This window comes from Methylobacterium sp. J-068 (genome assembly GCF_022829445.1).
Lineage (GTDB): Bacteria > Pseudomonadota > Alphaproteobacteria > Rhizobiales > Beijerinckiaceae > Methylobacterium.
In genome coordinates this window covers 57,216-100,815 of the sequence record NZ_JAKSXY010000046.1, presented here as the reverse complement: position 1 = coordinate 100,815, position 43,600 = coordinate 57,216, and the positions used below count along the sequence as shown (strand labels likewise).

Here is a 43,600-nt window from a genome sequence, read left to right as displayed (position 1 = left end):
CAGGTCGAGCGCCTCTGGGCCAGGCTCAAGGAATGGCGCGCCATCGCCACCCGCTACGAGAAGACCGCCATCAGCTTCATGGGCGTCCTCTACCTCGCCGCCGCCCTCCACTGGCTCAAGCGATGACACACCCTAGAAGCCGTGCCGGTTTCATTTTTTTGGGGGCCTGTTACAGGGAGCCTGTCAGATTGGAACCGGCGGGTGCTACAAGCACCTCGATAAGTCGGCAGATTTAGGTTCTGGAGCGTTGGTTATGACAGATGTCATCACGCACACGTCGCGGAGAATCAACGCGATAGGAAAAAAAATCAAACTCAGCCGCTATCTTGAGATAGGCGTTGAGACTGGTCGAACATTTTTCGGTATAAATATAGATCACAAGGTCGCGGTTGATCCGCGTTTCCTGTTCGATCCATCGGAGTATCAATCTGACTGCGTGGAATTATTGTCCACGACGAGCGACGATTTCTTTAATGGATATAAGGGGCCGAAATTTGATTTGATATATATCGATGGACTTCATTTGTTCGAGCAGGTCTTTCGAGATTTTACGAACGCGCTGGCGTTAACATCTCAGGTCGGTGTCGTGATCGTTGACGATGTCTTTCCGTCTGATGTTTTCAGTAGTTTCCGGGACTGGAACGATGCAATGGAGTTGCGACGGCGACTAGGGGGATCTTCGGGAGATTGGCATGGTGATGTCTACAAAATGTTGTTCATGGTGCATGATTTTTTCCCCTCGCTGAGTTATGCAATCGTGGACGATGGTTCGAGCAACAAGCAGCTTGTGGTATGGAAGAAGCAGAGGGTCGGATTCGAAAATATATTTAATGATATGACCCAAGTGTCTGAGGCGACATATTTTGATTTAATCAAATACGAAGATCGTTTTAGAATTATGGGAGAGGATGAGCTCGTAGCCCTTCTTTCGGAAGATCTCATGGGTCTCGGTGCTTTCAGTGCTGAGCACGACTGCGCATGATCGGCTTCGGTGACCCTATACGATCCGCGCTGGCGGAAGGAAACGAGCTTGTCTTTACGGCTCCTTTCGTAAACCGTTGGATGCCTAGTCGAGGAGCGGACCTTCGTCGACCTCGGCCGGTCTCTGTGGCGATCCAGAAACATCCAGATGCCACTGCGGACGATGCGGCCGTCAATGCTGTTCGTGAAACACTCGAGGCAGGCGAGGGCGCACTCGCCATGCAAAATTTTTGTATTCGCCTGAAAAACCCAACGCTTATTGGCGAGCGTGCCCTTATTCCATGCTGCTCCGGTGTCGTCATTACAGATAGTGCGCATCGCTACCATACCGCTGAGATTTATCGGTCGGCCGACAGGCGCGACTTTGAGTTCTTGCACTTGGGCTTCGACGGTCAGTCGTTCTTTCCAACCTTGGGGGCCGATCGTCTCGTTCATCACGAAGGCTCAACAGCGCTCTTGGCCTCCATGGAACAGGGCAATTACGGTGCTTTTCTCCTCAGGACCGTCGCCAAACTCGCGGCGCTACGCCGCCTTGGCATCGATCCAGATCGCTATTTCGTTTCGACGGACGCATCTTGGCAGGTTAGGATCTTGGAGGTTTTTGGCGTCGATTCGGCCAAGCTTTTAAGCTATGATCGATTCAAGGCACATGTTTTCGAGGATCTTTACGTTCCAAATCTTCCAACATCGGAATTTGTGCCCGATGACATGACGATTGATTTCTTTGTAGAGGTTTCGGAACGCCTGAAAGTCAGCGATCTCGTTACGACCAGGCCGAGCAAAATCTACGTTTCACGGCTTCGTGCCGCTCGTGAGCGTCCGCATTACAGAGTGTGCCAGAACGAGGCGGAACTGGTCTCACGTCTGCGAGACTTCGGGTTCCACATCTATGAGCCTGAAAGCGATACGATCGAGAATCAGATCCGAACTTTCGCTGCCGCTGAGATCGTAGTCGGCGCGAGCGGTGCCGGCATGTTCAACACGATTTTCTGTCCACCGCAGACCAAGATTGTCTCGATTGAACCAATGATGAACTGGACCATTCTTCACGCCAATATGTATGCGGGCTTTGGTCATCCCTACGTCATGGTACTTGGCGGAGCTGATCCCGCTGATAGTTCGTCGCAAAGGCGTTGGGTTGCCGATGTTGAACTGATTATCGATCAAATAAAGTCTTTCATGTAGAGTCGTTATTTATGTTTATTTTAGTCAATTTATAATTGCCCTGCGATAATACGGCGGCGGCCAGGTGCTACGTCATCCGTGCGACGACGGTGAGGGTGGCGCGGGCGGGCGAGCCCGGCGGATGCCCGGATGGATCCCAAGAAGTCGGTCAAGCGGTACGATGATGACGGCCATGACCGGCTTCGGAGACCAGCTTCGGACCTGTCCGCCCTGATCACCGATGCCGACAGCCCTGCTCGCAGGCGCAAGACCCTGTGCGGCCTGATAACCCTGGCGTTCCTCCTCGACGCCCGGACGAGAGAGCCGGATCGCTTCAGGGTCGGACCCAACACGACTCATCCGGGACCATACGTCTAGCTCCAGGCGTGGAAGGGCGGGTTCACCCCGTTCAGGGCGTGGTTGCCGATGATCGCGTATTTCCAGCGCACGGGGTCGTGGAGCGTGTGGGTGCGGGCGTTGCGCCAGTGCCGGTCGAGGTTGTGCTCGGCGAGCGTGGCGCGGGTGCCGGCCAGCTCGAACAGGGTGTTGGTGGCGCTCAGGGCCACCTCGGTGGTGAGTACCTTGGCTTCCGCCACCGCCAGCTGCGCGGCCGCCACGCTCGCCGCATCGGGTGCCGCCACGGCGGCGTCGATGGCGAGGCCCGCCCGGTCGAGGAGCGCCTCGGCCGCGTGCAGGCGGATCGTCAGGTCGCCGACGATGCGGATGGTGTGGGGATCGTCCGAGGCGCGGTCCAGCCCGCTGTCGATCCAGGGGCGGGACCGGGTGCGCACGAAGTCTATGGTCTCGGCCAAAGCCGCCCGGGCGATGCCCGCATCCACCGCCGCCTGGATGATCTGGAAGATCGCTCCGTCCGCGCTCGGGCGCTCGTAGCCCTTCCAGGCGGGCACGAGGTGGGTCCTCGGCACCCGGACGTCGTCGATCTCGACGGTGCCGCTCGCGGTGGTGCGCTGGCCGAAGCTCGACCAATCGTCGATCACCGTCAGGCCCAGCGCGTTGCGCTCCGCGATGGCGTACCAGGGCCGGCCCTCGCCATCGAGGGCCACGATGGGCACGAGGTGGGCGAGCAGCGCCCCCGTGGCGTAGAACTTGGTGCCCCGGACCACCACGTGGTCGCCGTCCTCCACGAAGCGCGTCCTGAACTCGGCAGCGCGCGGGGTGCCGATCTCCGAGAAGGCGTTGCCGAAGCGGGTGCCGGCGAGAACCAGCCCGAACAGCAGGGCCTTCTGGGCCTCGTCCGAGACCGTGTCGATGGCGGCCACGATGCCGAGGTGGTTCTGGGCGATCTGTCCGATGGACGGGTCGGCCGCCGAGACGATGGCGATGACCTGTGCCAGGGTCCTGTAGGAGACCCCCGGCCCGCCATGGGCCTTGGGCACGTTGATCGACCACAGGCCGCTCTGCGAGAACGCGTCGAGCTCGGCGAAGGGCCGGCGCCCCGTGCGGTCGCGCTCGGAGGCCCCGACTCGGAACGCCGCCGCGAGGGCATGGGCGATCCGGATGGCCTCGGCGTCGTCGCGGACGACGTGGGCCGGCTCCGCCGGTCGCGCGGGGCCGGGCGCGCCCTTGGGCAGGCGATGGGATTCGGGCAGGCGATGGGATTCGAGCGCGCTGGCGCTGACGGTGATGTTCATGATCGTCTCCGTGAGATTCGGGCTCAAGCCGCTTCCGCCCGCGCCGCGCGCGCCGCCTCCAGGGCGCGCACCCGCGGGATCACGTGCGCGCCGAAATACGCGACCTCCTCCTGGAAGTGCAGGAAGGCGAGGAGCGCGAGGTCGACGCCGGCCTCCTTGAGCGCCACGATGCGCTCGGCGATCTGGTCCGGCGTGCCGATCAGGTTGGTCTTGAAGCCGTCATTGTACTGGACGAGATCCTCGAAGCTGGATTTGGCCCAGTTGCCCTCCCCCTCCGGCGAGGCCTTGCCGGCGTTCTTCACCTCGTGGCCGAAGGCCTTCACCGCCTCCGGGTCGGCGTTGTCGATGATCTCCCGCAGGACGGCCCGGGCCTCACCTTCCGTATCCCGGGCGATGACGAAGGCGTTGACGCCGACCTTGACGCTGTGCCCGTTGGCGCGCGCCTTGGCCTGGAGATCGTCGACCTGGGTCCGGATGCCCTCGGGCGTGTTGCCGTTGGTGAAGTACCAGTCGGAGACGCGGGCGGCCATGTCGCGGGCCGCGCGCGAGGAGCCGCCCTGGAAGATCTCCGGCTGCGGGTCCGCCGGCTTCGGCTTCAGGGTGTAGTCGCTGTAGCGATAGAAATCGCCCCGGAAGGTGAAGTTGTCCTGGGTCCAGATCCCCCGCAGGGCGCGGATGAACTCCTCCGAGCGCCGGTAGCGCTCGTCATGGTCGAGCCAGGGCTCGCCGATGGCGCGGAACTCGCCCGAGAACCAACCCGAGACCACGTTGATGGCGATGCGCCCCTCCGTGAGCTGGCTGATCGTGGCGATCTGCTTGGCGGCGAGGGTCGGGTTCCAGGGGCCGGGCAGCAGCGCGGCGATGACTTTGAGCTTCGAGGTCGCGGCCAGCAGCGCGTGGCTGAAGGCGACGGATTCGTGCTGGTACTCGGCGCCGTAGCCGGCGGTGAAGCGGATCTGCGTCAGGGCGTAGTCGAACCCGGCCTCCTCCGCGATCTGCGCGAGGCGGCGGTTGTAGGGTCCGTCCCAGCCGGTACGCTGCTCGACCTTGCTGATGACGAGGCCGCCCGAGACATTGGGCACCCAGTAGGCGAACCGGATCGGATCGCCGTCGTCGCGGCTTGGCGGTTGAAAGCCCATGATGACACCCATGCGTTCGGAGTCGGATGCCGAGGACAGGCATCCGGACATCCAGTTCGAAGACATTGAATACAAAACTCGAATCGATCACAGTCTTGTCATGACGAAGACAAGACTGTGTCTTTGCTCTGACTCGTCGTTCCGGCATCAGGATTGCTCGGACGAAGGTTGGCGTCAAAGGAACCAATCGGCTTTTTTGCGATGAGATCGGAAAGCCCGTCCTCCCACGGACAGAGGAAACCGAAGGTTTGTCTCATCGAGCCCGAACGGGGCCGGGCGCGGCGCCGGATCGGACGGGCCGCATCCCGAGGCCCCGCGCCCGGACGGAAGCGACGCTCCGAACGCCCGCCGCGGGGATGGCTTGAAAAGATGCGGATTGCGACCCGGAATGATCGAGGCCCGCACTTCGTGTGCGTTCCGTGCGCGAAGTTCAATGCCCGATATGGCATCTGCTTCGCCCGCATGCTTCCTGGGCATCCGGATGCTGATAAAGCGGGCATCTGCCTGAAATCATCGATCTCGGAAGATTGTGACGTGAATCGATATTGCCTGACGAAACCGGTTGTTTAAGCACGCGTTAACCGGCCGATTCCTACGCTCGAATCATCCTTCACGCCAAAACCGAAGCATTCGACATCGGTTCACCCAGGGACATCGTCATGCTGGCCGCGCCCCATCAGCCGCTCGTGGTTCTCCTCGCCGGAGACGAGTTGACCCGCAGCCTCACGACGAGCTGCCTGGAGATGTCGGGCTACGACGTGCTCGGCGCCCGGACCGCCGGTGAGGTCGAGAGCCTGCTCCTCGCCCAGCCCGGCGAACGCCGCGTCGACGTGCTGGTGACCGACGCCGACATCCGCGACACGGTGGACGGACTCTCGCTCGCGACCGTGGCGCGCTGCCTCGATCCGGCGGTGGGCGTGGTCTACACCGCCCGCTCGCCGCGCCGGCTCGAGGGCGAGGCGCTGGTGCCCGGTGCGCTCTGCCTGCGCACGCCCTATCATGGACACCAGCTCGTCGCCCTGATCGCCACCCTGCTGGCGCCCTCCACCCCGCTGGCGCCCGCCACCCGGCGCGACCTCGACCGCGCGGCGGCCTGACCGGCGCTCTCATCGGAAAACCGGTGCGCGCCGCCGGCCCGGCGGTGTATGACGATGCGGCCGATACCGGGAGGATCGGCGCCACGATGGTCCTGGCGCGGATCGTGCGCGGGCGTCGGCTCCCAGCGGAGACGCGAAACCCGATGATCAGCGCCTTCGACCTCTTCAAGATCGGGATCGGTCCGTCGAGTTCCCACACCGTCGGCCCCATGGTCGCGGCCCGGCGCTTCCGGGAGCGCACCCGCGGCCTCGCGCGCCTCGCCCGCATCCGGGCCGAGATCTTCGGCTCTCTCGCCTGGACGGGACGCGGGCACGGCACCGATGCGGCGATCTTCCTCGGGCTCCTCGGCCACGAGCCGCACAGCGTCGAGCCCGACGCGGTCGCGGGCCTGGTCGCGGACCTCACGGAGGGGAAGATTCTGGGCGCCGGCGGCCCGGCCTTCGACCCGGCGACGGACCTCGTCTTCAACTTCACCGAGGTGCTGCCGCTCCACACGAACGGCCTGCGCTTCCGCGCCCTCGACGCCGAGGGAACGCTCCTCGACACCGGGACCTACTACTCCGTGGGCGGCGGCTTCGTGGTGACGGAGGCGGAGATCGAGACCGCGCCGGGCGCCGAATCCGCCTGCCCCCTGCCCTACGCCAGCGCGGCCGGCTTGCTGGCGCTCTGCGCCCGCGAAGGCCTCACCATTGCCGAGGTGCAGTTCGCCAACGAGTGCGGCACCCGCGCGCCCGAGGCCGTGGAGGCCGGGCTCGACGCCCTGCGCGACGCGATGTTCGCCTGCATCGACCGGGGCCTGGTGCAGACCGGCGAGTTGCCCGGCGGCCTCAAGGTGCGCCGCCGCGCCAAGCGCCTGCACGACGACCTGACGGCGGGGCGCCTGAGCAACACCCGCGCGGCCCACGAGATCGTGGACTGGATCAGCCTCTATGCCCTGGCCGTCAACGAGGAGAACGCTTCCGGCGGGCGGGTGGTGACGGCCCCCACCAACGGGGCGGCCGGCATCGTTCCGGCGGTGCTGCGCTACGCCCGCGACTTCTGTCCCGACTGGTCGGATGCGCGGGCCCGTGAATTCCTCCTCACCGCCACGGCGGTCGGCGGCCTGATCAAGACCCGCGCGTCGATCTCGGGTGCCGAGGTCGGCTGCCAGGGGGAGGTCGGCTCGGCGGCCGCCATGGCGGCGGCGGGCCTCGCCGCCTTCCTGGGCGGCAACGCCGCGCAGGTGGAGAACGCCGCCGAGATCGCCATGGAGCACCATCTCGGCATGACCTGCGACCCGATCGGCGGCCTCGTGCAGGTTCCCTGCATCGAGCGCAACGCTTTCGGGGCCAACAAGGCCGTGGTGGCCGCCTCCCTGGCTCTGCGCGGCGACGGCATCCACCGCGTCAGCCTCGACGAGGTGATCGAGACCATGCGCCAGACCGGCCACGACATGCAGGCCAAGTACAAGGAAACCTCGCTGGGCGGCCTCGCGGTGAACGTCGCCGCCTGCTGAAGGCTGGGACGGTGCCCGGCCCCGTGCCCGCGCGGGCACGGGGCCCAAAAGATAAGGGCACCGACGGATCGGTGCCCTCTGTCGTTCCGGTCGGGAAGCCGCCGCTCAGGCTCGGTCGCGACGCGATTCGATGGATGCCCGCCGCCGCGCGGGCGGACCTCGATCAGTCCCGCTCGGCGGGATCGGGTCTTATGGCCCGTCGATGCGCCGGCCGAGCAGGGCGATGGCCTGCTGGTAGACGGAGGCCGCGTTCCAGCCCTGGATCGCGGCGAAGTTGGGCTCGCCGGGCTGGTAGCCGGCGCCCGCCCGCCAGCCGTGGCCCTTGAGGAAGTTCGCGGTGGAGTTCAGGGCGTTGCTCGAATTGTCGAGGCTGCCGCCCACACCGTAGTTCAGCACGTTCTTGGGCAGGAACTGGGTGTGGCCGACCTCGCCGTGGGCCGCGCCCCGGGTGCTCGCGTTGAGCACGCCGCGATCGACCAGGGTGAGGGCCGCGTAGAGCTGGTCGGTGAAATAGGCCGAGCGCCGGCAATCGTAGGCCAGCGTCGCCACGGCCGAGAGGGTGTTCACGTTGCCCTTCACCGCGCCGAAGCCCGTCTCCATGCCCCAGATCGCCAGGAGAGGACCGGGGGGCACGCCGTAGCGCTGCTCGATCGCATCGAAGAGCGCCGCGTTCTGCGCCTTCAGCGCCCGGCCGCGCGACACGATGGTGTTGCCGCCGCGCTTGGCCAGGAACTGGTCGAGGGAGAGCTTGAAGCTCTTCTGCCCGCGATCGGCCGAGATCGTCGCCGTCGAGTAGCTGGTGCCCATCAGGGCGGCGAGGCTGGCCGCGCTCGCCCGGCCGCGGGCTTCCTCGGAGAAGTCCCGCTTCCAGGCCTCGAACCCGCCCGCGCTGTTGCCGCACTGCGCCGCATCCGCCCGGCCCGCCAGGCCGGCGAGCGCCACGAAGGCCGCCGCGAGCCACGGCGTCCGTTTCCCACTACCGATCATTCCAGAACTCCTTCGCGGGCCGTGCCTCCGCGCGAGCGGGCACGGCCCGATCTCTACCCCTTGGCCGGAGCAAGGCTACAAACCTGCGCGTGAGTCGAGCCACATTGCGGCAATTTTGGCCTCGCTCCGGGAGATTGCCCTCCCATCGGCGCATGTGGTGAACGGCCGTGTCTTCGCTGCAAGTCTCTGAGACCAAGCTCCGGGACAAGGGGCCGAGCCCCGAATGCTGCCGTGAGCCTCGGACGCTGCCGGGTCCGACGGGGCGCGACTGAGTTCCGGCCGCCGTGACCGTCCGGGCGGCCCGTGCCGTGCAGTCGAGTCCGGAACGTTTCCGCAAGCGTTCCGGATCGCAGCAAGCATGTCCCGTTTCAAGACACTCCGTGCTCGCCTGAGCCACCGTCCGTCATTGTCGCTGGTCCTGATCCTGTGCGGGACGGCGCTGCTCCTCTGGCTGCCGATCCTCGCGCTCAGCCACGAGCCGATCTGGTTCTGGTGACGGCACGTTCCTGTGATGACGGGCGCGCCTCAGCGCCGTCCGCCGCGCGTCCGCAGGTAGGCGCCCAGCAGGTAGCCCGCCTGCAGGGCGGCGAGATGGGCGAACAGCACCAGGACGCGCAGCGCGGAGACCTCGGCCCGGATCATCCAGGACAGGATCGAGAGCGCCAGCACGATCCCGGAGAGCCCGAAGGCGAGCATGACGCGGCTGGACAGGCCGACGACCACGCCGCCCAGCAACAGGATCAGAGCGACGATCATCGGGAAAGCGTCTCGTCGTCGGGCATCGCCGGATCGTGTGCGATGTTCATGCCGATGCGTTCATGCCGGTGAGTTCATGCCCATGAGTTCACGCCGCTCGGGGTCTCGTCCGACCGGGTCCTGCCATCGGGGCGCAGCCCTGGCAACCCGCCGGCTTCGGGGCGCGGACGCGTCGCGGCCGGTTGACGGACCGCTCGGTCTTCGCGAGGCATTGTCTCCGGCCTCGAGGCCGGTGACGGCCCGAAGGATGAGGACCAAGCTGCATGCGGTGTCGCCGTCGATCCCTGCGCCCGATCGCCCGAATTCTGGTCCTCGCCCTCGCGATGCCGGCCCTGAGCGCGGCGCGGGCCGAGACCGCCGGCTCGAATCCCCCATCCGTTCCGACTGCGCCCGCGGCTTCGAATCCGCCTGACCCGGGGCGCGCCGAATGCCTCGGCGCCATCGCCCGCGAGGCGCGCGAGCGCGGGGTCCCCGAGGCCGTCGCGGCGCGCCTGGCGGACGTCGCCCCCGATCCCGACGTCGTCGCGGCGACCCGGAACCAGGCGGAGTTCGTCAAGCCGATCTGGTCCTATCTCGACGCCAACCTCACCGAGGCGCGCATTGAGGCGGGCCGCGCCAAGTTGCGGGACTGGGCGCCCACCCTCGCGGCGATCGAGGCGCGCTATGGGGTCGACCGGCATGTCCTGGTGGCGTTCTGGGGCGTCGAATCCACCTATGGCAGCGTCCTCGACGATCCCGGCATCGTGCGCCCGGTCCTGCGCTCGCTCGCGACGCTGGCCTGCTCGGAGGGCCCGCGCGCGCCCTACTGGCGCGGCGAACTCGTCGCGGCCCTGCAGATCATGGCCCAGGACCCGCCCCCGCCCGAGCCCCTCACCGGCTCCTGGGCCGGCGCCATGGGCCACACCCAGTTCATGCCCACCGTCTACCGGGCCTACGCGGTGGATTTCGACGGCGACGGGCGCCGCGACATCTGGAACTCGGTGCCGGACGCCCTCGCCTCCACGGCGAACTACCTGCGGGACATGGGCTGGCGGCCGGGCGAGCGCTGGGGCAGCGAGGCGCGCCTGCCCGAGGGCTTCGACTATGCGCTGGCCGACGAGACCACGGAGCGCAGCCTCGCCGCGTGGCGCGCCCTCGGGGTCGAGAGCCGCGATGCGTCCACGGACGAGACCGTGCGGGCGACCCTGATCGTGCCCGCCGGGGCGCGCGGCCCCGCCTTCCTGCTCCAGCCGAACTTCCGGATGATCCTGCGCTACAACACGGCGCTGTCCTACGCCCTCACGGTGGCCCATCTCTCGGACCGCCTGCGCGGCGCGCCGGCCTTCGCGCGGGACTGGCCGCGCGGCGACGCCATGCTGAGCGCGGAGGCGCTCAAGGGGTTGCAGGGCCGGCTCGCCGAGCTCGGGTTCTCGCCCGGCGCCGCCGACGGCAAGCCGGGCCCCCGGACGCGGGCGGCGATCCGGGCCTACCAGGCCGCGCGCGGCCTGACGCCGGACGGCTATGTCGATGCGGCGCTGGCCGAGCGGATCGGGGCCGTGCCGTGAGGGCCGGCGCCTCGATCGTCCGAACGGTGTGCGGACCATGATCCCCGGCCCGCCCCCGGCCGCCTCCCTCGCCCGCGATCCCGCCTTCTTCGCCCTCGTGGTGGGCAGCCACATGCGCGTCGTCGGCGCCCCGCTCGTCAACGCGACGCGCGATGCGGCCTGGCTCTACGAGGCGGCGCCCTTCGCCCTCCTCGCCCACGATGGCGGGGCCGATCCGCGCTTCACCTACGCCAACCGCACCGCGCAGGCCTGTTTCGAATATGCCTGGGACGAGATCGTCGGCCTGCCGTCGCGCCTCTCCGCCGAGGCGCCCGAGCGGGCCGCGCGCCAGCGCCTGCTCGACGCGGTCGGCCGCGACGGCTTCGCCACGGGGTATCGCGGCGTCCGGGTCGCGAAGTCCGGCCGGCGCTTCTGGATCGAGGACGGGGTGGTCTGGCAGTTGCGCCGCCCGGACGGGTCCGTGGCCGGACAGGCCGCGACCTTCGCCGCCTGGCGCGACGCCTGAGCGAAGCCGGAAGCCTCATGACGAAGTGACCGGTCGGCCGAAAGGTCGATCGGCGAATTCAGCGATCGATTTTCGTCTGACAAAACCGCTCCGATCGACATCCTCCGTCGGCGCGGCCGCTGGACGCGCGATTTTTACGCACGGATACTCGCCGCAACAACGAACGTGATCGGGAGGACACCATGGGGCTTCGGCTGGGACTGGCCGTGCTGGCGGTCGCGTGCGCGCATCTTTGGACGGGGCCGGTGCGCGCCGATCCCCTCACCTTCCAGGTCGACCCCGCCTGGCCCAAGCCCCTGCCCAACGACTGGATCATGGGGCAGGCCTCGGGCGTGGCCGTCGATGCGCAGGACAACGTCTGGGTGGTGCAGCGCCCGCGCACGCTCACGGACGACGAGAAGGCCGCGAGCCTCGTCCCCCCGCGCACCAAGTGCTGCCACCCCGCGCCCCCCGTGCTGGTGTTCGACCAGGCGGGGACCCTGATCCGCAGCTGGGGCGGCCCTGGCCCCGGCTACGACTGGCCCCAGAACGAGCACGGCATCCACATCGACCACAAGGGCTTCGTCTGGCTCGCGGGCAACGGCGAGACCGACGGCCAGATCCTGAAGTTCACGGCCGACGGTCGGTTCGTGCTGCAGATCGGCAAGCAGGGCCCCCAGACCAACAGCCTGGACACCAGCCGGCTGGGCAAACCCGCCGCCATGCAGGTCGACCCCGAGACCAACGAACTCTTCGTGGCCGACGGCTACTTCAACCACCGGGTCATCGTGTTCGACGCCGAGACCGGCGCCTTCAAGCGGATGTGGGGGGCCTACGGCAAGCCTCCGACCGACGAGACCCTGCCGGCCTACGACCCGGCGGCCGCCCCCGCGCAGCAGTTCCGCAACCCGGTCCACTGCGTGCAGATCGCCCGCGACGGCCTCGTCTACGTCTGCGACCGCACCAACGACCGGGTGCAGGTGTTCCGCCGCGACGGCAGCTTCGTGAAGGAGTTCTTCGTCGAGAAGAACACCCGCGCCAACGGCTCGGTCTGGGAGCTCGCGCTGTGGCCGGACCCGGAGCAGACCTACCTGCTCAACGCGGACGGCGCCAACAACGAGGTCCGCACCCTGCGGCGCGACACCGGCGAGGTGGTGGGCGCCTTCGGCCGCAACGGGCGCATGGCGGGCGATTTCCACTGGGTCCACAACCTCGCGGTGGACAGCCACGGCAACGTCTTCACCACCGAGGTCGACACCGGCAAGCGCGCCCAGAAGTTTCTGTTCCGGGGCGACCTGATCCTGCGCAAGCGCGCCGCTTTGCCCTGATCCAGCGGCCCCGTGCGGGATCAGACCCAATCCGCCATCCCGAAGGGATCGACCGGATTTGATATGAGGGGTGGCTTTCGACCCTTCTCGGACCTTGATCACGTCACACAGGCGTGACTGAGTTGATGGGATGGAACCGCTTGCCGACCCTGCCGAACGCGCCCGCTCCTCCGGCACCGGTAATCCTCCGCAAGGTGGCTTCTCGGCCCTGACGCCGGAGTTGAGCGTCTACAATCTCGATGTGAGCCTGCAGTTTTGGTGCGATCTACTGGGCTTCAAGATCGCCTATGATCGACCCGCTGCGCGCTTCGCCTACCTTGTCCTCGGTGAAGCACAGATCATGCTCTGCCAACTGAATGAGAGATGGAACACAGGCGACTTGGAACGTCCATTAGGGCGCGGCGTGAATTTCCAAATCACGGTTGATCGACTGCCTACTATTTTGGCTGCACTGGATGCAGCAGGATGGCCGCTGTTCGAGGAGCCGAGCGAGGTTTGGTATCGGACTGGCCCTGTTGAAAGCGGACAACGTGAATTTTTGGTCCAAGACCCTGACGGGTATCTCGTGCGCCTTGCTGAGAATTTGGGGCAGCGGCAACTGAAATAACGTCTGGAACCCACCGAGGTGCGTGAAAACACAGAAGCTGTAGAAGAATTTCCCTTGCCCACCCTGGGTCAAGGCTGACGTAGGGACGCTGAGGGCCTCACCACTGCCACCTGGAATGCTTAGATGGCCGCAGCGTAGGAGATTGTTTCACAATTTTGGCACGGGCTTGAGTTTCCACGCAGCTTGGACCCAACTCGGTCGTCCGGAGTGCCCTGGCCACGTCCCAGAAGCGGTCATTCGTTGGACGCTACTGTGACTCGCTCGGCGTATGGCCCGCCCATCAGCATTCATCACGTGTACGTTCATGTCAGAGATGTCATGAAGCCAAATAGGGCGGACTTCCGAGCTTGTGCACTACGGCCGCCGGTATCCGATTTACCGCAGGGCCGTGCCAGCTGGTTATGGCCCGGACTGCCGCGTCTCTCGAAGCGTGGGCATCAACCCCTGGGGTTGGCGCAAAATCGTGACGACCAAGACCTGCCTTGTCCCATGACGGGCCTATACGTGACCCATCGGCGAGCGGGTTGGATCGACCGCCGGTGACACGGCCATCGTCCGACAACGCGTGGCACGCGGCAACTCTTCGTGGAGAGAAAGCGAACTCTGTGCACCAATCCGGCTGAGGGGTGGAGAGGTGTATCCCTCGGTTTGTTAGCGAACGCGTCGAAATTACGTGAAATAAGCCGATCAGAAACTGAGATTCCTGCCGGCTCAGTCTGGAGATTTCGTGTGAAAGAATCTTCTGTTTTGCTCGAGGAACTAGATTTATGCTGACCCAAATGGTGATCCGACCCACTTCCAGATGGGTTTCATCCATCGCACTGCTCGGTATGATCACGCTATCGGGCTCAGGGACCGCGTATGCGCAGGCGATGCGCCACCCCGGCGCGTTCGACTCGGCCTCACAGTTCGCTGAGATCGCTCAGGCGGTTCGGCAGAACCGGCAGCCATGGGCGGCTTCGTTTGCGCGGATGCGGACCAACGCCCATGACAATCCAGGGTACCAGCCACGGCCCGTGGAGGTGCTGGTGCGGGGGACCGCTCCCGGTCACCCAGCTGAGAATTACGCGACCCTGTTCAACGATGCCGCCGCCGCTTACGCGCTTGCGCTGGACTGGAGACTGACGGGCGACACGCAGCGCGCCGCGAGAGCGACCGCGATCCTCAACGCCTGGGCCGGTACGCTCAAGACCATCACCGGGACTTCGGATAAGTATCTCGCCTCTGGTCTTTACGGCTACCAACTCGCCGTCGCAGCCGAGACGCTGCGCGACTTTCCTGGCTGGCAGCCCCGCGACCGGCAAGAATTCGCGCGCCTGCTGCTCACGGTCTTCGCGTCAATGAACGTCGATTTCCTCGCGCACCATAACGGCGCGGCGATCGACCACTACTGGGCCAACTGGGATCTGGCCAACGTGGCGTCCTTGGTGGCGATCGGTGTCTTCGCGGACCGCCGCGATCTCTACGAGCGTGGACGCGACTACTACCTGCATGGTTCAGGCAACGGCGCGATCCTGCACGCGGCCTGGAAGACCTATCCGGGCGGCCTTGCGCAGTGGCAGGAGAGCGGGCGTGATCAAGGTCACGCGCTTCTCGGGATCGGCTTGGCGGGAACCATCTGCCAGATCGCGTGGCAGCAGCGCGACGATTTGTTCGGGGCCTACGACAACAGGTTGCTTGCTGCCGTCCGGTATGTGGCTCGATACAACCTGGGCGGGGATGTCCCCTACACGCCCTACACCAACAGCGATGTCACGCAGCCGGTCATCTCGGACAAGGGCAGAGGTGAGGCCCGCCCGATCTGGTCACTACTCGTCGCACACTATGTGCAACTCAAGCATCTCGCTGCTCCGGAGCTTGTTCAAGCTGCGGCTCAGGCCGGCCCGGATGGTGGGGGTGGCGACTATGGCCCCAACAGCGGCGGGTTCGATGAGCTCGGTTACGGCACCTTGACCTTCACGATGCCATAGACCTTCCGTGCGGAACCACGGCGCTTCTAGGTGACGAGCGTTATACGATTTAGAGTGCCTCACAATACTCCCGCCCGTCCTCGGTTCTCGCTCTGAGCACCATGGTGCAGCGGGAGTTTTGTCAGAGACACTGAGCCTGCTCTGAATGTTTTTGAATTTTCAGAGCGGGCTTCTATGGCGATCAGTCAGCGCGGTTGCGCATGGTAAGCCAGCGCCACTCATGGCGGCCGGAGCGTCCGTTTCGGCGGTTTTCTGCTCAGATGCGGACTGTCGCAAAACCACCCAGCCCTGTCGTAGAGCGGACGTGCGGATACCGATCCATTACGGTCCTTCGGCTCGTTGTCAAAATGACTTCTCCACCTGCGAGCATCCATATGCCGATCCTACAGATACACGACATCCTGCCGACTGAACGCTGCGTGGTTGATCCCCGCGCCGTGCTCACGATGCTCGGCGAACGGGCGATCCGCGCTTCCTGGCAAATAGCTGGGGTCGCTCGCTACGATGAACCCCTCTTTGTAACCGGTGAGGCGGAGGCCCACCTCGAAGTTCTCTCGCAGGCGCAGGAGCGCATCGCGGGCTCTCTGCTGAGCGAGTTTGCCGATCAGGTCACGCAAGTCATCTGGGGTGAGTTCATAGCCTATGAGAATGGCCAGGATGCGCCGTGGGTGATCGTCCGGGCCATCGATAGTTCGTGGTGCGAAGTCGAAACGGACGACGGGGATGTCTTGGCGCGGGTGCGTGAGACCTTTGTGGACGTCCGAATGGTTCCTTAGGAGTCCGCGCCTAACCTTTTGCGGCTACTCGTCCTCACCGTTTCGGAGTAGTGCATCGAACTGCTCAGGCTTCATTCGCCTAACCGCATCCTCAACGCGACGATCGTAGTTCCGGTCGTTCCGGTCGAGTCCACCGGTCCGCGCCTTGCGCCTGTAGCGTTGGACGAAAAGCTGTACGTCAGCCGCCTTCCGATCGTTGGACTTGGACTCGCGTGCCATGTCGAGCACCTCCCATTCGGACGACCGTAGCTCTAGACCCTCAACGGTAGCTTTCCACCCGACGCAGCCATTCACATCGTCAAGCGGATTCGGTTTGGCTCCTCGGTCGCCGCCGGGGGGGCTGCCGATGGGCGTCGGCAGCATCCGATGCCACATCGGCATCGGCGTCGCGTTCTCAGTCCGAGTCTCCTGTGCCCCGAGACAGCCCGAGGTGATCCCTTGCCGGCCCGCACCCTCCACGACAAGCTGGTGGACGCTCACCCGGTGCGCCGCCTCGACGACGCGACCGGCGGTCCCGGCGCCAGCATCTTCCTCTACGTCGACCGCACGGGCTCAACGAATACACCAGCCCGCAGGCCTTCAGCGGCCTGCGGGGCGCCGGGTCTGGCGGCCGCCCTGGCGGTGGTGGACCACGTCAACCCCACGGCGGCGAACCGCGTCGCCGCCATGCCCGATCCCGGCGGGGCCAGCCAGGTCCGGGACTTCGACGCGAAGTGCCGGGATTTTGGCATCGAACGCCTCGACGTGCTGCATCCGCTCCAGGGCATCGAGCACGTGGTCGTGCCCGAAACTCGGCTTCTCACGGTCTCGGGCGCCCTGTCGCCGGGCGTCACCGCCAAGGACATCGTCATGACGCTGATCCGCCGGATCGGCGCCGACGGGGCCACGGACTACGCGGCAGAGTTCGCCGGCTGCGCCGTGACGGCGCGCTTCGTGGAGGGCCGCATGACGATCGGCAACATGGCCCGGCACCGCGCGGCCCGGCCCTGGCTCGCCTGAGCCGCGTCGTCCGGGCGGCTCAGTAGACCCGCGTGACCCAGCCGTGGGGGTCGGGGGCGTCGCCGCGCTGGATGTCGACGAGGGCCGCGCGCAGGCGCTTCGTCACCGGGCCGGCGACGTTGTCCGAGACCGAGAACTCGCCCTCGGGGCTGCGCACCGTGCCGACCGGGGTGATCACCGCGGCGGTGCCGCAGGCGAAGACCTCGCGTAGGCGTCCGCTGGCGGCGTCCGCCCGCCAGTCGTCGATGGAATAGGGCCGCTCGGCCACCGCGATGCCGTCCGCCCGCGCCAGGGTCAGGATCGAGTCGCGGGTGATGCCCGACAGGATGGTGTCGCTGAGCGGCGGGGTCACCATCGAGCCGTCGTCGAAGACGAAGAAGATGTTCATGCCCCCGAGTTCCTCGACCCAGCGGCGCTCGACCGCGTCGAGGAACACCACCTGGGCGCAGCCGTGCTCCACGGCGGCCGCCTGGGCGCGCAGGCTGGCGGCGTAGTTGCCGCCGCACTTGGCCGCGCCCGTGCCGCCGGGCGCCGCCCGGGTCTGGTCCTGAGAGATCCAGACCGTCACGGTCTCGGAGCCGCCCTTGAAGTAGGCGCCCACCGCCGAGGCGATGACGAGGTAGAGGTATTCCGAGGACGGCTTGACCCCGAGGAAGACCTCGCTGGCGATCATGAAGGGGCGCAGGTACAGGCTGCCGCCCTCGCTCGACGGGATCCAGTCGCGGTCGGCGCTGACGAGCTGCCTGACCGACTCGACGAAGACCGCGTCGGGCAGCGGCGGCATCGCCAGCCGCTCGGCCGAGCGCCGGAAGCGCAGGGCGTTGGCCTCCGGCCGGAACAGGGCCGCGCCGCCGTCGCGCGTGCGATAGGCCTTCAGACCCTCGAAGATCTCCTGGGCGTAGTGCAGCACGGCGGCCGCCGGATCGAGCGGGATCGGCGCGCGCGCCTCCACGCGGGCGTCGTGCCAGCCGCGTCCCTCGACGTAGCGGATCGTCACCATGTGGTCGGTGAACACCCGCCCGAAGCCGGGATCGACCAGCAGTTCGGCCCGGCGCTCGGGCGAGACCGGGGCGGGGTGGGACCGGAGGGAGAAGGGGAGATCGTCGGCAGCGCTCATCGTCAGTCCTTACCTGCGTCCCGCCGGATCAATCAAGGGACGCTCGGGGCGCCCGCCGCGGCGCCGGGGACGGGCGGACCGCGCGGCGGACCGGACGACGGGACGCGTGCTGGCGTCCTGATACGCCGTTGTCCGCGCGCGATCAAACGTTTCGCACCCTAACCTCATGCAAACGTTCGAGGACTGGCGAACCGTCGACGGCCGGCAGACCGTCGACGGCTGGGGCCTCGCCGCCGCTCAGGCCGCGTCGCGCCGGCCCGGCGGGCTCGGCTCCGCCGCCGCCCGCTCGCGTTCGACCAGGGCGGCGATCTCGGCGGCCGGCATCGGCCGCCCGAGCAGGTAGCCCTGCACCTGGGGGCAGCCGTCCTCCACCAGCATCGTGAGCTGCTCGATGGTCTCGACGCCCTCGGCCGTCACGGACATGTCGAGGGCCTTGCCGAGGCTCAGGATGGTCCGGACCACGTCGCGGCCCCCGGGCCGGTCCTCCATGTCGGCGATGAACTGGCGATCGATCTTGATGACGTCGAAGGGGAAGCTGCGCAGGGCGCTGAGGGAGGAGTAGCCGGTCCCGAAATCGTCCATCGCCAGTTGCACGCCGAGGCTCTTCAGGCGCTGGAGGGCATCGCGCGCGCGCGCCGAATCCTGCTGCAGGGCGCCCTCGGTGATCTCCAGTTCGAGCCGCCTCGGGTCCATCCCCGTCTCGGCCAGGATCGCCGCCACGGTCTCCACGAGGTCGTCGCGGGTGAACTGCACGGGCGAGACGTTGACCGAGAGGCCGAGCCCCGGCCACGCCTTCGCGGCCAAGCAGGCGGAACGCAGGACCCAGGCGCCCAGGGGGATGATGAGGCCGCTGCGCTCGGCCACGGGGATGAAGTCCGCCGGGCTGATCCGTCCGCGCTCGGGATGGGTCCAGCGGGCCAGGGCCTCGACGCTCTGGATCGTGCGGGTGCGGGTGTCGAACCGGGGCTGGAAGTCCAGGAACAGCTCGCCCTGGGCGAGCCCGCGCCGCAACGCGTCCACCAGGGTGCGGTAGACGCTGAGCCGGTCGTGCCGGGTGGCGGCGTGGAAGCTGATCTGGCCGCCGCCCGCCTGCTTCGAGCGGTAGAGAGCCGCGTCCGCGCAGCGCAGCAGCGTCTCGGGCGTCGTCCCGTCGGCCGGCGCCTGCGCGACGCCGATCGACAGGCTGACCCAGACCTCGCCGGCCTCGTGCCGGAACGGCTCCGCCGCGAGGCCGAGGAGGCGCCGGCAGAACGGCTCGATCGCGTCCTCGGGAAGCTCGGGGGCGACGACGACGAACTCGTCGCCGCCTACCCGCGCGGCGAGCTGGCCGGGCGCCAGCGCCCGGCGCATCCGCTCGGCGAGCTCGCCCAGCACGCGGTCGCCGACATGGTGGCCGTGGGTGTCGTTGATCGGCTTGAAGCCGTCGAGGTCGAGGTAGAGCACGGTGAGGGACGCGCCGGGCGCGCTCAGGGCCTCGGCCATGAAGGCGGCCAGCCGCACCCGGTTCGGCAAAGCGGTCGCCGCGTCGTGCTGGGCCATCTGCCTGGCCTCCTCGTAGGCCGCCTCCAGGGCGACGTCGGAGGTCACGTCCGTCACGAGCTTGACGATCTTGGCCGGCCGGCCCTCGAGATCGAGGATCGGGCTGTAGGTGGCCTGGATCCAGAGTTCGCGCCCGTCCTTGCCCCGGCGCCGGTAGCGCCCGGCCAGGAAGTTGCCCACCCGCAGGGTCTCCCAGAACTGGGCGTAGTCGCGGGACTCGGCGTGGCCGGGCTCGACGAGCAGGCTGTGATGGCGGCCGACGATCTCCGCGCGGGCGTAGCCGATCGCGGCCAGGAAGTGCGGGTTGACGTCGATGATCGTGCCGTCGAGCCCGAGCGTCATCACGCCCTGCGACAGGCCGATGGCGGTGATCTGCCCGTCGATCTCGGCCTGGCGCGCCTTCTCCAGGGTGACGTCGGTGGCGTATTTCACCACCCGGAAGGGCCGGCCCTCCATGTCGAAGATCGGGTTGTAATTGGCCTGGAGCCAGACGTCGCGCCCGTCGCGGCCGTAGCGGCGATACTCGCCCGCCTGGTGCCGGCCCGCCGCGAGTTCGGCCCAGAAGGCCGCGTAGTCCGGGCTCGCGGCGTAGTCCGGATCGACGAACAGGCTGTGGTGGCGGCCGACCACCTCGGAGAGCCGATAGCCCAGGCTGGCGAGGAAATTGTCGTTGGCATCCAGGACGATGCCGTTCAGGTCGAACGAAATCACCGCCTGCGCCTTGTGGATGGCCGCGATCTGGCCCTGGTGATCGGCCTGGCGCAGCTTCTCGTCGGTCACCACGGTGGCGTATTTCACCACCTTGATCGGCTTCCCGTCCATGTCGAAGATCGGGTTGTAGGTGGCCTGGAGCCAGATCGCGCGGCCCGCCTTGTCGCGCCGGCGGAACTGGCCCGACTGGTGGCGCCCGCGCGACAAATCCCGCCAGAACGCGGCGTAATCCGCGCTGTGCGCCTGGGCCGGCTCGACGAACTTGCGGTGGTGATGCCCGACGATCTCGTCGAGGGCGTAGCCCACGGCCTCGAGGAAATTGTCGTTGGCGTCGAGGACGATGCCGTTCATGTCGAAGGTGATCACGGCGTGCGACTTGTGGATGGCCGCGATCTGCCACGCGTAATCCGCCTGCCGCAGCTTCGCTTGGGTCACGACGGTGGCGTATTTCACGATCTTGAAGGGGCGTCCGCCCATGTCCAGGATCGGGTTGTACGTCGCCTGCAGCCAGACCGGGGTGCCGTTCCTGCCGAGGCGCCGGTACTCGCCCGACCTGTGGCGGCCGGCCGCGAGATCGGCCCAGAACGCGGCGTACTCGGCACTCGCGGCGGTGGCGGGCTCGACGAACAGGCGGTGGTGGTGCCCGACGAGGTCCGCGTGCGCGTACCCCATCGCCGCGAGGAACAGCGGGTTGGCGTCCAGGATGGTGCCGTCGAGGCCGAAATGGCAGATCGCCTGGGCCTTGTTGATCGCCAGGATCTGCCCGCGATCGTCGGATTGGCGGAGCTGTTGCTGGGTGAAGTCGGTGGCGATCTCGACGACGTCGCGCAGGACCCCGCCTGCGTCGCGGCGGGGGCGATAGGTGCTGCGCAGCCAGATCTCGGTCCCGTCCTTGCGGATGCCGCGCCGGTCGGCCCGGACCGTCTCGCCGCGCCGCAGCTTGGCCCACAGGCCGTCGAGCCGGCCGAGATCCGCCGGGTCGACGAGGCTGTCGTAGGCGCGGCCGGGCAATTCGCCGGCGTCGTAGCCGAATACGCGCCGGACGTTGCCGTTCTCGCGCAGGATGGTGCCGTCCGCCGTGAATGCGATCATCAGGAAGATGTCGTCCACGGCGTCCCATTCGAGAGCGTTGCCCGGCAGTGCGACGGCCGGTGGCGCGACGGCACTCTCGGTCCCTGCGACGGCCATCTCCGTGTCTGCGACGGCGCTCTCCGTGTCTGCGACGGCACTCTCCGTGTCTGCGACGGCCTGGAAGGTCTGGAGGAGGACTTCCGCGCCGATGGTCGCGAAACGGGCGGCCTTGCGCGTCAGGACGATGTCGAGGAGGTCGCGCCCTTGCGACGTCTGTCCGAGGAACGCCATCGGCGAGGCGGGAAACCGGCGCTCGGCGACGGGACCGCGCGCGAGCACCACGATCTGGTTATGCCGGCTATCTCGTGCGATGCGGGCGAACGTCTCCTCCACCGCCGCTTCCGGACCTTCGAGGACCTGCGCGAAGTCCGTGCCGTGCAGGGCGAGCACGCCCGTGATGCCGGCCGGCCCGTTGTGCCGACGGCAACTGTCTATCACCGCCGCGACATCGGCGGCGCTGGTGCCGCCGATGTTCGCGGGCGCGTGGCGGCTGCAGAAGAGCAGGCGATGAAGGGAGCTCATGACGGGATCGTGACTTTCGGCGATCTCGGATGCTGTTCGATGCGAGATACCCCTGGCGCAGGGGGAGGAGACGCGGCGTGCAAGTTTCGGCGTGCAAGTCGTGGGGTGGAAGTCGTCGCGTGGAAGTCGTGGCGTCTCCGAGGATCGGACGATATCCGGCCTCGTTCGGGCTCTGCGTGGCACGTCTGGCGTCTGAGGATCGGTCAGTGTCGGGGGGGTGAACTGTCGAACGCTCGTGCCCGAGGATCGAGAGCTTGGGTTAAAGAACTTTAAAACCAAGCGGCTCGACTGGGTTCGGACTTGCCTCTCACGTGATTGTGTTACAGTGAGAGGGTCACTTGCGGACAAAGCGAGGGCTTGTATTGCTCTAGATTCAAAAAGTATTTTTGGTTTTGCTTCGTGATTTATGCGGAAGCGTCACGAGTATATCCGAAGGGATGAATGGATTTCGGATCGGCTCGTCACCAGCCGAAATCGGTGATCGACCACGAAACGGTGTGCGGATCGTCATCGAAATCGGCCGCTCAGTGGCTGATTTCGTTCTGCGGATGTTCTTGATTACGGAGTTGGCGCCGAAATTCTCGCGTGTCGCGGCGCGCGCGCTCTTTCCGGGCCGCTGTCCGATCGACCGGCCCGCCCGGATCCGAGGCGATCCCTCTCCGGGATGGACGCCGCCGGCAGGACCCGCTCGGCCCCACGCTTTCGCCGTCCGGCGTTCACCCATGCGCCGGATCGTTCCGGATGCCGGGCTGCTGCCGAACGCCGCGTCGCGGCCGGCTTGAAGCGTTCGTGCCGCGCGCGACTTCCCAGCAATGATTGACGACACGCCCGACCGGCCGGTTCTCTTCGGCCTGCACTATCTCGGCGGGAGCGCGCGGGCCTTCGAGGGCGTCGCCGAACGCCTCGCCGGCCGCGTGACCTGCGTCGGCCTGGACCTGCCGGGCTTCGGCGGCGCGGCGGCTGCAGCCGGCCAGGACGTCGCCGCGATGGCGGCGGACGTGGCGGCGCGCATCCGCGCGGCCGCGCCCCGGCGCTGGCTGCTGGCAGGCAACAGCATGGGCGCCAAGGTCGCCCTCGCGCTGGCCCGCGAGGCCGAGGACGGCGCGCCGGGCCTCGAAGGGCTCGCCGGCCTCGTGATCCTGGCGGGCTCCCCACCCTCCCCCGAGCCGATGGCCGACGACAGGCGCGCGGCGATGATCGCCTGGATCGGCGCGGATGCGGCGACCCGTGCGCGGGAGGCTGAGGCCTTCGTCGACGCGAATGTCGGGGCGCCCCTGGAGCCTGCCCTGAAGGCCGGGGCGGTGGCGGACGTGCTGCGCTGTCGCCCGGAGGCTTGGACCGCCTGGCTCGCGCGGGGCAGCCGCGAGGATTGGAGCGCGCGCGTCGGAATCCTGCGCACGCCCGCGATCGTCCTCGCGGGCTCGGAGGATGCCGATCTCGGCGCGCCGGCCCAGGCCGCCCTCACCCTGCCGCACCTCGCGCATGGCCGGCTGGCGACCCTGGAGGGCGTCGGCCACCTCATTCCCATCGAGCATCCGGCGGCGGTGGCCGAGGCCGTGCTGACGCTGCTCGCCGAACCCGCGCACGATATTGCGCCCGCGCCCGTCATTCCGGTGGCCTACGCGGCGCTGATCCGGTCGGAGCGGGTGAATGCGCGCCTGCGCGCGGCCCTGCTGGCGCGGGCGGAACCGGACGATCCGGCCTACCGGCCCCGGGCCCTCGATCCGGTCGGCCTCGCGATCCTGCGCGCCGCCTGCGCCCGCGTGCTGCCGCAGGAGGGCGCCGGTCACATCGACCTCGCCGCCCGCATCGATGCCCGCCTGGCGAGCGGGGCCGGCGACGGCTGGCGCTTCGTCCGGCTGCCGCCGGACGCGGAGGCCTATCGCCTCGCCCTCCGGACCCTGGATGCCGCCGCGCGCGCGTCCCACGCGAAGCCCTTCGTGACCCTCGACGGCGCGGCGCAGGACGCCCTGCTCCGGAGCCTGGAGGCCGGCGAGGTCGCGGGCGCCCTCGATGCCGAGCAGATGGTCCTCTGGTTCGAGGACCTGCGCGCCGACGTCGCCCGCACCTACCTCGCCCATCCTGTGGCGCTGGCGCGCATGAACTTCGGCGGCATCGGGGCCGGGGGCGACACCTTCCCCCTGCCCGGCTTCCACGCCGTCGGCATCGGCGAGCGCGAGGATTGGGAGCCGAGCGCCGCCCCGGAGACTGGCCTGGAGACTGCCCGATGAACCTCGATGCGATGCGGCGCCACGCGACCTCCGAGACCGTCGACGCGGTGGTGATCGGCACGGGGGCCGGCGGCGCGCCCCTGCTGGCGCGGCTGGCCGAGGCCGGCCTCTCCTGCGTCGCCCTGGAGGCCGGGCCGAACTTCGACCCGAAGCACTTCGCCTTCGACGAGACCCTCGCGGACGAGATCTACTGGACGGAGGAGCGCCTCAGCGGCGGCTCCACCCCGGAGGCCTTCGGGGGCAACAACAGCGGCACGGGCGTCGGCGGCTCGACCCTGCACTGGGGTGCCTTCACGCCGCGCGCCGATGCCCGCGACCTGCGCCTCCACACCGAGACCGGCCAGGGTGTCGACTGGCCTCTCGACCACGCCGAGCTTCTGCCGTTCTACGAGCGGGTCGAAGCCTTCATCGGCGTCTCCGGGCCGGCGGCCTACCCCTGGGATCCGGGCCGCGCCTACCCTCTCGGGCCGGTGGCCCGCAACGCCCCGGCCGAGGCCATGGCGCGGGCCTGCGCGGCGCTCGGCGTGCGCTGCGCCGACGCGCCGGCGGCGGTGGTCTCGCGCGACTTCGCGCAAGCGCATGGCCCGGCCCGCGCGGCCTGCATCGCCTGCGGCTACTGCCACCAGGGCTGCCGCAACGGCGCCAAGACCAGCATGGACGTGACCTACCTGCCGCTCGGCCTGCACCACGGCGCCGAGATCCGGCCGGATTCCCGCGTCCACGGCATCGAGCGGGCGCGGGACGGCCGCGTCACGGCGGTGATCTACCGCCGGGGCGGCGTCGACCATCGCCAGCCCTGCCGCAACGTCTTCCTCTGCGCCGGCGCGGTGGAATCCGCCCGCCTGCTGCTGCACCTCGACCTCTGCAACGGCAGCGGGCAGGTCGGGCGCAACTACATGGGCCACGTCGCCACCCAGGTCTGGGGCACCTTCGCGCCCGAGATGCGGATGAACAAGGGCTACCCCTCCTCGCTGATCACCGAGGACATGATCCGGCCGGCGGACGCGGATTTCGCGGGCGGCTACCTCGTGCAGAGCCTCGGGGTGGTGCCGCTGACCTTCGCCAACGCCCTGGCGCGGGGCCGCAAGCTCTGGGGCCAGGCGCTCGCCGACCAGCTCGCGCGCTACAACCACATGGCGGGCATTGGCATCAACGGCGAGACCCTGCCCTGCGACGCCAACGTGCTGACGCTGTCCGACGAGGTCGACGCGCTCGGTATGCGCAAGGCCGCGATCAGCTTCGGCTACGGCCGCAACGAGGAGCGCCTCAACGCCCACGCCACCCGCTTCCTCAACCGCCTCTGGGAGGCCGCCGGGGCCACGGACCTCTGGACCCTGGAGCGCGTGGCCCACACCATCGGCACCTGCCGCATGGGCCGGACTGGCGACACGGCGGTGGTCGACCCCTACGGCCGCAGCTTCGAGGTCCCCAACCTCTGGATCTGCGACGGCTCGACCTTCCCGAGTTCGCTCGCCGCCAACCCGGCGCTGACCATCATGGCGCTGAGCCTGCGCAGCGCGGAGGCGTTCCTGAAGGTGGGGCGGTAGGCGCTTCGCCGTCCCCGAAGGCTCAGGCCACCGCCTTCGCCACCATGTCCGGATAGCGGCCGATCACCCGCACATAGGCGATGGCGAAATCCGGTGCGGTGACCCGCGCCTGCTCCCAGTCGCGCAGGGTGCCGACCGGGACCCGGAATCGGCTGGCGAACTCGGCCTGCGACAGGCCAAGCCCGGTTCGTGTCATGCGGATCAGGCGGGCGCGATGGCCTCGGTCCAGAGCTTCGGCCGATGCGTCGAAATCCTGCGCGTCGTCCGGGTCAGCAGGCAGCGCGATAGGCTCGTTCTTCACCCGTGTTGCTCCTTCTCACCGACATGAAGCGAGGCTGATCGCCCCGCCACACGAAGACCCCCGTGAACAGCTTCCCGCCGACCGCTCCGATCACCTTGAAGCGTTCCTCTCCGTCGATCTCGCGGATGGACGGAACGATCACGTGGCCGTCGTCCTCGAAGAGCCGGTCGCCGAGGGTGAGCGAGACCCGATGCTTCTCGCGGTTGGCCGCGTCCTTCAGGGGATCGTACCGCGGCGCGTTCATCGCCCTGGAAGATACGGAATTTCCGTACGGGCTGTAAAGCGCTTTCCCTGTGCGGCAGGGTTCTGATCCAAATCGGCCCTCGCCAGCGTCATCGACGGCTGAGGCCATCGCGGCGGTCGGATACCGCGCGTCCTCAATACATCGGCGTCCCGCCCGTGACCGGCACCAGCGCGCCGGTCATGTAACTGCCCTCTGCCGAGGCCAGCAGCACGTAGGCGGGGGCGAGTTCCGCCGGTTGGCCGGCGCGGCCGAGCGGGGTGTCGGCGCCGAGCGCCGCGATCTGCTCCGGGCTCTTCACGATGGGCTGGATCGGGGTCCAGACCGGGCCGGGCGCGACGCAGTTCACCCGGATGCCCTTGGGCGCCAGCAGATTCGACAACCCGATGGTCAGGCTCGCGATGGCGCCCTTGGTGGAGGCGTAGACCAGCATGGTCTTGTCCGCGACCTTGGCCTGCTGGCTCGTGGAGTTCACGATGGCCGAGCCCGGCTTCATGTGCGGCACGGCGGCCTGCGCGAGATAGAGCATCGCGAAGACGTTGGCGCGGAACGAGCCTTCGAGATCCTCGGGCGTGACGTCGTCGAGGTCCTCGTTCACCACCTGCGCGGCGGCGTTGTTGACCAGGATGTCGAGGCCGCCGAGTTCGGCGACCGTGCGCGCGACCAGGTCCCGGCAATGCGCGGCGTCGCGCAGATCGCCCGGCAGCAGCAGGGCGCGCCGGCCGGCCCTGCGCACCCATTCGGCGGTGTCCTCGGCATCCGGCTGCTCGACGGGGAGGTAGGAGATCGCCACGTCCGCGCCCTCGCGGGCATAGGCGATCGCCACCGCGCGGCCGATGCCGGAATCGCCGCCGGTCACCAGGGCAACGCGGCCGGTCAGCAACCCCTTGCCGACATAGCTGGTCTCGCCGTGGTCGGGCGCGGGGCGCATCCGCGCGGTCAGCCCCGGTGGCTCCTGCTGCTGGTCGCCGGGAAAGGGCGGCCGGGGACCGGCGGTACGGGGATCGGTCGTCATCGGCGGCGCTTTCGTTCTGGCTTGGGGCCGGGGGATGGACCCGAGAGGTCGGGGGTCCGGGCGGGCCGGACCCCCGGGGTGCCGCTCAGGCGTCGTCGGCCTCGAGGATGCCTTCGAGGTCGCCCGTCAGGGCGTCGAGTTGGTCGGCGGTCGCCCGGATCTTGAAGGTCGTGCCGTCCTCGGCCTCGATCGCGATCTCCACGTGATCCGCGACCTTGGCGGCGAGCGCCTGCTTGAGGGTGTAGGTCTTCACGTCCGTGCCCTTGGCCATGCTGGCGCCTCCTGCTGTGGTGGCTGGCAACGCGGCAGGAGGGGAGTCGGGTCTGCGACCAAAGCTCCCGGTCGGTGCCTTCGAGGACCGGACGAAGACAACGTGGCCACGTCGAAGGTGGATGAATGCCGGCCTGTCCGCTCACGGTCGAGCGGAGAATCAGTCTCTTCGACGACGTCCTCGGCAAAGCCCGCTGGCGATCGGATCGCTTGCGTCCCTGGTGAAGACCTGATTATATCAACCAAATGGTTGAATATCAGGATCAAGCCCTCGATCAGGTGTTCCACGCCCTGGCGGATCCGACCCGTCGGGCCATGGTTCGTCGGCTCGCCTCCGGCGAGAGGACCGTGACGGAACTCGCACAGCCCTTTGCGATGTCCCTGGCGGCCGCCTCCAAGCACCTGAAAGTGCTCGAAGGCGCCGGATTGGTTCAGCGCGCGGTGCGGGGTCGCGTGCATCGCTGCTCGCTGGATCCGCGCCCGCTTGCGCAGGCGCAGACTTGGCTCCGCACCTACACGGATTTCTGGAACGACCGCCTGGATGTCCTCGACGACCTTCTGAGCGCGCTACCTGAGAACAGGGCTGCCGATGAGCGAGACTGAACCCGTCGTCAGCGTCGTTCGCGTGTTCCGCGCACCCTGCGCCGCGGTCTATCGTGCCTGGACCGATCCGGTGGTGCTGCAGCGGTGGCTCGCTCCGGGGGCGAACATCGTCGAGCATGCCGAGACGGATCTCCGGATCGGCGGGCGCTTCTCGTTGCGGACGCGCGGCCCGGACGGGACGCAGCATCGCATCACGGGCCGCTATCGGGCTTTGGAGCCGGGACGGCACATTCTCCAGACATGGGTCTATGACGGCCCCCTCGACCTGCTCCGCGGCGAGGAAACGCTCCTCCAGATCGATCTCACGCCGCTCCCCGGAGGCTCGACCGAGATGCGCCTGACCCACAGGCGGATCACGCGGGCCGACATTCGCGCGGCCTACGCGCAGGATTGGCCGAGCTGCTTCGACAAGCTCGACCCCGTGCTTCACTGACACGCAGACAACCGAGGAAACGCCATGCCGAACCGTCGATCGCCTGCGCCGTTCCGGCGTGGGTTCGTCAAGCTGTGGTTTCTGCTCGACGCGGTCGTCGCGCTGGCACCACCCCTCTACTGGGTCGCCGACGGCCGCATGAATCCGATCGCCGGCATTCCGGCGGCGCTCTTCTACTTCGTGGCCGTCAGCCTCTGCATCACCGCAAGCCTGATCGTGGCCTTCCTGCTGGACGATGCGGTGACGGGAGATGCGGCGTGATCGTCACCTTCGGCCTGCTGGCCCTCTTCTTCGCTGCCGTCGTGTGGATGCTCCAGCGCAATCGTACCGTGGACCGATCATTCAGCGACTACGCGGTGGGCGGGCGCTCGTTCGGGGCCCGCTATCAGGCGATGTCGTTCCTCAACACCTGGTATCCGGGCTCGATGTTCACCGCCTTCGGCGCGCTCTCGGTCACGGCCGGGGTGATGTCGTTCTACGTCCTGTCCTACTCGCTCCTGACCGTCGTGCTGCTCTTCGTGCTCGCCCGTCCGGTCTGGATCTGGGGCAAGGCCTACGACCTGCGCACGCAGGGCGACCTGTTCGCGCTGCGCTACGGCTCACGCCACATCCGGACGGTCGCGGCGCTCATCGGCATCGTGTCGGGCCTGCCCTGGCTCGTGCTCGGCATGCAGGCCCTGGGCAACCTCTTCCAGGCGATGTCGCTGGGCGCCCTGTCCTTCTCCACGTCCGTCATCGTGGGCGTCCTCGTCATCGCGATCCGTCAGCTCTGGACCGTGCGCATGGGCATGCGCGGCGTGGTGATCTCCGACTACCTGCAAGGCATCGTGGCCTATATCGGCGGTGGCCTGATGCTCGTCGGGCTGATCGTCTGGCTCGTGGTCGTCAAAGGCAGCACGCTCGCCACGCTCGATCCCGGGATGTTCGCGATCCCGAGTTTCGGTTCGAAGGAAGGGCCGCTCTACCTGTTCGCGCTGATGTTCACCGGCGCCCTCGGGGGCTGGTGCTGGCCCTACATCTTCGTTCGGCTGTTCACGGCCGACGGGGTCCACAGCCTCAAGAAGTCGGCAGCCCTCGCCGTGCCGCTGACGTTCCTGTTCGGCGTGGCGCTGCTGATCTTCGGCATGCTCGCCTCGAAGGTTCCCGAGGCGGCGGCCAAGCCCGACGACGTCTGGTTCATCGTCTCCGAGCAGGCGGGCGGCCTCCTCCTCCTCGGCCTCGCGGGCGTCGTTCTCCTGGCCGCCTCGATGGGGCACACCGACGGCAACATTCAGGCTTACGGCGCGCAGTTGGCCAACGATCTCGTCGGCAACTACGTCGCGCTCGACCAGAAACGCATGATCGTCGTCGCCAAGGTCGGCATGCTGCTGCTGACGCTCCTGGCCTCGTGGTTGGCGACCCTGACCCTCCCGGCGCTGTTCTCGCTCGCGGTCCTCGCCTACCAGGGCATCATCCAACTCGCGATCCCCCAGTTCCTCGGCATCTTCTGGAAGCGCGGAAACCGACATGGCGCGATGGCCGGCATGGTCGTGGGCTTCGTGACGGCCGTCGGCCTCGAACTCGCTTTCGGAGGCCAGCTGCCGTTCGGCTATGGGCTGACCTCCGGATGCTTCGGCCTGGCGATCAATCTCATCGTCTATGTCGCCTGCGCCTATCTGTTGCCGCACGCGGCCGAGGAGCGGCGGCGCATCGAGGATCTGTTCGCGATCGTCGAATCCAGGACCGCAGGGTTGGCGAACGCGAACCCGCGGAGCCACCCCATCGCTGCCTGAGACCGTCTGCCGTCCCGATCGCTGCGGGTCGGCGCCGCCCTCTCCCGGTCCCGTCCCGCCATTTCCCCCCTACAGATCCAACCCCGACAACGTCGCGGCGGCCTGGATCAGGGCGAGGTGGGTCAGGCCCTGGGGCAGGTTGCCGAGATAGGCGCCGGTCTCGGGGTCGGCCATCTCCGCGTAGGTGCCGGAATTGCGGTCGAGGGCCGCCACCACGGCCTCGAAGGTGCGGGCCGCCTCGGCTTCCTGGCCGAGCAGGGCCTGGGCCTCCGCGAGCCAGAAGGTGCAGGCGAGGAAGCAGCCCTCTTCGGCCTCGGCGCCCGTGTACCGGTAATGGTAGGGGCCGCGCCCCAGCGACCGGTCGATGGCCCGGCAGGTGGCGGCGAGGCGCTCGGGGTTGCCGAAGCGGAAGCGCGCGGCCAGCGTCAGCGCGGCGTCGAGCTTCTCCGTGCCCGGATGCATGACGTAGGATTGCTGGGCTTCCGACCAGCAATGCTCCTCGATCCACGCCGCGACCCGGTCGCGGACGCGGGCCCAGCGGTCCCGGCAGGCCCCCGGCAGGTGGCCGCCATCGGCGAGTTCCACGGCGCGCGCGAGCGCCTGCCAGCAACTGATCTTGGAGCCGGTATAGTGCTCCGCGTCGGGCAGTTCCCAGATGCCCGAATCCTTGAGCTTCCAGGATTCGGCGCATCGGTCGGCGAGTTCGGCGAGGAGCGCCCCCGTGCGCAGGTCGAGCATGTTGCCCTCCGCCACGAAGCGCTCGGCGGTCTCGAAGATGTCGCCGTAGATGCCGTGCTGGTGCTGGCCCGTGGCGGCGTTGCCCGTGCGCACGGGCCGCGAGTCGCGGTAGCCCGGCAGGTCGATCTCGTGCTCGCCCGGCACGCGCCCGCCGTTCAGCGTGTAGAGCACCTGCGCCCCGTGCGCGTCGATCCGGCGCATCAGCCAGGACAGGGCCGCGTTCGCCTCCGCCTGCGCGCCCAGGCGCAGGAAGGCCTTGATGACGTAGCCGGCATCCCGGATCCAGGCGTAGCGGTAATCATAGTTCTTGGAGCCGCCGATGCCCTCGGGCAGGGAGCTCGTCGCCGCCGCCGCGATGGCGCCCGTGGGCGAGTAGAGCAGCAGCTTCAGCGCGAGCGCGCTACGCGTCACCTGTTCCGGGTAGCGGCCGCGATAGGCGAGCCGCTCGGTCCAGTCGCGCCATTCCCCGCACGAGACGTCGATGCGCGCGTCGATCTCGGCGATCGGCGCCACCACCAGGGGCGCGTTCTCGGCCGCCACGATGGCCACCACCTCGCGCTGGCCGGCCGCCACCTCGACGAAGCCCGTGATGGCGTGGTCGTCCTCCGCCACGATCCGGACGCCGTCGCTGGTCCGGAACAGGCCCATCATGTCGGCGACGTGGAAGGCGGTGCCGTTGCCGTTGGACGAGAGGTAGGGCGCCGCCGTATCGCCCCGGGTGCCGAAGACCATCGCGACCCGGAAGCGCACGCGGCCCTCGAGCCCGTCGATGCGGCGGGCCAGCTCCGCCCAGGGCAGGCGTCCGGCCGGGCCGCTGTTCAGGCTCTCGGTGAGGCGGGCGCGGCCCGTCGCCGTGGTGAAGACGGTCTCGTGGACGTTGCTGCCGGCGCGATACCCGATCTCGGCCGTGAAGGGCGCGTCCGGCGTGATCGCGAAATAGCCGCCCTCCTCCGCGCTGAGCAGCCGGTCGAACAGGGGCGGTGAATCGAGGTTGGGGCAGCACCACCAGTCGATGGAGCCGTCCGCGCCCGAGAGCGCCACCGAGCGCCCCTCGCCGAGGGCGGCGTAGGCCTCGATCGGCAGGTAGCCGTCCTGTCGGACGACGGGGCCGCCCTGGCGGGGGAAGGGTTTCAGCACGGGGGAGGCGACCTTCTCGGAGAAGCGTGTCGACGACGCGAACGGGATGGTGCTCGAACCCTCGCGAGGGGGGTCCGTTCCGGGCGTGGCTTGCTTCCCTTTGACACGGCGGCCACGGCCGGCGCCGCTCGGGCGGTGAAGACCCGAGAGCCCGCTCCCCCGCGCCCGTGCTCCATCGCACCCTGGGAACGGAAGGAGAATGAACGCTCATTGACAAGTGAATGAACATTCAATAACGAATGGGGCGTCGGTTGGAGGATGCCATGCAGCGGACGCATCAGGATTTTCAGGTCGGGGTGGTGCCGAGCCCGCGTGCCCGCGCGGCCCTGCGCCTGACGGTCCGCAGGGCGCGCGCGCTCTGGGCGCCGGAGCCCCTCCTCCTCGGCGCCGTGCTGGTGCTCGGCTGGGCCGCCCTGATCGCCTGGACCGGCAACGGTGCGGTCGGCTGGCAGGCCCGCCTCTGCGCGGATGCGGAGGCGTCGCTGCCCGCCTGCCGGGTCGCCGCGCCGATCACGGACGGAAAGGTGCTCTGACATGGCCGCACCGGTCGGGACCGTGATCGACGCCCGTGGCACGCAGGCCGCGCGGCGGGAACAGATCCTCGATGCCGCCTGCGCCTGCTTCGTGCGCAACGGCTTCCACCGCACCACGATGCAGGACCTCGCCCGCGAGGCCGGCATGACGGCGGGCAATTTCTACCACTACTTCCGCTCGAAGGAGGCCCTGGTCCTCGGCCTCGTGGCGCGCGAGCGCGAAAGCGGCGCCCTCCTGGTGACGCGGCTGCAGCAAGAGGGGGACCGGCGCGGCGCCCTGCTCGGGGTGCTGGCGCAGTATTTCGGCGCGCTCACCCGCGAGGCCGCGACCCTGCGCCTGGAAATCTGGTCCGAGGGCACCCGCAACCCCGCCATCGCGGCCCTGACCGACGAGACCGAGGCGGAGGCGCGCGCCTGGTTCGAGGAGACCTTCGCGGCCCTGGCCACCTCGCCCGCCTGCGACCCCGCCGCCCTGTATTCCCTGCTGGGACCCCAGTTGAAGGGCATTGTCCTCAGCCGGGCCATCCTGCCCGATTACGACACGGCCGCGGCCGTCGCGCAGGTCCAGGCCCTGATCGCGGCGGGCCTCGACGGCCGCCTGCCCGCCCTCGCCGAGACCGCGCGAGACTTCGCCCGATGATGGTTTCGCGCGCTCCCCTCGCCGCCCTGCTGGCCCTGATCCTCGGGCAGCCGGTGCTGGCGAACGCCCCCCCGGCGGCACCCAAGACCGACCTCGTGCCGACGATCAGCGTCGTCGCGGCGAAGCGACGCGATATCGTCGAGACGGTGGTCGTCACCGGCACGCTGGTGCCGCGCGACGAGGTCCTGGTGACGCCCGAGATCGAGGGCTACCGCGTCACCGAGGTGCTGGTGGAGGAAGGCGCGCGGGTGGCGCGCGGCCAGGTGCTGGCCCGCCTCTCGCACGACCTCGTCGACCGGCAGCTCGCCCAGCAGGCCGCGCTCGTCGAGAAGGCCGAGGCCGCCGTGCCCCAGGCCGAGAGCAGCATCGCGCAGGCGGAGGCCGCCGAGACCGAGGCCCGCCTCGCCTACGAGCGGGCGCGCCAGCTCCTGCAGACCGGCAACGCCACCGCCGCCATCATGGAGGGCCGCACCGCGACCCTGCGCCAGGCCGAGGGCAAGCTCGCCTTCGCCCGCAACGGCCTGCGCATCGCGCGGGCCGACCTCGCCCAGGCCCGCGCGGTGCTCGACGAGCTGAACCTGCGCCTCGCCCGCACCGAGATCCGCGCCCCCGAGGCCGGCATCGTCAGCCGCCGCAGCGCCCGCGTGGGGCTCGCCGCCTCGGCCTCGGCCGAGCCGCTGTTCCGCCTGATCGCGCGCGGCGAGATCGAACTGGAAGGCGAGGTCATCGAGACCAAGCTGCCCCGGCTGCGCGACGACGCGCCGGCCTGGATCGAACTCGGCGACGGCGTCCGCGTGTCGGGCAGCGTCCGCACCGTGTATCCGGAGGTCGACCGGGCGACGCGCCTCGGCAAGGTCCGGATCCGCCTGGAGCCGGATCCGCGCCTGCGCATCGGCACCTTCGCGCGCGGCGCCGTCGAGCTCGCCCGCACCCGTGGCGTGACCGTGCCGCAGGCCTCCGTGCTCTATGGCGGGGCCAAGCGCAGCACCGTCCTCGTGGTCGCGGACGACGTGGTGGAGGCCCGCGAGGTCCGCACCGGGCTCTCCGACGACGACGACATCGAGATCCGCGCCGGGCTCGCCGACGGCGAGCGCGTGGTCGCCCGCGCCGGCAGCTTCCTGCGCGACGGCGACCGGGTCCGCCCGGTCCCCCTCATGGAGCCGGAGCCGGCGCTCGCCGCCGGCCCCTCCCCGCGCGAGACCGCCGAGGCGGGCGCGCCCTGACACCAGAACCGGAACGGGTCGCCCCATGCGCCTGAACATCTCCGCTTGGGCGATCCGCAATCCGATCGCCCCCCTCGTGCTGTTCCTGGTGCTGATCGTGCTCGGCCTCGTCAGCTTCCGCGGCCTCGCGGTGACGCGGATGCCGAACGTCGACGTGCCGATCGTCTCGGTGACGATCACGCAGAGCGGCGCGGCGCCCTCCGAACTCCAGACCCAGGTGACGAAGTGGGTCGAGGATTCGATCGCCGGCGTGCGCGGGGTCAAGCACGTCACCTCGGCGATCACGGAAGGCTCGTCCGTCACCACGGTGGAGTTCCGCCTGGAGGTGAACACCGACCGGGCCGTCAACGACGTCAAGGACGCGGTCTCGCGGATCCGCATCAACCTGCCCCGCACCATCGACGAGCCGGTGATCCAGCGCGTCGAGATCACCGGGCTGCCGATCCTGATCTACGGCGTGACATCGCCCGGCATGACCCCCGCCGAGCTGTCCTGGTTCGTGGAGGACCGGGTCGCGCGCAGCCTCCAGGGCGTGAAGGGCGTCGGCGGCGTCGAGCGCGTCGGCGGCGTCGCCCGCGAGATGCGCGTCACCCTCCTGCCCGACCGGCTGCTGGCGCTCGGCATCACGGCGGCGGACGTGAACCGGCAGTTGCGCCTCACCTCCGCCGACCTGGCGGGCGGGCGCGGCGAGGTCGGCGGCCGCGAGCAGTCGATCCGCACGCTCGCCGCCTCGCGGTCCCTGCGCGACCTCGGGGCCACCTCGATCATCCTGCCCGGCGGCCGCAAGGTCCGCCTCGATGAACTGGCGAACCTGGAGGACGGCGTCGAGGAGCCCCGCACCTTCGCGAGCTTCAACGGCGAGCCCGTGGTGGCCTTCGCGGTCTCGCGCGGCTCGGGCGCCAGCGACGCCGAGGTGGCGGCGGGGGTCGAGACGCGCATCGCGGCGTTCAAGACCGCCTATCCGGACATCCGGTTCGAGACCATCGACTCCTCGGTCTCGGCCACCATCGGCTCTTACGATTCGGCCATGCACACCCTGATCGAGGGGGCGGCGCTGGCCGTGCTGGTGGTGTTCCTGTTCCTGCGCGACTGGCGCGCCACCCTCATCGCCGCCATCGCCCTGCCGCTCTCCGTCTTTCCGACCTTCTGGGCGATGGATGCGATGGGCTTCACCCTCAACGGCATCAGCCTGCTCGCCATCACGCTGGTCACCGGCATCCTCGTCGATGACGCCATCGTGGAGATCGAGAACATCGTCCGCCACATGCGCATGGGCAAATCGCCCTATCGCGCGGCACTTGAGGGCGCGGACGAGATCGGGCTCGCGGTCATCGCCATCACGGCGACGCTCATCGCGGTGTTCGCGCCGGTCTCGTTCATGGGCGGCATCGCGGGGCGCTACTTCATGCAGTTCGGCCTCACCATCGCGGTCTCGGTGTTCATGTCGCTCCTCGTGGCGCGGCTGATCACCCCGATGCTGGCGGCCTACTTCCTGCGCGATCACGGCCACGCGGAGGCCCGCGAGGGTTGGGTGATGCGTGCTTACGGGCGCCTCGTCGGCTGGTCGGTGCGCCACCGCGTCGTCACGCTGATCGTCGGATTGGCGCTGTTCGCCGGCTCGCTCGCCTCCACGGGGCTGCTGCCGTCCGGGTTCGTGCCCAAGCAGGACAATGCCCGCACCCTGTTCATGGTGGAACTGGCGCCGGGCGCGCGGCTGCCCGACACGGTGGCGGTCTCGAACCGCGTGGCGGCCCGCATCCGCGCCCTGCCCGAGGTGGTCTCGGTCTTCGTCGATGGCGGGCGCCAGGCCGGCGGCAAGCGGGAGACGCGGCTCGCCACCCTCATCGTCAACCTGACGCCGAAGAGCCAGCGCGCGCGGAAACAGGCCGCGATCGAGACCGAGATCGCCGGACTTCTCGCGCGGGAGCCCGACATCCGCTCCTGGACCCTGCGCGACGGCGGCCAGCGCGACCTCGCCCTCGTGGTCGGCGGTCCCGACGTCGACGTGGTCACGGAGGTCGCCGCCCGGCTCCAGCGCGACATGGCGGCGATTCCCCACCTCGTCTCGGTGATGTCGACGGCGCCCCTCAACCGCACGGAGGTCCGCATCCGGCCCAAGGAGGCCGCCGCCGCCGATCTCGGCGTCTCCACCGACGCCATCGCGGAGACGGTGCGCGTCGGCACCATCGGCGACATCGGCCTGAATCTGGCCAAGTTCAACGCGCCCGACCGCCAGGTTCCGATCCGGGTGCAACTGCCCGAGAGCGCGCGCGGCGCGGTCTCGCGCCTGGAGAACCTCAAGGTGCCGGGCAGGAACGGCGCCGCCGTGCCGCTCGCGGCCGTGGCCGACATCGAGCTCGACCAGGGCCCCGGCGCCATCGAGCGCTACGACCGCGTGGTGCGGGTCGCCGTCGAGGCCAACATGGAGGGCTCGGACGCCCTCGGCTCGCTGATCGCCCAGGCGCTCCAGACGCCGACCGCGCGGAACCTGCCGCCGGGCGTGACCATCCGCCAGACCGGCGACGCGGAGATCATGGCCGAGGTCTTCTCGGGCTTCCTGATGGCGATGGGCGCCGGCATCATGATGGTCTACGCGGTGCTGGTGCTGCTGTTCGGCTCGTTCCTGCAGCCGCTGACCATCCTGTTCTCGCTGCCGCTCTCCATCGGCGGCGCGATCCTCGGCCTTCTGATCCTCAACATGCCGATCTCGATGCCCGTCGTCATCGGCATCCTGATGCTGATGGGGCTGGTGACGAAGAACGCCATCATGCTGGTCGACTTCGCCGTCGAGGAGATGGGGCGCGGCGTCGACCGGGTCACGGCCATCGTGGATGCGGGGCTCAAGCGGGCCCGGCCCATCGTGATGACCACCATCGCCATGGCGGCCGGCATGGTGCCCTCCGCCATGGCGCTGGGGGTCGGCGGCGAGTTCCGCGCCCCGATGGCGGTGGCGGTGATCTCCGGCCTGATCGTCTCGACCCTGCTCTCGCTCGTGTTCGTGCCCGCCGTGTTCCTGCTGATGGACAGCCTCGGCGCCGTCCTCGGGCGCCTCTTCGGCCGCTTCGTCGGCGCCCGCGACGAGGCGTCCGCGCCGTCCGTCCATCACGCCTGATGGGGGCTGGCTCGGGCGGATCGCCGGTCCGCGATGAGCGTCAGGGACGGCCCTGACTTATCCACCCCTCGCCCGGTCGCGGATCGTCGGGCGAGGTGGCCGCCATCGGCGCGGCGACGGCGGCGTTCGCACGAGCGATAGGCCCTGGACCCGACGAAAAGCGCACGCATCGGCGCTCTTGTTTGATGCGGGGCGTTCCGGAATGCCCTAAGGTCGCGTCATCGCGGCCCTGCCCTCGGCCTTCCGCGCCTGAGAGACAGATTGTGCTCCCGCCTTCGATGCGTGGAGAGCCGCGTGCCTCGCTACTTCTTCGACATCCACGACGGCCGGTTTCAGCTCGACGATCATGGCGTCGAATGCACCGACTTCGACGCGGTTCGCCGAGAGGCGAAGCGAGCGCTCCCGGAGATCGCCAAGGAGATCCTGCCGGAGGATGGGGACCACCACACGATCACCTGCCGTGTTCGGGACGAGCGAAACGAAACGGTTTATACGGCGACCCTCCTGTTCAGCGGATTCAGCGCGCGCCCGGAGGAGCGCTGATCCGGCTCGACGGGATGTCCTGATTCCATCGGTCCGAGGTGTCCGAACGGGTCCGTTCGTGGGGCGGTGCGCCCGTCCGCCACGGACCCGCATGGTCGATCGTCGGCGGATCGCGCCGGCGCCGCTTGGGCCACGGCCCCCCTTTCACGGCGTCGCGGCGGGCCGGTCCGGCTCGGCGGCGGGCGGCGAATCCGGTCGCGTCCCGAGGGGGCCGGCGCGCAGCCGGGTCGTCAGCGCCGCGAGGTCGTCCGGCAGGTCCCAGGGGTCGGGCAAGCCGAAGGCGCGGTCGAGGGCCGGCGTGACGCTTCTCAGGAAGCTCGGCGGGGCCGGCACCGATGGCGGAGGCGGCGGCGCCGCGTCGGGGAGCGGCCACAGGAGCGTTCCGAAGGTGTTGGGCGCGAGGGCGAGCATGGATCCGGGGCGGGGTGCGAGGCGCGCCGTCGCGAAGCGGCGGACGACCGGCCGGGATCGTCCGCCTCGCGAGGCCGCTCAAGCTGGGCCATGGCAGTTGAACCCAAGCTGAAGCGCGCCCGGCGGCCCGCTCCGGGCGCCCGCGCGGGGTCGGCCGATGCGGATGCCGGCTCAGGCCTCGAGGGTCATCAGGGCGGCGTTTCCGCCGGCGGCCGCGAGGTTCTCCGAGACCGAGCGCTCCGCGAGGAGGCCGAGGGCGTCGTAGTCCCGGCCTGCCGCCAGGGCGGCGGGGTCCAGGGATTGCAGCGCCACGATCTCCCCCTCCCGCGCCGCGAGGTCGCGACCGAGGGCGCGCCGCGCCGCGCGGTCACCCTCGTGCAGCACCGCCTGGAGATCCTCCACCGCCCCGATGTCGGGCGCGTACGCGATCCGGGCGGCGACCTCCGGCGGCAGGCCGGGCAGGCTCGCCTCGGGACCGATCACCACCGCCTGGTTGCCGGTGGCGAGGATCACTCCGACCTGGAGCCGCAGTCCGGTCGCGGTGCGGGCGAGGGCCGCGACGCGCCCCCGCGGGTGCAGCGCCCAGGTGTTGCGCTCGCCCACCGGACCCGGCAACGCCCGCTCGACCCCGAACCCCGACCCGGACATGAGCGTGGCGACGCGCGCGGCGAGGTCCGCCCGGCCCACGCCCCTCAGCCAGTCCGCATAGGCCCGGACGGCCGGCGCCTCCCGCCCGTCCTCGAAGCGTGCCGGCGGCGGATCGGCCAGGAGCCGGCGCAGGATCAGCGGTCCGCCCGCCTTCGGCCCCGTCCCCGACAGGCCCGTGCCGCCGAAGGGCTGCACGCCCACCACCGCCCCGACGATGTTCCGGTTGACGTAGACGTTGCCGGCCCGGATCCGGCCGAGCACCCGCGTCACCGTCTCGTCGATCCGGGTGTGCAGGCCGAAGGTCAGCCCGTAGCCGGTGGCGTTGATCGCCGCGATCAGCGCGTCGAGGTCGGTCCGGCGGTAGCGCAGGACGTGCAGCACCGGGCCGAACACCTCCCGCTCCAGGTCCGCGATCCGGTCGATCGCGATCAGCGCCGGGGGCACGAAGCTGTCCTGGCCGGACGGCGCGGTCCGTTGCGTGATCGCGTGGCCGCGCGCCCGCATCCGCGTGAGATGGCGCGTGACCTCGGCCGCCGCGGCGGCGCCGATCAGCGGGCCGACATCCACCGAGAGCCGCCGCGGGTCGCCCATTTCGAGTTCGCGCATCGCGCCGCGCAGCAGGGTAAGGATGCGGTCGGCCACCTCCTCCTGCAGGCAGAGGATGCGCAGGGACGAGCAGCGCTGGCCCGCTGAATCGAAGGCGGAGGCGATGACATCCGCCACCACCTGTTCGGGGAGCGCCGAGGAATCGACCACCAGGGCGTTCCGGCCCTCCGTCTCGGCGATGAGCGGCACCGGGCGCCCGTCCGGATTCAGCCGCTCCGACAGGCGCCTGTGGATCGTGCGCGCCACCGCCGTGGAGCCCGTGAACATCACGCCCCGCACCCGTGCATCCGCCACCAGGGCGGCGCCGACCGCGCCCGCGCCGGGCAGGATCTGCAGGGCGTCGGCCGGAATGCCCGCCCCGTGCAGCAGCCGGACCGCCTCGGCGGCGATCAGCGGCGTCTCCTCGGCGGGCTTGGCCAACACCGGGTTCCCGGCCGCCAGGGCGGCGGCGACCTGACCCGTGAAGATCGCCAGCGGGAAGTTCCAGGGCGCGATGCAGGCCACCGGCCCGAGCGGCGCCGGGTTGTCCGCGTCGGCGATCCGGACGATCTCGGCCGCGTAGAAGCGCAGGAAATCCACCGCCTCCCGCACCTCCGCGACGGCGTTGGGAAGGGTCCGGCCGGCCTCGCGCGCGATGAGCCCGATGAGGAGCGGCCTCCGCGCCTCGAAGGCATCGGCCGCCCGCCGCAGCGCCTCGGCGCGGACGATCGCCGGCGTGGCGGCCCAGGACGCGGCGCCGGAAGCCGCGGCCGCGAGCGCGCGGGCGATGTCGGCTGGCTCGGAAGCGCGAGCGTAGCCAACGACATCGTCCCGGTCGGCCGGATTGCGGATGGGCTCTCGGGCTATGACCGGCGTGGCGCCGGACGGGCTCGCGGTCCAGGTCCGGCGCGCGCCCGCCGCGAGGCTCTCGGACAGTCCGGCCAGCACGGATTCGTCGCTCAGATCGACCCCGGCGGCATTGCGGCGCCCGGGTCCGAACAGGTCCGGCGGCTGGGCGATCCGGGGATGCGGCGCGCCCGGCACCGCCTCGGCGCGGACGGTCTCGACGGGATCGGCGATCAGCGCCTCCACCGGCACGGTCTCGTCGGCGATGCGGTTGACGAAGGAGGCGTTGGCGCCGTTCTCCAGCAGCCGGCGGACCAGGTAGGCGAGCAGGGTCTCGTGCGTGCCCACCGGCGCGTAGATACGGCAGGGCCGGTCGAGCCGATCCGGGCCCACGACCGTCTCGTAGAGGGGTTCGCCCATGCCGTGCAGGCACTGGAACTCGTAGTCGCCGGGACGAAAATCGGGGCCGGCCATCTCCACGATGGCGGCCAGGGTCTGCGCATTGTGCGTTGCGAATTGCGGGAAGATCGCGTCGGGCGCCGCCAGCATCTGCCGGGCACAGGCGAGGTAGGACACGTCGGTATGCGCCTTGCGGGTGAAGACGGGGAAGTCTTCGAGCCCCTCCCCTTGCGCGCGCTTGATCTCCGCGTCCCAGTAGGCCCCCTTCACGAGCCGGACCATGAGGCGCCGGTGCGTGCGCCGCGCCAGGTCGACGAGCCAGTCGATCACGAACGGGCAGCGCTTCCCGTAGGCCTGGATGACGAAGCCGAGGCCGTCCCACCCCGTGAGATCCGGGTCGAGCGCCAGCGCCTCCAGGATGTCCAGGGACAGGTCGAGGCGGTCGGCCTCCTCGGCGTCGATGTTGAGGCCGATGTCGAAGCGCCGGGCGAGGCGTGCCAGCCCCGTCACGCGCGGCACCAGTTCGGCCAGCACCCGCCCGCGCTTGGCGCGCGTGTAGCGCGGATGAAGGGCCGAGAGCTTGATCGAGATGCCTGGTCCCGCGAGGATGCCCCGCCCTGCCGAGGCCTCGCCGATGGCCTGGATCGCCGCGCGGTAGGCGTCCTCGTAGCGGGCCACGTCGGCCGCCTCGACCGCGCCCTCGCCGAGCATGTCGTAGGAATAGGTGAAGCCCTTCGCCTCCATCCGGCGGGCCCGGCGCAGGGCCTCCCCGATGGTCTGGCCGGCGACGAACTGCTCCCCCATCAGGCGCATGGCGAGGTCGACGCCCTTGCGGATCAGCGGCTCGCCGCCGCGCCCGATCAGACTCGTCAGCGCGGCGGTGAGTCCGGTTTCGCCCGTGCTCGCGGTGAGCTTGCCCGTGACGAGCAGGCCCCAGGTCGCGGCGTTGACGAAGGGCGACGGGCTGTGGCCGAGATGCGCCTGCCAGTCCCCGCCCGCGATCTTGTCGCGGATCAGCGCATCGCGGGTCGCCGCGTCGGGAATGCGCAGCAGCGCCTCGGCGAGGCACATCAGGGCGACGCCCTCCTGGCTCGACAGGGCGTATTCGTGGATCAGCCCCTCGACGCCCCCGCGCCGCGCCGTCCGGCGCAGGGTCTCGACGAGGCGGCGTGCCGTGGCGGCGACGCGCGACGCCGCCTCGGGCGGTGACGCGGCGCGCGCGAGGAGCGGCGTCACGCAGTCCGCCTCGGGGCGCCGATAGGCCGCCACGATCGCCATCCTCAGAGGCGACAGCGCCGGTGAATCGTCGTGGGGACGGCTGGGAGCGATCGACATGGGGTGGCTCGCTGCGGCTTCGCGTCCGTGCTGCGGGAAGCATAGGCGCCGGTTCGCCGCGAGAACATGGCGGGCGATGTCCCCGCGTGACTCACCCGACTGCGATCCTGAAGGACGCGCTCACCGCCCGCACCAACGCCGATTCGCTGCGTGGTACGCCGTCCGATGCTTCACAGGCCCGAATGCCGCAACGACTTCTCGGCTGTCGGAGGCGTGTCGCGCCCGGATCGGGGCTGGCTTCGACGCCTCCAACGCCGCGGCGTCCATCCGCATGTCATCGATGCCATGCATCGGACGGCACAGGGTCGTGATCGTGCGATCGCTCCTAAAGATATTTGGCGAGATGTGATTGGAAGAGCATGGGCGTGTTCTGATCTCGAACGTGTTCCGGCGGGTTCACATCTCCGCGCCAGGCGACACCCAGGATTTGCATGGTGTTGAAGAGTTTCACATTGAACCCTGCATTCAGGAAAACCTCGAGGCCTTTTTCCACAAAGGGAGAGGTCAAGTCGTGGAAGACGACCAGAGCATCCTCTGCTAGATAATTCAGGACGTTGACTGCATCATTGTAGGGAGCTTCGCCGTCGTGATTCCCATCGATGAAGGCAAAAGACCATGGCTCCGGATCGGAGGCATAGACCTCCTCCAGGATATCTGGAGAAAACCCTGCCCAAAGCTTGTAAGAGCGATCGGGGGAGATCGCATCGAAGACTTCGCGCAATGCATTTTTCCGATTTTCCTCGAAGAATGCCGGGTCTATGCAATCAAGACGAAGGCCGGCGCTCAGGAGATGTGCCCCTGTCCAGCCGAAATGGCTCCCGATCTCGAGCCCCCTCTTGCCTGAAAAGAGTTTGGCCAGCGCATAGAGGCATGCCGCCTCTTCAGCGGAGGCATTGCCGATGACATAGCCCGAGGTGTCGCGCCGGTCGGATCTCCAGATATGCGGGACGCCGCTGCGCAGGTAGGGCCAGCCGACCGTCCAAGGGTTGACGATCCTGGCGTGAGGGAAAAGCGGCAATAGATCGGGATGCGGTGTG

At 69.0% G+C, this 43,600-nt stretch carries 38 protein-coding genes (1 of these 38 running past the window's edge); 24 read left to right on the top strand and 14 right to left on the bottom strand.

The window, feature by feature from the left end:
• From MKK54_RS04335 to MKK54_RS04325, 3 genes are all read left to right on the top strand, one after another.
• On the top strand, window positions 1-126 hold a 126-nt coding region (locus MKK54_RS04335; RefSeq protein ID WP_244009393.1), incomplete at its 5' end, for a transposase.
• Between the two features lie 127 nt (window positions 127-253).
• Entirely contained in the window at window positions 254-982 is a 729-nt protein-coding gene (locus MKK54_RS04330; protein ID WP_244009388.1) for a class I SAM-dependent methyltransferase, read from the top strand.
• On the top strand, window positions 979-2,166 hold the full coding sequence (locus tag MKK54_RS04325) for a glycosyltransferase family 61 protein (RefSeq protein WP_244009387.1): 1,188 nt from the start codon (window positions 979-981) through the stop codon (window positions 2,164-2,166). The genes MKK54_RS04330 and MKK54_RS04325 overlap by 4 nt, the downstream gene beginning before the upstream one ends.
• A 353-nt stretch (window positions 2,167-2,519) precedes the next feature.
• Here the strand turns inward: MKK54_RS04325 and MKK54_RS04320 are convergent, their stop codons facing one another.
• The gene (locus tag MKK54_RS04320) at window positions 2,520-3,797 is read right to left on the bottom strand and encodes an SfnB family sulfur acquisition oxidoreductase (RefSeq protein ID WP_244009386.1); all 1,278 of its coding nucleotides are present in this window, start codon (window positions 3,795-3,797) and stop codon (window positions 2,520-2,522) included.
• A gap of 23 nt (window positions 3,798-3,820) precedes the next feature.
• Complete coding sequence (gene sfnG / locus MKK54_RS04315) at window positions 3,821-4,948, bottom strand: dimethylsulfone monooxygenase SfnG (RefSeq protein WP_244009384.1); 1,128 nt, start codon at window positions 4,946-4,948, stop codon at window positions 3,821-3,823.
• A 647-nt stretch (window positions 4,949-5,595) separates the two neighbouring features.
• Here sfnG and MKK54_RS04310 point away from each other — a divergent pair.
• Window positions 5,596-6,033: a response regulator gene (locus MKK54_RS04310; protein ID WP_244009382.1), complete on the top strand. Its 438-nt coding sequence runs from the start codon at window positions 5,596-5,598 to the stop codon at window positions 6,031-6,033.
• Window positions 6,034-6,176: 143 nt separating this feature from the next.
• Window positions 6,177-7,529, top strand: coding sequence for an L-serine ammonia-lyase (locus MKK54_RS04305; RefSeq protein ID WP_244009380.1), 1,353 nt, complete (start codon window positions 6,177-6,179; stop codon window positions 7,527-7,529).
• Between the two features lie 189 nt (window positions 7,530-7,718).
• Here MKK54_RS04305 and MKK54_RS04300 read toward each other — a convergent pair whose 3' ends face one another.
• Entirely contained in the window at window positions 7,719-8,516 is a 798-nt protein-coding gene (locus MKK54_RS04300) for a lytic transglycosylase domain-containing protein (protein WP_244009376.1), read from the bottom strand.
• A 358-nt stretch (window positions 8,517-8,874) separates the two neighbouring features.
• Here MKK54_RS04300 and MKK54_RS04295 point away from each other — a divergent pair, with 358 nt between their 5' ends.
• Window positions 8,875-9,012 carry a hypothetical protein gene (locus MKK54_RS04295; protein WP_244009373.1) on the top strand — a complete coding sequence of 46 codons (138 nt, stop codon included), beginning with the start codon at window positions 8,875-8,877 and terminating at the stop codon, window positions 9,010-9,012.
• Window positions 9,013-9,041: 29 nt separating this feature from the next.
• Here MKK54_RS04295 and MKK54_RS04290 read toward each other — a convergent pair whose 3' ends face one another.
• On the bottom strand, window positions 9,042-9,272 hold the full coding sequence (locus MKK54_RS04290; protein ID WP_244009372.1) for a hypothetical protein: 231 nt from the start codon (window positions 9,270-9,272) through the stop codon (window positions 9,042-9,044).
• 263 nt (window positions 9,273-9,535) lie between these two features.
• On the opposite strand from MKK54_RS04290, the gene MKK54_RS04285 reads away from it, so the two are divergent.
• From MKK54_RS04285 to MKK54_RS04255, 7 genes are all read left to right on the top strand, one after another.
• A complete protein-coding gene (locus MKK54_RS04285) occupies window positions 9,536-10,816 on the top strand; it encodes a lytic murein transglycosylase (protein WP_244009370.1) in 1,281 nt (426 codons plus the stop codon).
• Window positions 10,817-10,853: 37 nt separating this feature from the next.
• On the top strand, window positions 10,854-11,321 hold the full coding sequence (locus MKK54_RS04280; RefSeq protein WP_244009369.1) for an MEKHLA domain-containing protein: 468 nt from the start codon (window positions 10,854-10,856) through the stop codon (window positions 11,319-11,321).
• A gap of 182 nt (window positions 11,322-11,503) precedes the next feature.
• The gene (locus MKK54_RS04275; RefSeq protein WP_244009368.1) at window positions 11,504-12,628 is read left to right on the top strand and encodes a hypothetical protein; all 1,125 of its coding nucleotides are present in this window, start codon (window positions 11,504-11,506) and stop codon (window positions 12,626-12,628) included.
• A 130-nt stretch (window positions 12,629-12,758) separates the two neighbouring features.
• Window positions 12,759-13,235 (top strand): bleomycin resistance protein, encoded by a 477-nt coding sequence (locus MKK54_RS04270; RefSeq protein WP_244009367.1) that lies wholly within the window; start codon window positions 12,759-12,761, stop codon window positions 13,233-13,235.
• Between the two features lie 767 nt (window positions 13,236-14,002).
• Window positions 14,003-15,205 (top strand): alginate lyase family protein, encoded by a 1,203-nt coding sequence (locus MKK54_RS04265; protein ID WP_244009366.1) that lies wholly within the window; start codon window positions 14,003-14,005, stop codon window positions 15,203-15,205.
• A gap of 374 nt (window positions 15,206-15,579) precedes the next feature.
• On the top strand, window positions 15,580-15,981 hold the full coding sequence (locus MKK54_RS04260; RefSeq protein ID WP_244009365.1) for a hypothetical protein: 402 nt from the start codon (window positions 15,580-15,582) through the stop codon (window positions 15,979-15,981).
• 438 nt (window positions 15,982-16,419) lie between these two features.
• Window positions 16,420-16,980: an aconitase family protein gene (locus MKK54_RS04255; RefSeq protein WP_244009364.1), complete on the top strand. Its 561-nt coding sequence runs from the start codon at window positions 16,420-16,422 to the stop codon at window positions 16,978-16,980.
• Between the two features lie 19 nt (window positions 16,981-16,999).
• Here the strand turns inward: MKK54_RS04255 and MKK54_RS04250 are convergent, their stop codons facing one another.
• Together MKK54_RS04250 and MKK54_RS04245 are read right to left on the bottom strand one after the other, a co-directional pair.
• A complete protein-coding gene (locus tag MKK54_RS04250) occupies window positions 17,000-18,097 on the bottom strand; it encodes a branched-chain amino acid aminotransferase (protein ID WP_244009362.1) in 1,098 nt (365 codons plus the stop codon).
• Window positions 18,098-18,334: 237 nt separating this feature from the next.
• Window positions 18,335-22,000 (bottom strand): PAS domain S-box protein, encoded by a 3,666-nt coding sequence (locus tag MKK54_RS04245; RefSeq protein ID WP_244009360.1) that lies wholly within the window; start codon window positions 21,998-22,000, stop codon window positions 18,335-18,337.
• A gap of 812 nt (window positions 22,001-22,812) precedes the next feature.
• On the opposite strand from MKK54_RS04245, the gene MKK54_RS04240 reads away from it, so the two are divergent.
• Both MKK54_RS04240 and MKK54_RS04235 read left to right on the top strand, forming a co-directional pair.
• Complete coding sequence (locus MKK54_RS04240; RefSeq protein ID WP_244009359.1) at window positions 22,813-24,231, top strand: alpha/beta hydrolase; 1,419 nt, start codon at window positions 22,813-22,815, stop codon at window positions 24,229-24,231.
• Entirely contained in the window at window positions 24,228-25,778 is a 1,551-nt protein-coding gene (locus tag MKK54_RS04235; protein ID WP_244009358.1) for a GMC family oxidoreductase, read from the top strand. The genes MKK54_RS04240 and MKK54_RS04235 overlap by 4 nt, the downstream gene beginning before the upstream one ends.
• A 22-nt stretch (window positions 25,779-25,800) precedes the next feature.
• Here the strand turns inward: MKK54_RS04235 and MKK54_RS04230 are convergent, their stop codons facing one another.
• The 4 genes from MKK54_RS04230 to MKK54_RS04215 form a co-directional block, all read right to left on the bottom strand.
• Window positions 25,801-26,079, bottom strand: a complete 279-nt coding sequence (locus tag MKK54_RS04230) for a helix-turn-helix domain-containing protein (RefSeq protein WP_244009357.1) — start codon at window positions 26,077-26,079, stop codon at window positions 25,801-25,803.
• A complete protein-coding gene (locus MKK54_RS04225) occupies window positions 26,048-26,431 on the bottom strand; it encodes a BrnT family toxin (protein ID WP_244009356.1) in 384 nt (127 codons plus the stop codon). The genes MKK54_RS04230 and MKK54_RS04225 overlap by 32 nt, the downstream gene beginning before the upstream one ends.
• A 25-nt stretch (window positions 26,432-26,456) precedes the next feature.
• Window positions 26,457-27,335 carry an SDR family oxidoreductase gene (locus MKK54_RS04220; RefSeq protein WP_244009354.1) on the bottom strand — a complete coding sequence of 293 codons (879 nt, stop codon included), beginning with the start codon at window positions 27,333-27,335 and terminating at the stop codon, window positions 26,457-26,459.
• An 85-nt stretch (window positions 27,336-27,420) separates the two neighbouring features.
• Window positions 27,421-27,606, bottom strand: a complete 186-nt coding sequence (locus MKK54_RS04215; protein ID WP_244009352.1) for a hypothetical protein — start codon at window positions 27,604-27,606, stop codon at window positions 27,421-27,423.
• Between the two features lie 245 nt (window positions 27,607-27,851).
• Here MKK54_RS04215 and MKK54_RS04210 point away from each other — a divergent pair, with 245 nt between their 5' ends.
• The 4 genes from MKK54_RS04210 to MKK54_RS04195 are packed head-to-tail and all read left to right on the top strand — an operon-like array spanning window position 27,852 to window position 30,413.
• Window positions 27,852-28,208 (top strand): ArsR/SmtB family transcription factor, encoded by a 357-nt coding sequence (locus MKK54_RS04210; protein WP_244009350.1) that lies wholly within the window; start codon window positions 27,852-27,854, stop codon window positions 28,206-28,208.
• Window positions 28,195-28,641 carry an SRPBCC domain-containing protein gene (locus tag MKK54_RS04205; RefSeq protein ID WP_244009348.1) on the top strand — a complete coding sequence of 149 codons (447 nt, stop codon included), beginning with the start codon at window positions 28,195-28,197 and terminating at the stop codon, window positions 28,639-28,641. The genes MKK54_RS04210 and MKK54_RS04205 overlap by 14 nt, the downstream gene beginning before the upstream one ends.
• A gap of 24 nt (window positions 28,642-28,665) precedes the next feature.
• Entirely contained in the window at window positions 28,666-28,902 is a 237-nt protein-coding gene (locus MKK54_RS04200) for a hypothetical protein (protein WP_244009346.1), read from the top strand.
• Complete coding sequence (locus tag MKK54_RS04195; RefSeq protein ID WP_244009345.1) at window positions 28,899-30,413, top strand: sodium:solute symporter; 1,515 nt, start codon at window positions 28,899-28,901, stop codon at window positions 30,411-30,413. The genes MKK54_RS04200 and MKK54_RS04195 overlap by 4 nt, the downstream gene beginning before the upstream one ends.
• A gap of 69 nt (window positions 30,414-30,482) precedes the next feature.
• Here MKK54_RS04195 and MKK54_RS04190 read toward each other — a convergent pair whose 3' ends face one another.
• Entirely contained in the window at window positions 30,483-32,288 is a 1,806-nt protein-coding gene (locus tag MKK54_RS04190; RefSeq protein ID WP_244009343.1) for a glycoside hydrolase family 15 protein, read from the bottom strand.
• A 263-nt stretch (window positions 32,289-32,551) separates the two neighbouring features.
• Between MKK54_RS04190 and MKK54_RS04185 the strand changes: the two genes are divergently transcribed.
• The 5 genes from MKK54_RS04185 (at window position 32,552) to MKK54_RS04165 (ending at window position 38,339) form a co-directional block, all read left to right on the top strand.
• Entirely contained in the window at window positions 32,552-32,821 is a 270-nt protein-coding gene (locus MKK54_RS04185; RefSeq protein WP_244009342.1) for a hypothetical protein, read from the top strand.
• Window position 32,822: 1 nt separating this feature from the next.
• Entirely contained in the window at window positions 32,823-33,461 is a 639-nt protein-coding gene (locus MKK54_RS04180; RefSeq protein WP_244009340.1) for a TetR/AcrR family transcriptional regulator, read from the top strand.
• Window positions 33,461-34,684: an efflux RND transporter periplasmic adaptor subunit gene (locus MKK54_RS04175; protein ID WP_409564125.1), complete on the top strand. Its 1,224-nt coding sequence runs from the start codon at window positions 33,461-33,463 to the stop codon at window positions 34,682-34,684. The genes MKK54_RS04180 and MKK54_RS04175 overlap by 1 nt, the downstream gene beginning before the upstream one ends.
• Before the next feature lie 25 nt (window positions 34,685-34,709).
• Window positions 34,710-37,796, top strand: a complete 3,087-nt coding sequence (locus tag MKK54_RS04170) for an efflux RND transporter permease subunit (protein ID WP_244009336.1) — start codon at window positions 34,710-34,712, stop codon at window positions 37,794-37,796.
• A gap of 294 nt (window positions 37,797-38,090) precedes the next feature.
• Complete coding sequence (locus MKK54_RS04165; protein ID WP_244009334.1) at window positions 38,091-38,339, top strand: DUF6894 family protein; 249 nt, start codon at window positions 38,091-38,093, stop codon at window positions 38,337-38,339.
• Window positions 38,340-38,483: 144 nt separating this feature from the next.
• Here the strand turns inward: MKK54_RS04165 and MKK54_RS04160 are convergent, their stop codons facing one another.
• From MKK54_RS04160 to MKK54_RS04150, 3 genes are all read right to left on the bottom strand, one after another.
• Window positions 38,484-38,750: a hypothetical protein gene (locus tag MKK54_RS04160; protein WP_244009332.1), complete on the bottom strand. Its 267-nt coding sequence runs from the start codon at window positions 38,748-38,750 to the stop codon at window positions 38,484-38,486.
• A 171-nt stretch (window positions 38,751-38,921) separates the two neighbouring features.
• A complete protein-coding gene (gene putA / locus MKK54_RS04155) occupies window positions 38,922-42,563 on the bottom strand; it encodes a trifunctional transcriptional regulator/proline dehydrogenase/L-glutamate gamma-semialdehyde dehydrogenase (protein ID WP_244009331.1) in 3,642 nt (1,213 codons plus the stop codon).
• A gap of 325 nt (window positions 42,564-42,888) precedes the next feature.
• Window positions 42,889-43,600, bottom strand: the 3' portion of a protein-coding gene (locus tag MKK54_RS04150; RefSeq protein WP_244009328.1) for a class I SAM-dependent methyltransferase. 755 nt of this gene lie beyond the right edge of the window; the window shows 712 of its 1,467 coding nt (coding positions 756-1,467); its start codon lies beyond the right edge, outside the window; its stop codon occupies window positions 42,889-42,891.

Coding starts and splice junctions, on each gene's coding strand:
- MKK54_RS04330 (WP_244009388.1), top strand. CDS start 254: ATGACAGATGTCATCACGCACACGTCGCGGAGAATCAACGCGATAGGA.
- MKK54_RS04325 (WP_244009387.1), top strand. CDS start 979: ATGATCGGCTTCGGTGACCCTATACGATCCGCGCTGGCGGAAGGAAAC.
- MKK54_RS04320 (WP_244009386.1), bottom strand. CDS start 3,797: ATGAACATCACCGTCAGCGCCAGCGCGCTCGAATCCCATCGCCTGCCC.
- sfnG (WP_244009384.1), bottom strand. CDS start 4,948: ATGGGTGTCATCATGGGCTTTCAACCGCCAAGCCGCGACGACGGCGAT.
- MKK54_RS04310 (WP_244009382.1), top strand. CDS start 5,596: ATGCTGGCCGCGCCCCATCAGCCGCTCGTGGTTCTCCTCGCCGGAGAC.
- MKK54_RS04305 (WP_244009380.1), top strand. CDS start 6,177: ATGATCAGCGCCTTCGACCTCTTCAAGATCGGGATCGGTCCGTCGAGT.
- MKK54_RS04300 (WP_244009376.1), bottom strand. CDS start 8,516: ATGATCGGTAGTGGGAAACGGACGCCGTGGCTCGCGGCGGCCTTCGTG.
- MKK54_RS04295 (WP_244009373.1), top strand. CDS start 8,875: ATGTCCCGTTTCAAGACACTCCGTGCTCGCCTGAGCCACCGTCCGTCA.
- MKK54_RS04290 (WP_244009372.1), bottom strand. CDS start 9,272: ATGATCGTCGCTCTGATCCTGTTGCTGGGCGGCGTGGTCGTCGGCCTG.
- MKK54_RS04285 (WP_244009370.1), top strand. CDS start 9,536: ATGCGGTGTCGCCGTCGATCCCTGCGCCCGATCGCCCGAATTCTGGTC.
- MKK54_RS04280 (WP_244009369.1), top strand. CDS start 10,854: ATGATCCCCGGCCCGCCCCCGGCCGCCTCCCTCGCCCGCGATCCCGCC.
- MKK54_RS04275 (WP_244009368.1), top strand. CDS start 11,504: ATGGGGCTTCGGCTGGGACTGGCCGTGCTGGCGGTCGCGTGCGCGCAT.
- MKK54_RS04270 (WP_244009367.1), top strand. CDS start 12,759: ATGGAACCGCTTGCCGACCCTGCCGAACGCGCCCGCTCCTCCGGCACC.
- MKK54_RS04265 (WP_244009366.1), top strand. CDS start 14,003: ATGCTGACCCAAATGGTGATCCGACCCACTTCCAGATGGGTTTCATCC.
- MKK54_RS04260 (WP_244009365.1), top strand. CDS start 15,580: ATGCCGATCCTACAGATACACGACATCCTGCCGACTGAACGCTGCGTG.
- MKK54_RS04250 (WP_244009362.1), bottom strand. CDS start 18,097: ATGAGCGCTGCCGACGATCTCCCCTTCTCCCTCCGGTCCCACCCCGCC.
- MKK54_RS04245 (WP_244009360.1), bottom strand. CDS start 22,000: ATGAGCTCCCTTCATCGCCTGCTCTTCTGCAGCCGCCACGCGCCCGCG.
- MKK54_RS04240 (WP_244009359.1), top strand. CDS start 22,813: ATGATTGACGACACGCCCGACCGGCCGGTTCTCTTCGGCCTGCACTAT.
- MKK54_RS04235 (WP_244009358.1), top strand. CDS start 24,228: ATGAACCTCGATGCGATGCGGCGCCACGCGACCTCCGAGACCGTCGAC.
- MKK54_RS04225 (WP_244009356.1), bottom strand. CDS start 26,431: ATGGCCTCAGCCGTCGATGACGCTGGCGAGGGCCGATTTGGATCAGAA.
- MKK54_RS04220 (WP_244009354.1), bottom strand. CDS start 27,335: ATGACGACCGATCCCCGTACCGCCGGTCCCCGGCCGCCCTTTCCCGGC.
- MKK54_RS04215 (WP_244009352.1), bottom strand. CDS start 27,606: ATGGCCAAGGGCACGGACGTGAAGACCTACACCCTCAAGCAGGCGCTC.
- MKK54_RS04210 (WP_244009350.1), top strand. CDS start 27,852: ATGGTTGAATATCAGGATCAAGCCCTCGATCAGGTGTTCCACGCCCTG.
- MKK54_RS04205 (WP_244009348.1), top strand. CDS start 28,195: ATGAGCGAGACTGAACCCGTCGTCAGCGTCGTTCGCGTGTTCCGCGCA.
- MKK54_RS04200 (WP_244009346.1), top strand. CDS start 28,666: ATGCCGAACCGTCGATCGCCTGCGCCGTTCCGGCGTGGGTTCGTCAAG.
- MKK54_RS04185 (WP_244009342.1), top strand. CDS start 32,552: ATGCAGCGGACGCATCAGGATTTTCAGGTCGGGGTGGTGCCGAGCCCG.
- MKK54_RS04180 (WP_244009340.1), top strand. CDS start 32,823: ATGGCCGCACCGGTCGGGACCGTGATCGACGCCCGTGGCACGCAGGCC.
- MKK54_RS04175 (WP_409564125.1), top strand. CDS start 33,461: ATGGTTTCGCGCGCTCCCCTCGCCGCCCTGCTGGCCCTGATCCTCGGG.
- MKK54_RS04170 (WP_244009336.1), top strand. CDS start 34,710: ATGCGCCTGAACATCTCCGCTTGGGCGATCCGCAATCCGATCGCCCCC.
- MKK54_RS04160 (WP_244009332.1), bottom strand. CDS start 38,750: ATGCTCGCCCTCGCGCCCAACACCTTCGGAACGCTCCTGTGGCCGCTC.
- putA (WP_244009331.1), bottom strand. CDS start 42,563: ATGTCGATCGCTCCCAGCCGTCCCCACGACGATTCACCGGCGCTGTCG.